The sequence below is a fragment of the Rothia sp. HMSC069D01 genome (genome assembly GCF_001810135.1).
Taxonomy (GTDB): domain Bacteria; phylum Actinomycetota; class Actinomycetes; order Actinomycetales; family Micrococcaceae; genus Rothia.
Genome location: NZ_KV800108.1, coordinates 365,930 through 407,782 on the forward strand (window position 1 = coordinate 365,930; position 41,853 = coordinate 407,782).

The window sequence follows — 41,853 nt, forward strand, 5'->3', positions numbered from 1 at the left end:
CGGGTGCGGTACTCAACCCGCACCCGCCGCTTTCCTGTCAGCACTGCTGTCAGCACAGCACTGTACGCGCCCGCACTAAGCAGCACACCTATTTCACACGCCACCCGCACACTACCCACGCTTTCAAACCGCACCCTCAAGGAGAACCATGAGCGCCCCCATCTTCTACATCAGCACGGAAGAATACGACGCACTCACCCCCGGCGCCACCTGCGCACTCGGAGGCTCCGAAGGCAAGCACGCCCTCGTCAAGCGCCTTGAGCTTGGCGAACGCATTGACCTGGGTGACGGCACCGGCCGCCGCGCACTCGGTACGGTCGCCTCCATCAATGCGGACGGTGTGAGCGTGCAGGTGCAGGAGCTGCGCGAGGAACGCAGCGTGCCCTCCATCTACCTGGTGCAGGCGCTCGCGAAGGACGGCCGCGACCTGCTCGCCATCGAAACCGCCACCGAGCTGGGCGTGTACGGTGTGCTTCCGTGGAGCGCGGACCGCTCCATCGTGCGCTGGAAGGGGGAGCGCGCTTCCAAGGCACACACCAAGTGGCAGAACACCGTCACCGCCGCGGCGAAGCAGTCGCGCCGCGCACTCATTCCCGAAGTGTACGACCTGTACAACACCGCCGACCTGGTCGAACTCATTGAAGAAGTTGCCGGCTCTGAGCAGTCCGCCGCCGTGTTCATCCTGCATGAGCAGGCGACCGAACGCCTCAGCGCCCTGGCACGCAAGCTTGTAGAGGCGGAGAACCTGCCCGACGAAATCTACCTGCTCGTTGGCCCCGAAGGCGGCATCAGCGACCGCGAAGTGCAGCTTTTCACCGACGCCGGCGCGCAGCTGGCACTGCTCGGTGATGAGGTGCTGCGTTCCTCCACCGCCGGTTCTGCCGCCATGTGCACCCTGAACGTGGTGCTGGGCCGCTGGTAGAGCGCCGCTGACAGGAATCCACCAGGGCGTGGCGCATCACACCCATCTATACTTGTAAATACATCACTAGCCAAGGAGCCCATATGACTACCTCCCGACCTCTCTCGACCGCACGCACCGTATCCTTCAAGAGCGCCGCAGAAATGATTGCCGTGCTCGGCCCGCAGGACGCGCACCTGGCAATTATCGAGGACTACTTCGAGCAGATTAGCCTGCGTCCCAAGGACCTGGACGTGCTCATCACCGGCCCCTCCGAGGCCGTCAACACCGCCGCTAAGCTGCTGAACGAGCTGCGCGTGCTCTCCAGCCACGACACGCAGATTACCGTGCAGGTCATTCACCGCCTCATGGGCATGCTCGGTGACGAACTGAGCAACCCGGCGCACTCGCTGTCCACCAGCATCCTCTCCACCCGCGGCACCACGATCCGCCCCAAGACCATTAACCAGAAGAAGTACGTGGACGCTATCGACGCGAACACCGTCATCTTCGGCATCGGCCCGGCGGGTACCGGTAAGACCTACCTCGCCATGGCGAAGGCAGTGCAGGCGCTGCAGACCCACGAAGTGAACCGCATTATCCTCACCCGCCCCGCCGTGGAGGCTGGCGAGCGTCTGGGCTTCCTGCCCGGCACCCTCAACGAGAAGATCGACCCGTACCTGCGCCCGCTCTACGACGCACTGCACGACATGCTCGAACCCGAAACCATCCCCAAGCTCATGGAGGCGGGCACCATTGAGGTCGCACCGCTGGCGTACATGCGCGGCCGCACCCTCAACGACGCATTCATCATCCTTGACGAGGCGCAGAACACCACCGCCGAGCAGATGAAGATGTTCCTGACCCGCCTGGGCTTCGGCTCGAAGATGGTCATTACCGGTGACATCACCCAGATTGACCTGCCCGGTGGCGCCGCCTCCGGTCTGAAGCAGGTGCGCAACATTCTGCAGGGCGTGGAGGATATTCACTTCAGCATCCTGGAATCCTCTGACGTGGTTCGCCACACCCTGGTGTCGAACATTGTGTCCGCCTACGATCAGTGGGGCGAAGACCAGAAGGCGATGGAACGCAAGCGCAACCGCAAGGTCAAGCGCGCTACCATCGAGGCCGCAGCCGAGAAGCTGCTGGACCGCGCCGGCATCAACGGCGGCTCCGAAAAGAACGCCGAGCAGAACCCCGACAACGCACAGACCACCCCGGAAGGACGCTAAACGGTGGCAGAGATCGAATTCGACTGTGAAGAACCCGCAACCGGTGCCGACCCGGCAACCGACGCCTTCATCCGCGAATCTTTCGAAGCGGTAGACACCGAGGTGCTCACCCGCCTCGTCGAGCACGCCTTCAAGCGCATGCACCTTGCCGATGACACCTACCTGTCCATCGCCATCGTGAACGAAGACGAAATGGAACGCGTGCACATCGAGTGGATGGATCTGCCCGGAGCAACCGACGTGATGAGCTTCCCCATGGACGAGCTGGAACCGGGAACCCCCGAAAATCCCTCCAGCGGCATGCTCGGTGACATCATCCTCTGCCCGCCCGTCGCCGCACGTCAGGGCGCAGACGCGGGTCACAGCACCCTGGACGAGCTGTGCCTGCTCACCACCCACGGCATTCTGCACTGCCTGGGCTACGACCACGGCACCGCCGAAGAGGAAGCTGAAATGTTCGGCATTCAGCGCTCCATCCTCGAAGAGTTCCTGGGCCGCCCGGCACCGGTCGAAACCCGACACTAGGGGAGCGGCGTGGACATTCTATTCACAGCCCTCCTCGCCGTTCTCGCGCTCTGCCTGACCGTGGTCGCGGCAATCGCCGAAACCGCGTTCACCTACTTGCCGCACAACGAGGCGGAAGAAGCCGTGGAGGCACACCCGGACACCCTCGGTGCGCGCGTCCTGCAGCGCACCCTCGACGGTGACTCCGAGGCGTACACGCACCCGCTGCGCCTGACCCGCCTCATTGCGGCAGCCACCGCGGTGCTCGCCACCATGACCTGCCTGCTGAACCTGGTTGAGGTGCACGCGCTCGCCGTCGTGTTGACCCTCGTGATCGTTGCGCTGGTGGGCTACCCGGTTCTGCATGTGCTGGCGCGTGCTCTGGGACGTAACCGCCCGGTCGCGTCGATTCGTGTGCTGGCTCGCCCGGTGCACTACCTGTCGGTTCTGCTGAGCCCGGCGACTGGTCTGCTCGATAAGCTCAGCGTGCGCCTGGCGCCGGAACGTTCGGCTGAGGCCCCGGTGGGTGTGTTCGATGAAGAGGAGCTGCGCGAGTTCCTGGACCGCGCCTCCGACGCTGAAACCATTGAAGATGACGAGGCGCAGATGGTGCAGTCCGTCTTTGAGATGGACGATACCCGCATCCGTTCGCTCATGGTTCCGCGTACCGACATGCTCACCGCTAGCCGCGACACTCCTCTGCGTGAGGCGCTGAGTCTGTTCCTGCGTTCGGGTTATTCGCGTATGCCGGTGATTGGTGATTCGAGCGATGAGATTCTGGGCGTGCTCTACCTGAAGGACGCGATGCGCGCCTTCATCCTGCATTCGGAGTCTCCGGAGGGTACCGCCCTGCCGACCGTGGTTGAGCTGATGCGCCCGGCTCGTTTTGAGCCCGAGTCGAAGCGCGCCATGGACCTGCTGCGTGAGATGCAGCGTGAGTCCACGCACGTGGCAATCATTGTTGATGAGTACGGCGGCACCGCCGGTCTGATCACGCTTGAGGACCTGATCGAGGAGCTGGTCGGTGACATTTCTGATGAGTACGACCATGAGCGCCCCGATTACACGCTAAACGATGACGGCACGTTCCGTCTCTCTGCCCGTCTGGGTATTGATGAGCTGGGCGAGATTTTCGGTCGTGAACTCGAGGATGAAGATGTTGATACGGTGGGCGGTCTGCTCGCTAAGCATCTGGGCATGGTGCCGATTGTTGGTTCTGAGATTGAGATTGACGGTATTCATATTCGTGCGATTGGTTCGTCGGGCCGCCGCCACCAGGTGGATATGTTGCAGGCATGGTACGAGCCGCCTCGTGATGAGCAGCAGAACGCTGAAGGTTCCGCGGCGTCTTCCTCGGAGCCTAATTCCGCGGAGGTTGCTGACATCCTCACCGTGGATACCGAGCCTCCCGTTGTGGCTGAGCCGCATGCGCATCCTGATCTTCCGGGAGATATTGCAGAGGCTGAACCGGCAACCGATCAGCACGGCAACCGCTAGATATCGAACATAGACGCCGCATTTTCCCTAACACACTTTGAGTCGGCCGCCCCGCCCCGGAAGGCGCAGGCAGATGAGGCTGGCACCCCATACACCCCGCACGGGGTTTGATAAGGAGAAACACAATGGACCAGGAGTACACCCCGCTCGATTTGAGCATGCTGGACTTGAGCACCCCGCTACCGACCTACCCGGAGAATTTCCGTTCGGGCTTCGCGTCGCTGGTGGGCCGCCCGAATGCGGGTAAGTCTACTCTGACGAACGCTATGGTCGGTCAGAAGGTGGCTATCACCTCGAACCGTCCGCAGACGACCCGCCACACGATCCGCGGTATTGTGCACAAGGACGAGTACCAGCTGATTCTGGTGGACACCCCGGGTATTCACCGCCCCCGCACTCTGCTGGGTGAGCGTCTGAACGACCTGGTGGCGAGCACCCTTTCGCAGGTGGATGTGCTGGGCTTCTGCATTCCGGCGAATGAGAAGATTGGTCCGGGTGACCGTTACATTGCGTCGCAGCTGGTGGCGTCGAGCAATAAGCCGGTGGTTGCTATTGTGACGAAGGCTGACACTGTGAGCTCTGAGGAGTTGCGTGAGCAGCTGCTGGCTGTTGAGGCGCTCGGCGAGGAGGTCATGAGCGCTGAGCGTGCGGCTCGTGCTAAGCGTGCCGCGCATCGTGCGAAGCAGAAGGGTAAGGGCCCCAAGGGTAAGGGCGGCAAGAATGATGCTGTGCCTTTCGCGAAGGGTTCGGGCCCTGCGGCTAAGCGCCGTGCCGGTGAGGTCGCTGAGCCGATGCCGGTTGACGGTAAGGGCGGCTGGGCTGCGATTATCCCGGTGTCTGCTGTGAAGCATTTCCAGGTGGATGCGGTTGCTGACCTGCTGGCGCAGTACACTCCGCTGTCGCCGCCGCTGTACCCCGAGGGTGAGCTGACCGATGAGCCGGAGGCAACCCTCATTGCGGAGCTGGTGCGTGAGGCAGCTCTGGAGGGTGCCCGCGAGGAGCTGCCCCACTCGATTGCTGTGACGGTTGAGGAGATGGAGTTCCGTGAGGGCCGCCCGGCGGATAACCCGCTGCTGGATGTGCACGTGAACCTGTTTGTGGAGCGTGAGTCGCAGAAGTACATCATTATCGGTAAGGGCGGCTCGAACCTGCGCAAGATTGGTACGAAGGCTCGTGAGCAGATTGAGGCGCTGCTCGGTACCCGCGTTTATTTGAATATTCATGTGAAGGTTGCGAAGGAATGGCAGTCTGACGCGCGTGCGTTGAACCGTTTGGGATTCTAGTAGCTTTCCTGAGCGCATCGCCCAGAGAATTTGCGCTGAGAGGTCACCCCTGCGAGGTCACCCCGAAAGGTGGCCCTGAGAGGTTGTCTTCGGGGTGGGCGCGCATCCATAGTTTTCACCCGGTGACTTGCAGAAATATGTGCATGCCTCCGGATGAAAACTTTTCATTTTCATTCGGCACTCATAGGGAAGAGTGTTACTCTGAGAAAGCACTTGCTCACCGGCAGAAAGAGAAAAGGTATGCCCCAGGCACCTCGTTTACGAAGCACCGGTCGTCATATGCGCACGACGGTGATGACTTCAAATCGCAATAAGTGGATTGCTCTGCTTACTGCTTGCATGCTCGTCATTGTTGTTGGCTTTGGTGGCGTGTTGGCTCTGCGTATGCGCAATAATCTGCATACTCAGGAGCTGAACATCAGCAATTACAAGGACGGCCTGGAGAACGGCGCCTTGGACATTCTCGTGATTGGCTCCGATACCCGTAAGGGTAATAACGGTGCGTACGGTGATGAGGATGACCGCAATTCTGAGGCTCGCGCGGACGTGATGATGCTGCTGCAGATCAGCAAGGACCGTAAGAACGTGAGCGTGCTGTCGTTCCCGCGTGACTTGATGGTTGATGTGCCGCAGTGTACTGACCCTGAGAGCGGTACCGTGTACCCGGCCGAGGAGAACGTTCAGATTAACGAGTCTCTGTCTCGCGGTGGTGCTGGTTGTACTGTGGCGACCATTAGCAAGCTGACCGGTGTGAATATTGACCACTTCATGTTGGTGGACTTTAACGCTGTGAAGGAGCTGTCGAAGGTTGTTGGCGGCGTTCAGGTGTGTGTGGACGCTCCGATTGATGACGAGTACAGTGGCTTGAAGCTTCCTGCCGGTACTTCTTCGGTTGAGGGTGAGCAGGCTCTTGCGTTCTTGCGTAGCCGCCACGGCTTCTCGGATGGTTCCGATATTGGTCGTATTCAGGCTCAGCAGGGCTTCTTGTCTTCGCTGCTGCGTAAGGTGAAGAGCGAGGGTACTCTGTCGAATCCGGGCCGTCTGATTAACATTGCTGAGGCGATTACTCAGAACGTGACGGTGGATAAGAATCTGGGTAATATCAGCACTCTGGTGGGTGTTGGTGCGGCTCTTGGCGGCGTGGATCTGTCGAATGTTGTGTTTGCGACGGTGCCGACTGAGCCGTGGAGCCAGGATGAGAACCGCCTGCAGGTTTCTGCGGATGCTGCGAACGTGTTCCAGCGTCTGCGTGATGATAAGTCGCTGAAGGAAGAGAAGGCTCCGGAGGCACCGGCTACTTCTGCCGCTCCGGTTCAGCTCGATCGTACGGTTCCGGTGAACGTGTACAACGCGACCGGTCTGGATGGTCGCTCGGCTACAATCGCTTCGGTGATTGAGGGCCTGGGCTACACGAATGTTACTCCCGGTACTTCCGCTAACCCGACGAACTTCACCACGGTGTTCTACTCGACCGGTTACGAGGCGGAAGCGAAGGAAATCGCCGCGAAGCTGAACGTAACCCGCGTGGTGGCTACTGAAGAGGTTCTGGGCGTGGCGGTGACGATCGGTACTGACTTCCCGTCCGGTGAGGCGATGGAGAAGCAGGAGGCTGCGATTGCGGGTAACGCGACCGGTCAGACTGCTGATCAGCACAAGTGCCAGACTGCTTTCGCCTACTAGGCCCGAACTGCTGGGTGGCTGGTAGCGCAGTTGCGTGAATAACGAATAGAAGGGGCGTAGCGCCAGTAATGGTGGCTACGTCCCTTCGTCGTTAATGCTCGCCGTTAATTCTTTCCAGATGATGGACGGCGCCCCGTGCGCTGTGCCACCGCCTCCGGGCGCTGTGATAGCGTGGAGGTATGACTATTCACGGTGAGAGCATGCGCGGGGTTACCCGCCAGGCAGTGAACCTGCTGCTTATTCGCCGGAACGGGGCACGCTAGAATCTGCCGCAACCGTTCCGGCTTTTTGACGCGGCATCTCACCTTCGCATCCTTTCTGATGCACCGCCTTGAACACGGCAGCCGGGGGACCGATATCCCGGCAGGTACGAGCCCCGAAACTGGGGTAGAGCGAGACGGACCAACCCACAGGAATTCATGATGAAAAACCACCAGAAGCCCAGCCCCATGCCGGTACACAAGTACCGCCCTTTCCACGAACAGATTGTTGTTGACCTGCCGGACCGCACCTGGCCGGATAAGGTCATTGAGAAGGCTCCGCGCTGGTGCGCAGTGGATCTGCGTGACGGCAACCAGGCGCTGATTGACCCCATGGACACCGACCGTAAGCTTGCGATGTTCAAGCTGCTGGTGAAGATGGGTTACAAGGAAATTGAGGTTGGTTTCCCCTCGGCGTCGCAGACTGACTTTGATTTTGTGCGCACCCTGATTGAGGACGGCCACATTCCTTCGGATGTGACCATTCAGGTTCTGGTGCAGGCGCGTGAGCACCTGATTGCCCGTACTTTTGAGGCGATTGAGGGCGCACCGCAGGCGATTGTGCACTTCTACAACTCGACCTCCGTGCTGCAGCGCCGTGTGGTGTTCCAGCAGGACCAGGAGGGCGTGCTGGACATCGCCCTGCAGGGTGCGCGCCTGTGCCGCAAGTACGAAGAGCAGATGATCTCTGATACTAAGGTCATCTATGAGTACTCGCCCGAGTCCTTCACCGGCACCGAGCTTGAGTACGCGGCTCGCGTGGTGAACGCTGTGGCTGAGGAGCTGGAGGTTGGCCAGAACGGCCGCGAGTTGATTGTGAACCTGCCCGCTACCGTTGAGATGGCTACCCCGAACGTGTACGCCGATTCGGTCGAGTGGATGGACCGCCATCTGAACCACCGCGAGCACATTGTGCTGTCGCTGCACCCGCACAATGACCGTGGTACCGGCGTGGCTGCTGCTGAGCTGGGTTACCTGGCGGGCGCTGACCGTATTGAGGGCTGCCTCTTCGGTAATGGCGAGCGCACCGGTAACGTTGACCTGGTGACCTTGGGTCTGAACATGTACACCCAGGGTATTGATCCGCAGATTGATTTCTCTGATATTGACGGTATCCGTAAGACTGTTGAGTACTGCAACCAGTTGAAGGTGCACGAGCGTTCGCCGTACGGTGGCGACCTGGTGTTCACCGCGTTCTCTGGTTCTCACCAGGACGCTATTAAGAAGGGCTTTGAGGCTCTGGAGCGTACTGCTGCTGAGGCGGGTAAGACCGTGGATGAGGTCTACTGGGAGGTTCCGTACCTGCCGATTGATCCGCGCGACCTGGGCCGTACCTACGAGGCGATTATTCGTGTGAACTCGCAGTCCGGTAAGGGTGGCATGGCGTACCTGCTGAAGCAGGATCACGGCCTGGATCTGCCGCGTCGTGCGCAGGTGGAGTTCTCGAAGATTGTTCAGGCTCGTACCGACGCTGAGGGCGGCGAGATGACCAGCGAGAAGCTGTGGAACATCTTCGCGGATGAGTACCTGCCTGCTGCTGATCCGCAGAACCGTTGGGGTAAGTACCGTATTGAGTCGATTAACATTGATTCGGCTGATACCGGTGCGACGACTCTGCGTGTTGGCCTGAACATTGATGGTCACACTTACACTCGTACTGCTTCGGGTACCGGCCCGGTGGATGCTCTGCAGAACATCCTCTCGGGCGAGGGCGTGGATATTCGCGTGATGGATTATTCGGAGCACACTATGTCGTCTTCGTCGACTGCTAACGCTGCCTGCTACGTTGAGGCTGCTGTTGGTTCTCGCGTGCTGTGGGGTATTGGTGTGGACAGCTCGACGACTCGTGCGGCTTTGAAGGCGATGATTTCGGCTGTGAACCGTGCGCTGCGTGATGAGCGTCAGGCGTAGGCGATAGCCGTACATGCTTTGTGCAAGGTTTGCGGGTGACCGCTGGCTGATGACCGTTAACCGTGCATGATGTGGGGGCGGGATGCATACTGGGAGTATGTATCCCGCCCTTAGTCGTTTAATGTGCGCAGGTGTTGTGTGCATCGGCGTGCTGTGGGGGGAATAATCTGCAGAGAGGAACTCTCATGAAAAGCTACGCGATGGTGTTTAGCCCCGTTGATGCGGCGGGCACCGATTCTTCTGTCCGTTCCTGGAATTATGAGCTGAGCGGTGGTGATGATACTGCTCTACCTGCAGGTTCCACCGAGGCGTGGGAGGCCGGCTGGGTGGGTTCGACCGGTCCCGGTATTGAGCAGGATCAGTGGCCGCGCAGTACGTTTACTGGTTTGCCGATGCAGCATATTTTTACGGTGAGGTTGCCGGGGGAGTACCTGCCGGATGCGCAGAAGTATCCGGGCGTTGTGGCGTTCTCTTTCTTCGCCGGTGATGGCCAGTTCGCTGAGGATGAGGCGACTGAGGGTGTTGCTAATGCTGCTAGTGATGACCCGTTTGAAGTGCAGTATGCGCAGGCGCGGGTGCATCCGTACCAGTTGTTGTTGCGCGATATTTTGGATGCCGAGTTTGCGGTGCTGTACCTGAGTGAGGAGGAGTTCTCGTCCCGTACGGAGCCGCCGCAGGATGTGCGCCGGCCCGGTGAGCATCGTGGTGAAGAGGAGAGCTTCAGCGCCTGGGCTTTGGCGGATCAGCAGCAGCCGCTGGCTCGTAAGCCTGCTCTGGTGGGGTGGGTTCCGACGGATGACCCGAACGCCGGTAAGGTCCCCAGTGATGTGTTTGAGAATGTTGACCCGCAGACTGGTTATCTGAGTCCTTTCGATTGGGATACTGAGGATTCGGCATGGTTTGAGTGGGCTAAGCCGCTGATTGCGGTGGGTACTCACCTGGGTGGCACTCATTTTTATGCGCAGGCTCTGCCGGATGATTTAACGGCTCGTTATATTGAGTTCGATGAGTTTGATGTGCTGAATTTTGGGTGCGGTAGCGCTGTTTTTGATTTTGAGACTGGTGTTTTCGACTGGTCGTGCGGCTAGTACGCTTGCGCCGGAGAGCGCGCCGTTGACGCACCTTTGATGCGCCGGAGAGCGCGTATTTGAGGTGTTTGCGCGGTCTCTTTGAGCCGTAGATGAACCGTTGATGAGCCGTGGATAAGCCCCGGTTGCACCGCGGTGTACCTCATGAAACGGCACCCTGAGCGTTTCAGAGTGTGGACGGGGCGGTTTGCGGAGGTTCCACATCACCTTCGGCGAACCGCCCCGGGCGGGTGCGCCTCCTGTATCCTTGAATGCGTGGAATGGATTCAAGCAATTATTTTGGGCTTTGTTCAGGGCCTGACCGAATTTCTGCCGATTTCGTCATCGGCGCATCTGAACATTGTTGGCCAGATTCTGCCGGAGAAGGCTGACCCGGGCGCCGCGTTTACCGCAATCACCCAGCTGGGTACTGAGACCGCGGTCTTGATTTTTTTCTGGCGCGATATTGTGCGCATTGTGAAGGCGTGGTTTGGCGCTCTTACCGGTCGTGTACCGCGCAATGACCCGGATGCCCGCATGGGTTGGCTGATTATTATTGGCTCCCTGCCCATCGGCGTTCTGGGCCTGCTGCTGGAAGACTACATTGACACGCAGTTCCGTAGCCTGTGGATTGTGGCGACCATGCTGATTGTGTTTGCTGTGTTCCTGGGCCTTGCGGACCGTTTTGGTCGTGAGCAGCGTGAGCTGAAGGACCTGACTTTCCGTCACGGCCTGCTGTACGGTTGCGCACAGGCGCTGGCACTGATCCCGGGTGTTTCCCGTTCGGGCGGTACGATTACTGCGGGTCTGTTCATGGGGTACACCCGTGAGGCTGCGGCACGTTACTCGTTCCTGCTGGCCATGCCTGCCGTGTTCATGTCTGGCCTGTACAAGACCTTCAAGGTGGTCACCGGCGAGGAGGCGACCGGCTACTACGGTATTCCCTCGACTATCGTGGCTACTCTGGTTGCGTTTGTGGTGGGTTACCTGATGATTGGCTGGTTCTTGAAGTACGTGTCTTCGAAGTCCTACGGCATTTTCATCTGGTACCGCATTGCGCTCGGTATCCTGATTTTCGTTGGTCTGGGCACTGGCGTTCTGAACGCTACTTCTTCGGCGTTCTAAGGCTTTAGCCCTCAGCGTGATATGACATACCCGTCCGTGAGTTTCTCACGGGCGGGTATTCTTATTGGAGTAGATTTTTTGGCACCCGCATGCCTTGAGGTTGGGCGGCGGGTGTGGCGCGTCCACCGGTTGTGGGCGTTTTTACAGAAAGGAAACCCATGCGAGCTTGGGATGCCCCCGCCTCTGTGACTCTGCCCGGTCAGGCTGCGCTGCCGCGCATTTTTGATACTTCTGCCGGTGAGATTGTTCAGGTTCAGGAGGATAAGGCGGCGAGCCTGTACGTTTGCGGTATCACCCCGTACGACGCGACGCATATGGGTCACGCCTCCACCTATGTTGCTTTTGACTTGCTGCACCGCGCCTGGCTGGATGCGGGCGTGCCGGTCACCTACGTGCAGAACGTGACCGATGTGGACGACCCGCTGCTTGAGCGTGCGACCGCGACGAACGTTGATTGGCGTGAACTGGCTGAGGATCAGACGGAGCTGTTCCGCACCGATATGAAGGCGCTGAACGTGATTCCGCCTGCGCACTATGTGGGTGTGGTGGAGTCCATTGAGTGGCTGTTCCCGCTGATTGAGGATTTGCTGCGCCGCGGCCTGGCGTACCGCGTGCCCGGTTTCACTGACGAGCAGGGTGTGGTGCATCCTGACGGTGACGTGTACCTGGACTTGAAGGCTGTGCGTGAGCTGCCCGCGAACGCTGAGGGCTACTCGTGGGCACCGGGCGAGGTCTGCCACTTGACCCGTGATGAGATGCTGGAGATTTTCGCTGAGCGCGGCGGCGACCCGAACCGTGCCGGTAAGCGTGACGCGCTGGATCCGCTGCTGTGGCGTGTTGAGCGTGAAGGCGAGCCGAGCTGGGATGCCGGCGAGCTGGGCGCAGGCCGCCCCGGCTGGCACATCGAGTGCACCATGATTGCCCGCCGTTTTGTGGATGGTTCGCTGACCGTTCAGGCTGGCGGTAACGACCTGACTTTCCCGCACCACGATTTGGGTGCGGGCCATTCGTGGGCTGTGTCTGCACGCCCGCACGCTAAGCATTACGCGCACACCGGCATGGTCGGTTTGGACGGCCACAAGATGAGCAAGTCCCGCGGAAACCTGGTGCTGGTTTCGCGTCTGCGTGCGGCCGGTGAGGACGCGAACACGATTCGCCTGGCGATTATGGGCCAGCACTACCGTTCGGATTGGTTCTGGACCGACGAGCTGCTCGAGCACGCGAAGGCTCGCCTGGATACGTACCGTCATGCGGTGTCGGTGGCTGAGGGCCGTGAGGGTTCCGAAGGTGTCACCGATGAGGCGGCTGTTGAGCTGCTGGCTGCTGTGCGTGAGGCGCTCGGCGAGGACCTGAACGCTCCGGCGGCGTTGGCGGCTGTGGATGCGTGGGCTGTGAAGGCTCTGGCGGACACCACCGTCGGTGGTGGCGCGCTGGTGCGTGACATCCTGGCGGCACGCCTGGGCGTGGTCCTCTAAGGGGCTCAAAAATGTTGAAGCGCAGGAGCGGCGCTACGGTGTGAAAGCCGTGGCTGCCGCCCTGCGCTTTTCTGCGCCTCCAATAGATGCGCCAGCTCTCTACCGCGGTGTAATAAAACCGGGCGGGGGAGCCGCCGCATTATCACGACTGCGGGGTAATGCGCCACAGCCGATTTGCAGACTCCGCTAAAATAGAAAAGGATTTTTTCCGTCCACAGTTCGCCGCGACGGCGAACAGCACAGACTGACCCAAACCCGAGGAGAACCACCCCGTGAGCAGCGGCACCCACACCCCTACCGGCGCAATCAACCGCCGCGGCCCCTTCCGCCCCGGCGAGCGCGTCCAAATCACTGACGAACGCGGCCGCATCACCACCATCACCCTCGCCGAAGGCGGCGAATACCACTCCCACAAGGGCTTCCTCAAGCACGACGACCTCATCGGCGCACCCGAAGGCACCGTCATCGCCAACACTCACGGCATCCTCTACCAGGCGCTGCGCCCCCTCTACAAGGACTTCGTGCTCTCCATGCCGCGCGGCGCAGCCGTCGTCTACCCCAAGGACGCCGCCCAGATCATCGTCAAGGCAGACATCTTCCCCGGCGCACGCGTCGTCGAGGCCGGCGTCGGCTCCGGTGCACTGTCCATCGCGCTGCTGCGTGCAGTCGGCGACTACGGTTGCGTGCACTCCTTCGAACGTCGTGAAGAGTTCGCAGACGTCGCCCGCGGCAACATCGAAACCATGTTCGGTGGACCCCACCCGGCGTGGAAGCTGAGCATCGGCGACCTGCAGGACACCCTTCCGCAGGTTGAAGAGCCCGGCAGCGTCGACCGCGTCGTACTCGACATGCTCGCACCCTGGGAATGCCTGGACGCTGTAGCGGAGGCGCTCGCACCCGGCGGCGTGCTCATCTGCTACGTTGCGACCGTGACCCAGATGTCCCGCCTGGTTGAGGGCATGCGCCTGGACGGCCGCTTCACCGAACCCGAATGCGACGAAACCATTGTGCGCGGCTGGCACGTGGAGGGCCTGGCGGTCCGCCCCGACCACCGCATGGTTGCACACACCGCGTTCCTGGTCGTGGCTCGTCGCCTGGCTGACGGTGCGGTGCGTCTGGCACCGAAGCGTCGCGCGTCCAAGACTGATTTCTCTGAAGAGGATATGAACGCGTGGATTCCCATGAACGTGGGTGAGCGTGAGGTGACCGATAAGAAGATTCGCCGCGCAGCCCGCGATGCGAAGAACCTTGCCGCTCACGCCGCACGCGCGAACGAGATTGCGCTCGAACAGAACGGTACCGCGCAAAACGACAGCGCAGCAGCTGAGGCGACTGAATCCGCCGAATAATTTGAACCACCTTTGACCTGCGGGGGCACGGGCGTTGCCTGGAGCCCCCGCAGTGCACTCACCAGGCTACTCACTGTGCCCAACCACCCGCACCGAGTAGCCGCCGATTAGGACGAACAGCTAAAGGAGCTACCGTGTCCACCCACGAATCTGCAGATCAGGCAGGAACCCCCCAGTACGGCACCGCCCACAGTGCAGCCAGCGCGGCACCGCACTACTCGGCTGCTTTCGGGTCGACCTCCCTGCCCGGCAGTCAGCCCGTCAGCGTGCAGGAGTATGACGCCGTGCTGCGTCGACTCTCCGCGGCGGAGGCAACCCGCGACAATATGAGCCGACAGATTCGTGGTGCGGGGGAGAAGAACCGCAAGCTCGTCGAGGCCATCACCAGCATGCGCTACCAGGTGGAGCGTCTGCGCGCGTCCCTGTCGCAGAACGTTATGCCGCCGCTGAATTCGGCGATTGTGCTGGCGGTGCATGAGGGTCAGACCATGACCTACGAGCAGGTCGCTGACGATAAGACCCCGGCGGAGATTGATACGTACCTGGATGTTCAGGTGAGCGGCCGTATGATGCGTATTCCCGTGTCCCCGCTCATTGACCTGTCCACGCTGACCCCCGGCATGACCGTGCTACTCAACGACAAGACGGAGGCGGTGCTCGCCCTGGACACCGAACCCTTCGGTGACGTGGTGACCGTGCGCGAGGTGCTGGATGAGCAGCGCGTGCTGGTTGATACGTCCTCGGGTGCCCAGCAGGTGGCGCGTGTGGCTGGTTCCCTCGATATTGAGCAGCTGCGCACAGGGGATGCGGTCACCCTTGACACGCGCACCCGTATGCTGACCTCGCAGGTTCCCGCTTCTCGTTCGCAGGAGCTGGTTCTGGAAGAGATTCCGGACGTCACCTACGAGCAGATTGGTGGCCTGGGCGCGCAGATTGAGCAGATCCGCGACGCGGTGGAGCTGCCCTACCTGCACCCCGAGATTTTTGAGCGCTACCACCTGGCACCGCCCAAGGGTATTCTGCTGTACGGTCCTCCCGGTAACGGTAAGACCATGATCGCTAAGGCTGTGGCGAACTCCCTGGCCGCCCGCGCCGCCGCGCTGAACCCGGGTTCGGCTACTCGCGGCTACTTCTTGAACATTAAGGGCCCCGAGCTACTCGATAAGTTCGTCGGTGAGACCGAGCGTCAGATTCGCGATATTTTCGTGGCCGCCCGTGAGAAGGCGGAGGCCGGTCACCCGGTCGTCGTGTTCTTCGACGAGATGGAGTCGCTGTTCCGCATGCGCGGTTCGGGCCGTTCCTCCGATATCGAGACGACCATCGTGCCGCAGCTGCTTGCCGAAATCGACGGCGTGGAGTCACTGCAGAACGTCATCGTGATTGGCGCGACCAACCGTGAGGACCTCATCGACGCCGCCGTGATGCGCCCTGGCCGCCTGGACCTGAAGATTCGCATTAACCGCCCGGACGCTGCCGGTGCCGCCGAAATCTTCGGCCTGTACCTGACCGAGGACCTGCCGCTAGACGCCGCGGAGGTGGCCGCCGCCGGATCCGTCCGCGCCGCCCTGACCTCGATGATTGCCGCCGCAACCGGCCAGCTGTACGCGCGTACCCCCTCCACCGCGTACGCCGTGGCGACCGTGGATTCCTCCATGATTGTGGGCTCTTCGAACGCCGCGACCGGCCACCTCTCCACGCACACGCTCTACCGCGGCGACTTCGCCTCGGGTGCGGTGATTCGCAATATTGTGGACCGCGCGAAGAAGGCCGCGATTAAGGAGCAGCTGCAGGCGCTGACCGCCGCCGGCGCTTCCGGTGCGGCCGAGGTAAATGGCGCGGCGGGTGTGGGTATTGGCACCCGCCACCTGCTGGAGGCTGTGCGCGCCGAGTTTGAGGATCAGGTGGACTTGCCGCCGCTGCCCGATATTGAGGATGCGCTCACCGTTGCCGGTGTGCGTGGCCGCCTGGTGTCGGTGGAGCCGCCGCGCTAAACCGCGCGCCCACTCAACTGTGCGATCAGCCCACACCCCGCGCTTATCCCGCATCAACCCAGCATTACCGCAGGTCCAAGGCCTTTAGATGGTATAGATTTTTTCAGGAGAACCCCATGAACTCCACCCCCAGCTACGGCGTGCACCGCATTATGGGTGCCGAAACCGAGTACGGCGTCATCGCCCCCTCCGCGCCGGGCACCAACCCGACCGTGCTGTCCGCACTGGTAGTCAACACCTACGCCAAGCTCGCCTTCCGCCGCGGCGCCGCCTTCCGCGAGCAGCTGCAGCGCCGCGCCCTGGCGGATGAGCTGACCGCCGAGCAGGCACGCCAGGCAGAGAACTACTCGACCGCAACCCCCGAGGGTCAGTGGCTGGGTGAGTCTGAGTCGCCGCTGCGTGATGCGTTCGGTCAGGTTCAGGACGCATCCACCGCCCACTCAAGCCAGATGACGCACACCCGCACCGAGCTGACCAGTGAAGATATCGCCCTGGAGATTATGCGCGAGGCGGGCGTTCAGGCACCGGGTGAGCCCGCCGAGCCGCGTAGCGCCCTGGATGCGCTCGCTGGTGTGCACGGCCGCGGTGGTTTCCCGGAGCGTCTGGACTGGGACCGCGTGACCATGAACGCGATTCTGCCCAATGGTGCGCGCCTATATGTGGATCACGCGCATCCGGAGTATTCGTCGCCGGAGGTTCTGACCCCTGCCGACGCGGTGCTCTATGACGCTGCCGGTGACGCGCTGGCGTACGAGTCGCTGGTGGAGCTGGGCAACCACGCGCAGGATTTGCCGCAGGTGAAGCTGTACAAGAACAACACCGACTCGAAGGGCCAGTCGTACGGCGCCCACGAAAACTACCTGATTAGCCGTGATGTTCCGTTTGAGCAGGTTGCGGATGCGCTCCTGCCGTTCTTTGCAACCCGCGCAATTTTTACGGGTGCGGGCCGTGTGGGTATTGGTACGCACGGTGAGGTTCCGGGTTTCCAGATTAGTTCGCGTGCTGATTTCTTTGAGCGCACGATTGGCCTGGAGACCACGATTCGCCGTCCGATTGTGAATACGCGCGATGAGCCGCATGCGGATGAGTCGAAGTACCGCCGCCTGCACGTGATTCCGGCGGATGCGAACATGTCGCACTATTCGAACCTGTTGAAGTTTGGTACGGCGGCGCTGGTGATGAACCTGATTGAGTCGCACAGCGAGCAGCACCCCGTGTTGCCGGGTGTGCGTCTGTCTGATCCGGTGGCGGCGATGCACGCGGTCAGCCACGATTTGTCGCTGTCGGTTCAGCTGCCGCTGGCGCCGTCTTCGGCGACCCTGCCGAACCCGGTGTCCACGAGTGGTTCGGCGAGCGCCCTGCAGATTCAGCGCGCCTACTATGAGGCCTCCCGTGCGCACGAGGAGTCGAACCCGGCGGGTGTGGATGCTGCGACCGCGCAGATCCTCAACCTGTGGGGTGAGGTTCTGGATGCCCTGGAAACCAACCCGCTCTCGCTGGCGGATCGTCTGGATTGGGTGGCGAAGTATGCGCTGGTGCGCGGTTATGTCGCTCAGGGCGTAGATTATGCGAATCCGAAGTTGAAGGCTTTGGATTTGCAGTACGCTGATATTGACCCGTCGAAGAGCCTGTATCACCGTCTGGTGGCGCGTGGCCGTATGCGCACGCTGTTCTCTGCGGAGCAGATTGAGCGTGCGACGACCGAGCCGCCGCGTGAGACGCGCGCGTTTTTACGTGGCACGTTGATGGCGCGTTGGCCGGAGGAGATTCTGGGTATTAACTGGGATACGGTCTCGTGCCGCGGCAGGTATTCGAAGGATCTGACTCGTTTTACGATGATGGAGCCGACCCGCTACGGTGCCGCCCAGGTGGAGCCGCTGCTGGATGAGGTAAACCATTCGGATGCGTTGCTGAACCGCCTGCGCTAGCAGCACACCCCCTAAACCCACATAAACTCACATTCTTCCCCGGGGCGAATACCCCCATTCAGAAGAGTAAAAACCACATAACCCACAGGCGGGGTGCAGTAAGGTCCGGGTACCAAAACCCTTATACCCCGCACCCAACCCCACTAAAAACTTATTTGTCCACAACCGAAAACCCCTTGAGGAGAGAACCATGAGCCGCGAACGCATCAGCGCGCAGCAGACCGAAACCACTGCAGCCGAGCAGGAGCAGGAACTGACCCTCGCCGCCTCCCACGTTGTCTCTGACGTGAGCGAGGTCGACGACCTGCTCGACGAAATTGACGGCCTGCTCGCTGAGAACGCCGAGGACTTCGTGACCGGCTTCGTCCAGAAGGGCGGCGAGTAACCGGCACGCTGCGCCGGGTCATCATCATGGAACACCGCATCTTCGGCATTGAGAGCGAATTCGGGCTCAGCTACGTCCCGCACGGCATGGGCCGGCTGAGCATCGAAGAATCCGCCGCCGCCCTCTTCAAGCCCGTACTGGACCAGTGGCGTTCGACGAACGTCTTCCTGCCCAACGGCGGCCGCCTCTACCTGGACGTCGGCTCGCACCCCGAATACGCCTCCGCCGAATGTAGCAGCATCGACGAGCTGCTCGCACAGGAACGCGCCGGTGAGCTGCTCTTCGCCGACCTGGCGCGCACCGCCCGCAAGCGCCTGCTCGCCGGTTCCGAGGGCCGCCCTCTCGACGGCGAACTGTACCTGTTCAAGAACAACGTGGATTCGGCGGGCAACTCCTACGGCAGCCACGAGAACTACCTGATTAGCCGCAAGCTGCAGTTCAACGACCTGATTGCCCAGCTTGTGCCGTTCCTGGTGACCCGCCAGATTCTGGTGGGCGCCGGTAAGACCCACCCGCAGGGTGGCCCGGTGCCCGGTTCGACCGACCCGGCCTCCAGCACGGGCGTGCCCTCGTACTCATTCTCGCAGCGTGCCGACCACATTTGGGAGGCGGCATCGACCTCGACCTCCCGCGCTCGCCCGCTCATTAACACCCGTGACGAACCGCACGCCGACGCCTCGAAGTTCCGTCGCATGCACGTCATTAACGGTGATTCGAACATGGCGGAGCCGACCGTGCTGCTGAAGATTGCCAGCACCGACCTGGTGCTGCGCATGCTCGAGGACCGCTTCCCGGTTACGAGCCTGGATATCGTGTCCGTCCCGGCGGCTCTGCGCGCTATCAGCCACGATCTGACCGGCACCGCGACCTTCGAAACCACGGACGGTAAGCACTACACGGCGTTGAGCGTTCAGCGTCACTACCTGGATGCGGCACGCCAGTACGTACAGCAGTACGGCGCGCACCACCACCACGTGGAATACGCCCTGGACCTGTGGCAGCGCACCCTAGACGCTATCGAATCCGGCGACTACAGCAGCATCGATACTGAGATTGATTGGGCGATTAAGAAGAAGCTTCTGGATGCGTATATTGCCCGCGCCCGCGCGGCTGGTCAGCCTGCCGATTATGCTAGCGCCCGCATCCGTCAGCTGGATTTGGCGTACCACGACATCGACCCGGAGCGTAGTGTCTTCCATGCGCTGGTTCGTCGCGGTGCGGTCAAGCGCATCCTGCCTGAGGGCGCTGCGGAGGCGGCGAAGACTCAGCCGCCGAACACTCGCGCGACCCAGCGTTCGCGTTTCATTAATGCGGCGGTTGCGGCGGGGGAACAGTTCACCGTGGATTGGGTGCATTTGAAGCTCAACGCCTACCCGCAGCACACGCTGGTGTGTAAGGACCCGTTTGCTACCGGTAGCGAGGAGCTGGAGGAGGTGCTGAGCCTGTTGGCGTCTAAGGCGCGTCAGCATCAGGAGGCGGCATTCCCGCCGCCCTGCTAGACAGCACTGCTAAACACCCCTGCTAGACGGCACTGCTAGAAACGCTCTGATGAGGGGAAACCCGCCAGCGGTCGGGGTTCTCGGGCCTTCGGAAACACCCCGCGCCGCGACACAGCCTGAACACAGCTACATGCCGTAGCATAAAACAGCTAAACCTATACCTGTAAACTGTTCTGTGGCACACGGGCACTCACACGCCCCACTCTCACAGAAAACCCCAGAGGATAACACTATGACCAAACGCTCTAAGCTCACTATTTTCGGTGCCAGCGCGGCTGCTCTCGCGCTTGCACTGTCTGCATGTGGCGCGCAGTCCAGCGGCGACCTGTCTAAGGTGAAGTACACCTTGAAGAACGCGACCGCTGAGCCTGAGGCGTCCTTCGCGACCCCCTTTGCTGCTTCTAGCCCCTCCGCGTACGTGATTGAGGAAGGTAACGGCGAGTCCATCAACGATGGTGACTACGTGCTCGTTGAGGCTGCCGTGTTCAACGGCACCGACGGCAAGCTTAACGGTTCCACTTACTCCAGCGAGCCGATTCTGCTGCCGATTAACGATCAGCTGAAGCAGGCTGCACCGCAGGTGTACGAAACCCTGAAGAAGATTAAGGTTGGCGGTTCTTTCTCGTACACTACCAACGTTCTGCAGCAGCGCAGCACCGCGGGTGTGACCACTACGACCGCTTCGCCCGGCGCCGCAACCAACGTTGAGGTGTACACCGTGAAGACGAAGCTGCCCAAGTACGCAACCGGTAAGGCTGTTGAGGCTGACCCGTCGCTGCCGTCCTTCACCCTGGATGAGTCCACCGGCAAGGCTGAAATTAAGCTGCCCGATAACAAGCCGGAGGTCACCGAGCTGACCGCTAAGACCCTCATCGAGGGCGAGGGCGCCGAGGTCAAGGAAACCGACACCGTGTACGTGCGTTACATTGGTGTGCAGTACTCCGACGGTAAGGTCGTCGACGGCAACTATGACGCCGCCACCCCGATGGGCATCTCCCTGCAGGGCGTTATCAAGGGCTGGACTCAGGGCCTGAAGGGCAAGAAGGTCGGCTCCCGCGTTGAGCTGGTCATCCCGGCGGACCTGGCGTACGGTAACGACACCGGCGGTTCCAAGCCTTCGGGCACTCTGGTGTTCGTTGTTGATATTCTGGGTGCGGAGGAGAACCCGCAGACCCTGCAGCGTGCTCAGGCGGCTTCTAGCGCAGCTGCTGCGGAGGCGAGCGCCTCGGCAACCGCAACCCCGGCAGCGTCTGCTTCGGCTACCGCACAGTAGCCTGGGACCTATATTTTCGGGACCCACGTTTTTACGTCACATTTTTATACCGTGCTCGCCGCCTATCGACTTAGGCGGCGAGCGCACCCACTATTTCGATTCATTTCGAACCAATCAAAGGAGACACCCATGTCTTTCGGTCAGCGTAACCTCGACCGCGAAAAGCCCGAAATCGATTTCCCCGAGGGCGACGCCCCCACCGAGCTGGTCATCACCGACCTGATTGAGGGCGCAGGCGCTGAGGTTGTTCCCGGCTCCCGCGTGCTCACCCACTACGTTGGTGTGGCTTTCTCCACCGGTGAAGAGTTCGACGCATCCTGGAACCGCGGCGAGCCGCTGCCCTTCCAGGTGGGCGTTGGCCAGGTTATTCGCGGTTGGGATGAGGGTCTGCTCGGCATGAAGGTCGGCGGCCGTCGTCGCCTGGAGATTCCCGCCGACATGGCGTACGGTGACCGCGGCGCTGGTTCGGTCATTAAGCCCGGTGAGTCCCTGATTTTCGTGGTGGACCTGCTGGACGTCCGCTAAGGACTAGCAAGGTTCTCGCGTTTTTCGCGTGAGAGACGCGTAGCCCGGTGCTTTCTCCCGATTGTGGGAGGGGCGCCGGGCTTTTGCGTACCGGGGATGCGTGTTGATGGCGCGTGCCGGTGGGCTTTCTATGCCGGCGTAATCTTCCCGTATCCCTCCCACAGCCACTCCACACGCAAAGTAAGTGCCGCGGAACACACACGGTATGATGGAATCATGTCCACCGCAGCTCAGCTTTACATGACTCTTCACCGCCTCGCCACCGCCGCCGAGGCGCCCGATACCGCAACCCGAACCCAGGGCATCAGCCGCAACGAGCTACTGACCCTGCTCGGTATTAGCACTCGCGCTAACGGCTCCCTCAGCGAGGCCCAGGAACGCGCCTTTGAACGAGCCAAGCAGACCCTGCGTGATGCCGGCGCGCGCATCACCCACGTGACCACGGACCTGGGAGAGCGCTACCGCCTCGAACCCAGCAACGCCGCTAAGCTGCCCGCCTGGAACCCCACCGCTGAGGAGTTCCGCCTCATCAACACCATCCTGCGCGGCTGGGAAGGCACCGAACTGCAGGATGACGCCTACCGCATTCTGCGTAAGATTGCGCTGACCAGCGAGAACCTCACCGATGAGGCGCTCGCCGCCGCGAAGATTCTGGAGCCGAAGACCGGCAAGCGTCAGCGCGCGAAGAACCTGTACACCTACCGCGAGCCTCTTCAGCGTATTTACTTTAGCGATAACCCGCACCTGAATGAGCTGTTCACCGCCTATGCGGAGCGTAAGACGGTCACGTTCACCTATCAGACGGCTGCCGGTGCGACCCGCGTGCAGGAGAAGGTCAGTGTTGCCGGTATTGGGTACCGTTACGGCACCTGGTATTTTGTCGGCTACTACACTGAGAGCTCGGAGCGTAAGGAGTACACGTTCCGTGCCAGCCGTATTCAGAAGCTCACGATGCTTTCGCGTATTGATTCGACCCCCATCAATGCGACGTTTAACGCCAAGAACTGGCTTGAAGACATTAAGGGCTACGAAGAGTACCTGTCCGTCGTGGAGGTCAGCGCCGATTCTACGCTGTCGGAGCCCTTCACCGTGCCCTCGTACGGCACGATTGATAGCGCCGTGGCGGCGACCAGCTACAGCTGCGTGATCGAGCCGCCCGAGGAATCGGAGGCTGCATCTACCCGCCAGCGTGACAGTTACGCCGCCCAGCAGCAGCTGTTGCGCACCCTCACCGACCTGCACAGCGGCGCAGTTGAAGACCCCGGCACCTGGGCAGATATCAACCAGCGCAACCGCAACAACTCCCTCGACGACCTTGTTGACCTGCTCCTGGGTCTGCACCGTGCTGACCGCTGGGCGAGCGCCCACGATGAGGCGCCCATGCCGTTGAACCAGCTCAACGCCCTCTACAGCGTGGACACCGAGAAGAACCGTGCCCTCGGCAAAACTATTGCCGAGATTTTCGCGCGGGTAGACACCGTACCCTTCGACTCAGACCCCAAGGACCCGGACGCACTCAAGCCCACCTACATTAACCTGCTGCCGGACTTTGACGGCGCCACCCCGAACACGCTACTGAACTACGCCCGTCTCACCGACACTGAGCTCGCCATCCTCGTTTTCACCCTCTCTGCCGCAGATATTCTGCACCCGGCTGATGCGCGCCTAGGCAGTATCCGTGCGGCGCTCGCCGCCGCGTACCCGAACGCGCCTGTCTATGCGCAGCACCTGTGCTTCGCCCCGGAGGAGCCGCTACTGCAGGAGGCAACTGCCGCCTTGAGTAGCGGCAACGCCGTGACCATTGGTTACGGTGAGCGTGCCGCGGACCGCCTGGTGGACCCGTATGCGTTGGTGCTGCACCGCGACCACATGTATCTGCATGCGTGGTGCCGTACCGCTGAGGAACGCTACTATGCCGCGCGCGGTGAAGAGGTGCCCGAGTATGTGCCCGAGGCTTTTGCTCACCCCACCACCGGCGAGGCAGAGAATGGCGAGGTTGCAGAGAGCGAGGCGGGGGAGAAGACCCCCACTTTCTGGCGTAACTTCCGCCTCACCCGCATCAACCACATTCACGAAGCGGGTGCGGGTCGTGCCCACCCGGTCACCGGTGACACCGTCCCCAACTGGCATGCTGAGCAACACAACACTCAGACCAACCCCTTCGCTGAGTTGCGGATCCACCCGACCGAGCATATTCCCAGCGGCGAGCCGCTCGACACTCTCACCGCAACGTACATGCGCCGAAGCACCCACCACGTGAAGAAGGCTTCACGCACCCAGTACGTGCGCATCCACTACTACAACAACGCCCACGGTGCTGGCGATAAGAACATCCTCGACACCGTCATTGCGCACCGAGGTGCCCTCGAGCTCGTCGGTCCTGCGCACCTGCGCGCGGCGCTGCTTGACCAGTTGCAAACCCTCAACGCGAGTAGCCGCAGGGGTGCGCCCGCAGGTGTGCCCGCAGAAAAATAGAACTCCACCCACTAGCAAAAACACCCTAAAAACCCTTCCAAGGCGCCAAAACATTAACCTAAAACTTGTATAATGGTGCTCATGTCTTGGTGGTTCTGGATTTTGCTATGGGGCGCGCTCATCATCTGCTCGCTCCTCTATTTGGCATGGTTCACCTACAAAGCACTCACTCGCGGTTTCACACTCCTTGACGAAACCGTAACCTGGGTCGAGTCAATCGAGGGACAATTCGACGCAGCGCAAGCGAACGCAAGCCGAAAACTCCCGCGAGACACCACCCTCGGGGTATTCACACCCATCACCGAGGCATACAATAACTACGAACAAGGTAAGCAGACACGCAGGTCTGAGCGGATCAAGCGACGGGTCTCCCGACGAGATCGACTCGGCCAACCTCAAAACATCGGAGACCTGCTCTAACTAGAAAGGCACACCACCATGGGCCAGATTTTCAGCCACCCCGCGACCATCATCGTCGTTATCCTCCTCATCGTCCTGCTCTTCGGCGCACCCAAGCTGCCCGGCATGGCACGCAGCCTCGGTCAGTCCATGCGCATCTTCAAGACCGAAGTTGAGGGCCTGAAGAACGACTCCAAGAAGGACCCCCGCGAGAAGGACGGCGAAGAGGTCGTCACCGCTGAGGTCGTAGACAACGGCAAGGACGGCAAGACCGAAACCAAGTAACGGTCCCGCCACCGATGCACCAAACCCGTGCCAGCCCACCGGCCGGCACGGGTTTTGCGGCACCACCCCATAAACACCCCACCAGACCCCCTCAGCCGAATCACACACGGCACCGACACCCAGAGGACACCACGTGGCAACACCCGACCAGGACGTGCGCAACCGCAAAATCAATCCTGAAGCACGCATGGAACTCAAGGAACACCTGCGCGAATTCCGCGACCGCCTCATCAAAGCGGCTATCGCAACCATCATCGCAGCCATCATCGGTACGGTCTTCCTCTACCAGCCTTTCATTGAAATGATTTCTGCGCCCCTGCAGCAGATCAACATAGAAACCGGCCGCAGAGCAAACCTGAACTACGGTAGCGTCGCATCTCCTTTCGACCAGCTGCTTAAGGTCGGTATGTACATCGGCCTGGTCATCGCATCTCCCGTCTGGCTCTACCAGGCACTGCGATTCCTGCTGCCGGCACTGCACACCAAGGAGAAGAAGTATCTCTTCGGCTTCCTCACCGCATCTATTTTCGCGTTTGCCTGCGGTGTCGCCATTTCGTACTTCACCCTCCCCGGCGTGGTCTACGCGCTGCTGAAGTTCACCCCCGTCAACGAAAGTAACTACATTGATGCGGGCGTGTACATCTCCTTCATTCTGAAGTTCGTTGTGACGTTCTCCTGCGCCTTCATCATCCCCGTGATTCTGGTCGGCATTAACATGCTGGGCCTGATTCGCGGTAAGACCATCCTGAAGTCTTGGCGTTGGGTTGTCGTGCTCGTTGCAGTGATTGCAGCGCTGACCGCACCCGGTAGCGACATCATGATGATGTTCGTGCTCATGGCGCCGCTGCTGATTTTCTTCTTCGCAGCAATCCTCATCTGCATGATTAACGACAAGCGCCGCGACCGCAAGCTTGCCAAGCTGGCACAGGGGTCGGATGAAGCAAGCCTGAACACCGCAACCAGCAGTGAAGACCTGGCGAAGATGGGTTACTTCGAGGAAGAGAAGACTTCCTAACTAAATAGTTCGCATTGAGCGACGTAGCCGCAAGGGGCGGGGTACAGAGAACCTGTATCCCGCCCCTTTCGCATGCCCAGACATACCCAGATTAGAGTGCCCAGATTCGCATGCCGGGAAAGCTTCTAACGTCGGCTCGCACGGCACCTCCATAGCGAGATTCACAGGGAGCGTTATACCGCGCCGGATGCGCTCGCTGTTCGCCCATACCGGATTAGTGCCCGTGCAGGATGCTTTCTGGAGGCTCGCGGCGGGCGAACCGTTACACTGGACATACTATGAGCAAGCACCACGCACAGTCCGACGCACACACTTCTAACGCTTCTAACGCACAGACCCCGGCGGAGCGCACCGACTACGCTGCCGCCTACGCCGCATCCCGAGAACGCGCCGCCTACGCGAAGACCGCCCTGGGGGCTTTTGAAGCGTCCCTGGATTTTCCGCTGGATGATTTTCAGCGTCAGGCGTGTGCCGCCGTGGAGGCGGACCGTTCCGTCCTGGTTGCCGCGCCTACGGGTGCGGGTAAGACCATTGTGGGCGAGTTCGGTATTTACCTGGCGCTGCGCCGCGGCATGAAGGCGTTCTACACGACCCCCATTAAGGCGCTGAGCAACCAGAAGTACCACGACTTCGTGCGCGCGTACGGTGAGGATTACGTGGGTCTGCTGACCGGCGATACGAGCATTAACACGGAAGCACCCGTGGTCGTGATGACCACCGAGGTGCTGCGCAACATGCTCTACGCTAACTCGACCACGCTGACCGGCCTGGGCTACGTGGTGATGGATGAGGTGCACTACCTGGCGGACCGTTTCCGTGGCGCAGTGTGGGAAGAGGCGATTATTCACCTTCCCGAGCATGTGAACGTCATTTCCCTGTCGGCTACGGTGTCGAACGTTGAGGAGTTCGGCGCGTGGCTGGATACGGTGCGCGGCGGCACGGACATTATTGTTTCGGAGCACCGCCCGGTGCCGCTGTGGCAGCACATGATGGTCGGTCACCGCGTGGTGGACCTGTTCGTACCCGAAGACAACTCCGCGCAGGGTAAGAACCAGGAGCCGGAGGAGAAGCTCTCCCGCAAGCAGGCGAAGAAGGCACAGAAAGCTAAGCAACGCGGCGCAACCGTAGAGGCGGGCGCCAACCCTCTGCTTGCCGGTCTGCGCCTGAACCCGCAGCTGAAGGCGCTACGCCCCGGCTTCCGTTCGAGCCCGGGCCGCGGACGCTACGGCGGCAAGCGTGAACGTTTCCGTCACCGCCGTGAAGGCTGGCTCAATGAGACGTTCAGCAGCGGCGAGCGCGGCCGCTCGGACCGTCGTGACCGTTTCAGCAACGACCGGGACTTTGATGCGCGCGGTGAGCAGAAGCCCCTGCGTCCGCAGCGCATTACCCGCCCGGAGATGGTGCGCGCCCTCGACAAGCAGGGCCTGCTACCGGCTATTTGCTTTATCTTTTCCCGTGCCGGTTGCGACGGCGCAGTCAGCCACTGCGTATCCGCCGATATTACGCTGACCACCCCCGAACAGCAGCAGACCATCCGCGCCTACATCGCGGAAGCGACAGCCCACCTGGACACCCGCGACCTGAACACCCTCGGCTACTACGAGTGGCGCGACGGCCTGATTCGCGGTATCGCCGCGCACCACGCCGGCCTACTGCCCCTCTTCAAGGAAGTTGTCGAAACCCTCTTCACGCAGGGCCTGATTAAGCTGGTCTTCGCCACCGAAACCCTCGCGCTGGGCATCAACATGCCCGCACGCACCGTCATCCTGGAAAAGCTCACCAAGTACAACGGCGAATCCCACGTGGACATCACCCCCGGCGAATACACCCAGCTGACCGGACGCGCCGGCCGCCGCGGCATCGACATCGAAGGCCACGCCGTAGTCATCTGGCGCCCCGGCATGTCCCCGGAACACGTGGCAACCCTCGCCTCAACCCGCACCTACCCGCTCAACTCCTCATTCCGCCCCACCTACAACATGGCGGCAAACCTCATCGCCTCCTACGGCGCCGAACGCACCCGCAAAATCCTGGAATCCTCCTTCGCACAGTTCCAGGCAGACAAATCGGTCGTGGGCCTCGCCTCCCGCGTACGCAAAAACGAAAACGCCCTAGAAGGCTACCGCGAAGCAATGGCATGCCACCTGGGCGACTTCACCGAATACGTCCAGCTCAGCCGCCAAATCGCCGAACTGGAAAAGAAAGCGTCCAAGAGCAACGAACGCCACGCACGCGCGCAGGCACACCACAGCATCCAGCAGCTACTACCGGGCGACATCATCTACATTCCGCACGGCCGCTCCCGCGGCTACGCAGTGGTCATCACCCGTTCCGATTCGCACGCCGACCCGCGCATCGGCATCGTCACCGAGGACGCACACCAGCGCACCGCCTCAACCCGCGATTTCGAAGGCGCCGTCGAACCGGTCTCACGCATCAAAATCCCCAAGCGCCTAAGCCTCAAAACCGCCAAGGAACGCCGCGACACCGCAAGCCGCATGCGCCAGGCACTCTACGACGGCCGCGCCCCGCGTGCGCTCGCACAGCAGAACATCCCGGCTCGTCAGAACAGCATTGACGCGCAGCTGGAGGCTCTGCAGGCTCAGCTGCGTAATCACCCGTGCCACGGCTGCTCGGACCGTGCGAACCACATGCGTTGGGCTGAGCGCTGGCAGAAGCTCAACTCCGAGACGGAAGGGTTGCGCCGTCAGATTGCCCGCCGCACCAACACGATCGCGCAGGTCTTCAACCGCATTGCGCGTCTGCTGGAAAGCTACGGCTACGTCGAGCGCACCGAAGACGGCGAATTGTCGCTAACCACCGGCGGCCAGGCGCTACGCCGCATCTACGGCGAGCGCGACCTGCTGACCGCCCTGTGCCTGGACGCGCACTTCCTCGACGGACTGGAACCCGCCGCCATCGCGGCAACCGTCGCCGCACTAACCTACCAGGGCAAGCGCGACGCGGTGGAATACCTGGCTCACTACCCGCACCCGTCCCTGCGCGCACCCATCGCGACGATTACGCAGCGCCTCGCCGACCTGAACGCAGCCGAAGAACAGTTCAAGGTCAACCCGACCCCCGCATGCGACTTCGGCCTGGTCGAACCCATGTACGCCTGGGCGAACGGCGCGCACCTCGCAAAGGCAATCGAGGACACCGGCCTTGCCGCCGGCGACTTCGTACGTTGGGCAAAGCAGGTACTGGACGCCCTGGACCAAATCGCGCACATCCGCTCACTGGACCCGGTCATTCGAGCCCGCTGTGAAGAAGCGATTGAGGCGGTACGCCGCGGCGTAGTCGCCCTGGACGTCTAGCCCGCGCCTTAGCTACACCGTACATAGTGCTACACCGCGCCCGACCAGTTCGGGCCACCACCCCCGCTACTGTGCATTGTTCTACATCATCTAAGTTCCGCCTCATCTAAGGACGAACGAACTATCGCAGGCAGCGGGGGTGCTTCTATACTCAAATGAGACGCTCAGCTAAGCTACGCGAGCACAATTGAAGTGCCCGCCCTCGTGTGCGCCTCGGCGCGCCTCAAAGGTGAAAGGAATCTAATGTCTACCCGTATTTTCGTAGATGGTAGCGTGTACAGCCCCGTCGACCCGTACGCAACCGCAATGCTCGTCGAAGACGGCTTCGTCCGCTGGGTTGGTTCCGACTCCGGGGCGCGTTCAATTGCCGACGAATCAGCCACCATCACCGAACTTGACGGCGCCCTACTAACCCCCGCCTTCGCGCGCGCACTGGCACCGGTAGCAGGCAAAGAAGCACCCGAAATCCTCGACTACCTGCAGGCATACCGCGCAGCCGGCTACCACACGCACACCCTACTCGCCGGCATGGAAGACGTCCCCGACCTCGTCTCCACACTCAGCTACTACAGCGCCGAACACGGCACACCCGACATCCGTCTCATCCTCAACGCCACCGGCATTGAGACCGACGAACTGATCAGCGCCATCAAAGCACTACGCCCCCTCACCGAAGGCGAACGCGCCGTCAAGGGCCTGCAACTGGTCGGCATCTCTGTCACACCCGAAGAGGCACCCGCAGCAGCACAGGTAGCCGAAGACGCCGCACTCCTGCTCTCCATCGACGCATCCACCGGCTTCACCACCGCAGCCGATGCCGCACTCGCCGTACGCGAAAACCGCCCCTGGCTGCCCATCCGCCTCGACGCAGCAATCAGCACCCCGCAAGACCCCATCACCGACGAATACCTCACCAAACTGGCAGAAGCACGCATCAACCTCGGCCTCAGCGTCTGCGAACCCGAAGAAGACGAAGCCAACAACGACACCGTCCAGGCACTCCTCGCACACGCCGGGGGAGAAGCACGTGAATCTGTGGCATCCGTCGCACGCCGCGCAAACGCAGCCGGCACCTCCATCGCCCTCGGCTCCGACGCCAAACTCTACGCACCCGGCGCCTGGTCCCTCATCCGCGAACTCGTCAACGACGAACACGGCATCTCCGCACGCAGCGCCTTCGCCGCCCTCACCCGCGGCGTCTACCGCCTAGCACACGAAGAAAACCCCTTCACCGGCCAGCTAACCCCCGACACCCCCGCATACGTAGCACAGTGGCGCGTCGAAGCCCTCATGGTCCAGGCACCCGACTCCCGCGTAGCATCGTGGAGCACCGACCCCCGCGCTCGCATTCCGTTGCTTCCGGCGCTGGAGGAGGATTCGACTCTGCCCGTCCTGGAATCTATTTACACTGAAAGTAACTAATTTTTTAGCTTGTCAACACCTTTTTAGGCGGTTTAGGAGCAGTGGAGGCCGCCAATGGTTCAGTTGCTCAAATATTTACCCGGTATACTGGATACCTACACTGCCTGTTTTATATGCACCTGTGAGGGAGTAATATGCGCGTTCTAACTGTCATCCCGACGTATAACGAGAAGGAGAACCTGCCCATCGTGGTAGAGCGTCTTCGCAAGGCAGCTCCCGAGGTGGATATTCTCGTGGTGGATGATAACAGCCCCGACGGTACCGGTCAGATTGCTGATGAGCTGTCGGCTAAGGATTCCCAGATTCACGTTCTGCACCGCACCGTTAAGGACGGTCTGGGTGGCGCATACCTCGCTGGCTTCGATTGGGGCCTTGAGGCAGGCTACGACGTTCTGATTGAAATGGACGCTGACTGCTCGCACCAGCCTGAGCAGCTTCCTTCCCTGGTTCGTGCTGTGGAGGCGGGCGCTGACCTGGCTATTGGTTCGCGTTACGTTCCCGGCGGCAAGACCAAGAACTGGCCGGCTCACCGCCAGATTCTCTCTCGCGGTGCTAACCTGTACACCCGCCTGATTCTGGGCACCTCCATTAAGGACATTACCGCTGGTTTCCGTGCGTACCGTCGTGACGCTCTGCAGCGCCTGAACCTTGAGGGTATCGACTCGAAGGGCTACGTGTTCCAGGTTGATCTGGCGTGGCGTTCTGAGCAGGCTGGCCTGAAGATTGTTGAGGTTCCGATTACCTTCGTTGAGCGTGAGATTGGCGCTTCGAAGATGGACGGCAACATTATCTTTGACTCCATGTCTAAGGTGACCCGCTGGGGTATGGCTAACCGCATTCAGAAGCTGAAGAAGGCTCTGGGCAAGTAAGCCCGCAACTTCTTACTCAGACGATTCTCGCACCTGAGATTTATACGAAAGACCGGGGCGGATACGTTAACGTATCTGCCCCGGTCTTTCGTGCTTTCTGTAGCGCTCTTTCTTAGCTCACGCCTGACTCACGTACTGATCCCGGCTCACGTACCGACGGAAGCCAGCACCACAACAAAGAAAAAGCCCGCTAAGAGCACGAGTGGTGCTTAGCGGACCTTCTTACAGCGCGGGCTTCTACAGCGTTTCTACGGCGTGTCTACAGCGCTTTTAGAGCGCGTAGTGCTTGCGGTAGTATTCCAGGCGGTCTTCCAGAGTCTTTTCCAGCTCTTCGATGCTGCGGCGTTCCATGAGCATATCCCAGTGGGTACGTGCGGGCTTCTCTTCTTCGGCGTCTGCAGTGGAGTCGCCGTTGACGAGGTATGCTTCCTTACCGGACTTTGCGGTCCATACCGAGGGGATTTCTGCTTCTGCCGCGAAGGTCACGAAAACGCGGTCACCGTCTGCGGTACGGTATTCGACGCGCTGGCGGGGCGCGGGCTGTACGTTCGATTCGGTTTCCATCGACTGGGAACCCAGGCGCATACCGCGCAGGCTACGATCGCTCATTTTTCCTCCAGTGTCGTCGGGTGCGCTCTTTGGCGCTTTAGGCATAACGTTGGGCGGGGGAGAGCTATTCCCTCGAACGTTTACAAAACATCCATTATATCGGTAATAGTCTCCACCCGCCCAGCGTGGTGGTGTTTATTCGGCGTGATTTTTGGTGATTCGCGCCTTTTTATGCGTTAGATTTCGCGTTTAGCTGTTGATGCCGTAGCTTCCGGGTGCCTGCGGTGCACTCTTGGGTGCCTGCGCTGCGGGCTTCTTCGGTGCGTCTGCCAGGTCGGATGCGGGCAGGGTGCCGAATGCGTTGCCCAGGCCGCGCAGTGCATCGCCGAGTTCGGTCGGGATGAACCAGAGTTTGTTGGCGTCGCCTTCGGCGAGCTTGGGCAGGGTCTGCAGGTACTGGTAGGTGAGCAGCTGCTGGCTGGGGTTGGATTCGTGGATTGCTGTGAAGACCTTCTGCACGGCTTCTGCTTCACCGTTTGCGCGCAGGATTGCGGACTGTGCGTCACCTTCTGCACGAAGGATCTGTGCCTGCTTTTCACCCTCTGCACGCAGGATGGCTGCGCGGGATTCACCTTCTGCGGTCAGAATGTCGGACTGCTTCTGGCCTTCTGCGGTGAGGATTGCGGCGCGGCGGTCACGCTCTGCACGCATCTGCTTCTCCATGGAGTCCTGGATGGATGCCGGGGGCTGGATTTCCTTGATGTCCACGCGGGAGACGCGCAGACCCCAGCGACCGGTGGTGGAGTCGAGTACGCCTCGCAGCTCCGCGTTAATCTGGTCGCGGGAGGTGAGGGTCTGCTCCAGGTTCAGGCCACCGACGACGTTACGCAGGGTTGCGCTGGTCAGCTCGTCCACGGCACGGATGTAGTTGGTGATTTCGTAGGTTGCAGCCTTAGGGTCGGTGACCTGGAAGTACACGACGGTGTCGATGCCGACCACGAGGTTATCTTCGGTGATCACGGACTGCGAGGGGAAGGAAACGACCTGTTCACGCAGGTCAATCAGGGGCAGCACGCGGTCAACTACGGGGATGACGATGTGCAGGCCGGGGTTGAGAACGGCGTGGAACTTACCCAGTCGTTCAACGATGCCGGCTCGTCCCTGCGGGATGACGCGCACGGTCTTTGCGAGCATCGTCAGTACGAAGAGGATGAGTAGGACCGTCAAAATAAGGCTGATAGGCATTGTTTCTCCTTATCGGTGAGTTATATGGTGTGTTTTTGGTATCTGAACCTGCTTCTAGAGCCGGTATTCAGATGGGTCTTAGGCGTGGGGGAGAGGCTCTACGATTGCGGTAGCGCCCTCAATGGCTCGTACCCTCGCGTGTGATCCTGCAACGAGCTTTCCGGAGGTGGTGCGCGCCGTCCAGGTGTCGCCAGCTAGTACCACCAAACCGGTTTCACTAGTCACATCTTGAGTGACGCGCACCTCAGCACCAACGAGTGCTTCAGCATTAGTGACAGCTCCGGTGGCTGATTTATTGAGCTTTTTCAGCAGCGGCGGGCGCAGACCAAGAACCAGAATCAGGCAGATCACCACGAAAATAACGGTTCGAATCAGCATGTTATCCACAAAGGGCGATATTGCTGCGGTGATGCCTGCGCTAATCGCCAGCATGAGAAAGAACAGATCGAGGCTGAGCATTTCTATGACGGCGAAAACGAGGGCGAGTGCAACCCAGAGTGTCCAGGGTGTCTCAAAGAGCCAATCCACGAGTTTTCTCCTTTGGTGTACATCAACCGGCGTGGTTGACGTTGGATCTGCACACGAGGCGACAGCACCTTCGTGATGCGGGGTATATCCATTATTTCAGGTGGATTGAGTGCTGGCGACAGTTCTGGTGACCGAGTGAGGTTAATACATGAACTGTTAAGACTTTATTTAGATACGGGGAATCTTGAGTTCATTCTAGACCTCCCTAAAAAGCCGATAATATACATTATGTAAAGTAGACCTATTTTTCACTACCCCACCGGACACTCACCGGTGCTTTCTACGCTCTGGCTGGCGCTCCGACCAATGCGGGTCGAACCTGTACTCCTCGTGATGCGACCATGCTGTTCTCGTCCGCCACTCTGAACTCCGCGCGCCTCAGCTTCCTCGACCCGCACCTGCGCGCTCAATTGCTCCGAACCTTTGGGCTCCTCAGCATGTCCCTCAGCGGCTCACGTTAAACGACAAACACCCGAGACGAGCTCACACCATTCGGTGCGCCCCATCTCGGGTGCCTATCATCAGCTACTGAGCTTCTTTATTCTGAGCTTCTTTATTCTGCGTGCTTGGAGCTGAACTCTACCCAGGCGTTGAGCACACGCTCTGCTGCACCGGATGCAATAGATTCGCGGGCATCAGCCAAAGCCTGCGTGAAGCGAGCCTCAAAGCTTTCGCCGTTGACCGGGCGGTACGCGACCAGGCCAGCCGCAGCGTTCATCACCACAGCGTCGTGAATGGCGCGCAGCGGGCTCTTCGGGGCCTCGCCCTCCCCCGCCAAAATTGCACGGAAAACGCCCGCATTGTACTCGGCGTCGCCGCCACGCAACTGCTCCAGCGGTGCGTTCTGCAGACCGTACTCGGTCGGGTCAAAACGATACTCGGTCAGTTCGCCGTCTACAGCCTCCCACAGGCGGCTCGTGGTGGCGATGGTCAGCTCATCCAGGCCGTCATCACCGCGGAAAATCAGGGCGTGGTCGCCGCGCTCCGCGAAGACGTGAGCCATCTTCTCAGCCATGACCGGGTTAGCAACACCGATAGCCGAGGACTTCACGCGCGCCGGGTTGGTCATGGGGCCCAGGTAGTTGAACGCGGTCGGAATGCCCAGCAGGCGGCGGGTCGGGCCCACGTGACGCATTGCCGGGTGGAAAGTCATCGCAAACAGGAAGGTGATGCCAGTCTCGCGAGCGCATTCGGCGACTGCGGAAATGGGCATGTCGAGGCGGATTCCGAGGGCTTCGAGGACGTCTGCGGAGCCGGATTTGGAGGTGGAGGCGCGGTTGCCGTGTTTGACGACGGTGGCGCCGGTTCCTGCGATGACGAGGGCTGCCATGGTGGAGATGTTGACGGTGTTTTGCTGGTCGCCGCCGGTGCCGACGATGTCTACGGCGTTGGGGTCGATGTCGACGGTTTCGGCTTTGGCAATCATTCCGGCTGCGAGTGCGCCGAGTTCTTCGGGAGTTTCGCCTTTGGAGTGGAGGGCGGTGAGGAAGGACGCGAGGATCGGCTGTTCGGTTTGGCCGGTCATGATTTGGTCCATTGCCCAGGCGACTTCGGTGTCGGTGAGGTTTTGGTGTTTGACGAGCTGGTTGAGGATGTATTTCCAGGTGATTTCGTGCGTAGTCATGTGTTAAGTGTAAAACCCCCGCCGCGTATCTGCATGGTTGGGTGCAGTATGCGAGACGGGGGTTTATTAGGCGCGTTGCGCTTTAGTGGCGCGTGGTGGCGGTTTAGTGGAAGGAGTCACCGCATGCGCAGGAGCCTGCTGCGTTGGGGTTGTCGATGGAGAAGCCCTGCTTTTCGATGGTGTCTTCGAAGTCGATGGTGGAGCCGTCGAGGTAGGGTGCGCTCATCTTATCGACGATGACCTCTACGCCGTCGAAGTCGCGGACTGCGTCGCCGTCGAGGACGCGCTCGTCGAAGTAGAGCTGGTAAATGAGGCCGGAGCAGCCGCCGGGCTGGACGGCGATGCGCAGGCGCAGGTCGGTGCGGCCTTCCTGTTCGAGGAGGGTGCGGACCTTGGTCTGTGCTACTTCGGTGAGGTTGACGCCGTGGGTCGGCAGTTCGGTGGTGGTTTCACTCATTGGTGTTGTCCTTTTGTTTTGTTGGTTGCCCGTGTGCGCCGCGTGTGGGTGCGTGTGGGCGTTTTAGCCTTCACGATACGCGCCGGGGAGAGTTGAGCACAACCTAGGGTGTGCATAGTTCGCCGGGGGCGTGAGTGTTTGCGTGTTGGCTTTATAAGTAATTCTGCTTCTAGGATACCGAAAAAGTGGGGGTTGGGGTTTGGTGACCCTTCTCCCCCACTTTTTACTTTTTGCGGGTTGATTTAGCGAGCGCCGAGTGCGCTGAGCAGTAACGCCTCCGCGAGGATTGCGTTCTTGAAGTCCGGGATGTAGAGGGACTCGTTGGCGCTGTGTGCGCGGGTGTCGGGGTCTTCTACGCCGGTGACGAGGATCTGTGCCTGCGGGAAGACGTCCTTCAGGTCGGAGATGAACGGGATGGAGCCGCCCATGCCGGTCTGTACGGGTTCGAGGCCCCATGCGGCGCGCATTGCGTCGAGGGCGGTTTGTGCGCCGTCTGCGTCGACTTCGGTGGCGAAGGGCATGCCGGAGTCGACGGCGGTGTAGTTTGCCTGTGCGCCGTGGGGTGCGTGTTCCTTGATGTGTTCGGCGAGTGCGCGGTGTGCGTTTACGGGGTTGTCGCCGGGTGCTAGGCGGGTGCTGATGCGTGCGCGGGATACGACGGCGAGGGTGTTGGAGGAGGTTGCGATGGAGGGGATGTCCATGCCGATGACGGAGATTGCCGGTTGGGTCCACAGGCGGGAGGCAACGCTACCGGTGCCTGCCAGGGGTACGGTGTCGAGGATGCCGGAGTCGTTGCGGAAGTCTGCTTCGGCGTATTCGAGTTCGGGTTCGGGGGCGCGGTGCAGGCCTTCGACGGCTACGGCGCCGGTGGCGTCGTGCAGGGTTGCGAGGAGCTGCGCCATGAGGGTGTGTGCGTCGAGCATGGGGCCACCGAACATGCCGGAGTGGATGGCGTGGCTGCCGACGCGTACTTCGATGTCGCCGGATGCGACGCCGCGCAGGCTGGTGGTCAGTGCGGGTACACCGGCACGCCAGTTGGCGGAGTCTGCGACCACGATGTAGTCGGCGGACAGTTCCTCACGGTAGGTGTTGAGGAAGGAGACGAAGGAGGGTGAGCCTGCCTCTTCTTCGCCCTCAATGAAGAGCTTCACGCCGAGCTTGAAGTCCTCGCCGAGAGTTTCGTTGAGGGCTGCGAGCGCGGCGAGGTGCACGAGGATGCCTGCCTTGTCGTCTGCTGCGCCGCGGCCGTAGAGGCGGTCGCCCTTGCGGGTTGCGACGAAGGGGTCGGTGTCCCACAGGTCGAGGTTGCCGGCGGGCTGTACGTCGTGGTGGGCGTAGAGCAGGATGGTCGGGTAGCCTTCTGCGGCGGGGCGGGAGGCGATGACGGCGGGCATGCCCTGCTTTTCGGTGCCGTCGGCAGTGGTGTAGGTAGCGCGTTCGATGCGTACGTTATTGAAGCCTGCCTTGGTTGCGAGCGCGGCGACTGCCTCGGCGCTGCGGTCTACCTGGGTGAGGTCGTGCGATTCCCAGGCGATGGAGGGGATGGCGACGAGCTCGGTGAGGGTCTGCAGGGTTGCTTCGAAGTTTTTGGTGACGGCGTCGCGTAGGGCGCTGTGGTGGGTGAATTCAGTAGTCATGTTTCTACCTTACCCCCACCTTACCCACCGCCGCCGGGCGGTTGGGGTTGTTTCAGTTGCTGGTGTGCGCTTGTGGGGGCGGGTTTGGTGTGTGCCGTTCGGGTATGATGGGAGGGTGTTTGGTCGTAAGAAAGAGAAGGCTGAAGCGGAAGCTGTTCAGCCGCAGGTTGTAGAGGAGCCTCAGGCTCCGGTTAATCCGAAGTTCACCCCGAAGAAGGGCCGTCCTACTCCTTCGCGTAAGGAGCAGCAGGCGGCTCGTCGTCAGCCTCTGGTTGTTAATGACCGTAAGGAGGCGAAGGCTCGTGAACGTGAGGCGATGGCGAAGGCTCGTGAGCGTCAGAATGATGCGTTGATGGGTGGCGATCAGCGTTACCTGCCCGCCGTGGACCGTGGTGCGCAGCGCCGTTATATCCGTGATTATGTGGATGCGCGCCGTAACCTTGGCGATTTTATGTTGGCTGTGCTGCTGGTTCTGCTTATTGGTGGCTGGATTGCTCAGGGTGTGTCGGGTACGTCTACTGCGGCGGCACCGATTTATTACGGTTCCGTGTACGCAATGTATGCGCTGATGATTCTGTGGGTTGTTGACTACTTTATTTTGTGGCGTGGCCTGAAGAAGAAGCTGATTGCGAAGTTCGGCGAGGTTCAGCGTGGTTCTGGCATGTATGCGTTTAACCGTGTGATGATGATTCGTCGTATGCGCCGCCCGGTTCCGATGGTGAAGTACGGCGAGTACCCGCGCTAAGTCGTTGGTGCCTTATAGGTGCTTGGGGAGAGGTCCTGAAGGTTCAGGCCTCTCCCCTATTTTTGTGTTCTGATTTTTACGTTCTTACGCGAGAAGCCACATGTGTTTCGAAAAGCTACTTCTTTGGTGGCTTTTCGAAACACATGTGGCTTCTGGGCTAATGTATTGCGGCTAGACGCCGGTACGGTTAGGCGTCAATTTGGGAGTAGAGGATCTGCCATCTGCCGTCGCGGTGTTCGAGGGCGAACTTGTAGATTTCTTCTTCCTTATCGCTGCTCCAGGTTTCTTGGCGGCCGTCGGGCTCTACCTCGGTGTGATTGTCCCATTCGTGGTTGGTTTTCAGATAGTAGGTTCGACCGTCGTCGCTCCAGGGTATGCCTTCGGGTTCGAAGTGTTCGATGCCGTCGATGACCCATCCGCCGCGCTGGTAGAGCGCTTCTATTTCGCGATAGATTTTGAGTTCTCCGTCGTTTGAGGTGGAGAGGAATTCGCGTGCTTTGCTGTAGTCGCCGGTTTGGACGCCGTAGTTGACCCACTGGTTCCAGGCGTCCATGGTTTTGAGGATGCCGTCGGGGGTCTTTGCGCGGTATCCGTTTTCGGGGGCGTTAGGTTTGGGAACGTTCTGGGCGGGGCCTTTGGCGTCTGCTTTGCGGTATTCGCCGTTACCGGCATTGTTGCCGGCGCTGCTGCTTGAGCTGCTGTTGGTGGCAGGCGTGCCGGAGGCGGTGGATCCGTCTCCTGCAGTTGTGATGTCGTGCGGCGCGCAGGCGGCGAGCAGGGTGCTGAGGCTGATGAGGGTGCCTCCGGTCAGCATTGAGCGGCGGTTCAGCGTGTTGGGGTTCATGGTTGCTCCTCCACGTGTTCGTAGTTCATGATCTCCCACTTATTACCATTATGCGCGAGCACGTACGGGGAACCTGTCATTGCTCCTACCATTGTCCACAGCTACACGAATTATCATCAGATTCATCAAACCTCTTAGTGCCATTGAAAATAAGCATGAAACCGTGCACATGATTAATTACATTAAAATTTACCATCAATAGCATCAGGGTCTCAATGTTTATATAGCTCATTGAGACCCTGAATTCACAAATTAATTATTTATCTTTAGGTGATTTTCTTTTATCATCAATATTGGACTTGGTGATATAATTTATCAAACTTCTATACTTGCTAATCTCAGTGGGATCAATATCGCCATGGTCTTCCATAAAACTCTCCAATGCAGATTCTAGCCTACCGTATGCCTTGGTATACAAATCCTTAAAGTTAGATTTATTATACATTTCAAGATGCCTGGATAACTTCTCTTCATCTTCTGCCAATTTCTTAGCTTCATACTCTATTTTTACACTACAGCCCTTTACATCCAATTTAGGCATTCCTTCTTGTAGCTCAATTAGCATTGCATACAATATATGCCACTTGTATCGCAAGTTCTTATTGTACAAAGCTCGATCTCCGTCAAAATTTGATATCTTAATATAATCCATCAAATCAACGCACATTTTTGCTGCAAAATAATATGCCTCACGTGAATGAGATTCATCAGAAAATATTACTTTATTTGAATTTTTACCATCAGTTTCACTAATATATTTTTTTATTGAACCCGGACTGCGTGCCGCAAGATTTGCATCCCAATAATAGAGAGTAGCAAAAGACCTCATGAGAAAATCTGTTTTTATGCGTTTTTGTTTTTTACCTACAGAACCTTCAAGTCGCTCATACAATATCTGTCCATTATCTTTCCCCTTAAAATATACCTCGAGGTGCTTATGGAAAGGCTTCCTTGCTTCAAGATTAAGGTCAAAAATATTGTTTTGGGTATTTGTTGACTGAATAATACTCGATACTAAATCATCGTCCAAGCTCTCAATAATTCTTACCGGGATACATATAGATGACTTAATATTTTCAAGCGCATCTTTTTCCTGTTCTAATTTCTTCAGCAGTTCTTCTTCATTTAGTAGTTCGCCCATGAAATCTATATAATCTTCTGGGGTTATTTCTTCCTTCTTTACAAGATCATGTAATTCTTTAGCAGATTTTTTAGCAGAATAATCACCCTGCGAAGGAGTGAGATTTTTTAATTTATCCGCCTTTTGTTTATAATATTCGCTTAGAATATAACTTGTCTGGCATCCATTTACAACATTGTAGTCCTTAATTTGAAGAGTATCTCCAGCTTGAACAGCCTTTCTTGCAGTGATTGTCACACCATTATTCCTCGCAAAGAAAAGAGAATGATTAGAAGGATTCTGCAATGATTCCTTAATCGATTTATTAACACGAGTATCCCCCTTAAAGCTTCGAACATTCTCATAAAATACATTTTCTTTTATCATTCCATCTGGACCATTAATTATCTCCAAATATTCGCCTAAGGGAAGATATCCAAAGTATATTTTGGCATTTTTATTATCATCATCTTCTTGTGGCGTGATTCCATTACCCTTATAAAGCTGCAAAGTGGATGCATTAAATTTAGCTTGCGATCTATTTTGTATTTTAATAATTAAGTCTAGGAGATTGTGTGCATCAAAGAGCTCAAAATGAAATTCATATCCTTTATATTCTTCTTTCAATGATTCAATAGACTTAGTTACACGCGCTTCATCCCGTACGGTTTTTATGCTTCCATCCGTTGATCCATTGACAAAATAAGCGTAAATCTCGGGGGTTGACTCGAGCGCATCACATGCTTCTATTTCATTCTTAAGATCAACAAATTTTATATAAGGATCAGAGTATTTAGTTCTTTCACCCTCGGGAACACCCTTAGGAAACGTAAAAGTTGTTTTAATGCCACTTATAAAATTAGCTATATGTGAAACAGAATTCTTCGAGCTTGAAACATTCTTAGCCTGCACAAAAATATATTTTACATCTAATGTCGAACTGGCTTCATATATTTCCATAAATTTATCGTGGGAAGCAACGAGTTTCCCATTGATTATAATCGCCAACGCATCTATACCCTGATCTGTTCCACCTCCAGAATTTAATTCGGTTGGTTTTGAAATATCATCTCGACAGTACCCCTGTGCAAGAATATACCCTGAGAAATATTCAAATAATTTATCATCTTCATCTTGAAGCTTGAATTTCTCTTTAAATTCTTTCAAACTAGAATTTAAAATTGAATTCTCTTCCAGCATCAAAATCTCCTTTGAATGCGTAGTGCATGGTGGTGCAATCGTCGGTGCTGCACCACTCTGATAGTACTATCGCTCCAGGTCAGTGTGCAATCCACAACACACTAAACGCCACTAGAATCTCAAGTAAAGCTCAAGACTTTCCCATCAATCTGTCTAGCTCCTGAATGCTCAGAAGCCATATGTGTTTCGAAAAGCTACTTCTTTAGTGGCTTTTCGAAACACATGTGGCTTTTCGGC

Annotated in this window: 32 protein-coding genes; 24 read left to right on the forward strand and 8 right to left on the reverse strand. The window is 59.3% G+C overall.

Features of this window, described 5'->3' with window-relative positions:
- Positions 1-148: 148 nt before the first annotated feature.
- The 23 genes from HMPREF2710_RS05990 (at position 149) to HMPREF2710_RS06105 (ending at position 31,667) form a co-directional block, all read left to right on the forward strand.
- On the forward strand, positions 149-922 hold the full coding sequence (locus tag HMPREF2710_RS05990) for a 16S rRNA (uracil(1498)-N(3))-methyltransferase (protein ID WP_049349591.1): 774 nt from the start codon (positions 149-151) through the stop codon (positions 920-922).
- Between the two features lie 83 nt (positions 923-1,005).
- Positions 1,006-2,133 carry a PhoH family protein gene (locus tag HMPREF2710_RS05995; RefSeq protein ID WP_070600110.1) on the forward strand — a complete coding sequence of 376 codons (1,128 nt, stop codon included), beginning with the start codon at positions 1,006-1,008 and terminating at the stop codon, positions 2,131-2,133.
- 3 nt (positions 2,134-2,136) lie between these two features.
- On the forward strand, positions 2,137-2,658 hold the full coding sequence (gene ybeY, locus HMPREF2710_RS06000) for an rRNA maturation RNase YbeY (RefSeq protein WP_005505992.1): 522 nt from the start codon (positions 2,137-2,139) through the stop codon (positions 2,656-2,658).
- Between the two features lie 9 nt (positions 2,659-2,667).
- Positions 2,668-4,134: a hemolysin family protein gene (locus HMPREF2710_RS06005; protein WP_070600113.1), complete on the forward strand. Its 1,467-nt coding sequence runs from the start codon at positions 2,668-2,670 to the stop codon at positions 4,132-4,134.
- A gap of 125 nt (positions 4,135-4,259) precedes the next feature.
- The gene (locus HMPREF2710_RS06010; protein WP_246824537.1) at positions 4,260-5,417 is read left to right on the forward strand and encodes a GTPase Era; all 1,158 of its coding nucleotides are present in this window, start codon (positions 4,260-4,262) and stop codon (positions 5,415-5,417) included.
- 240 nt (positions 5,418-5,657) lie between these two features.
- Positions 5,658-7,097: an LCP family protein gene (locus HMPREF2710_RS06015; protein ID WP_070600114.1), complete on the forward strand. Its 1,440-nt coding sequence runs from the start codon at positions 5,658-5,660 to the stop codon at positions 7,095-7,097.
- 422 nt (positions 7,098-7,519) lie between these two features.
- A complete protein-coding gene (leuA, locus tag HMPREF2710_RS06020; RefSeq protein WP_070600116.1) occupies positions 7,520-9,268 on the forward strand; it encodes a 2-isopropylmalate synthase in 1,749 nt (582 codons plus the stop codon).
- 185 nt (positions 9,269-9,453) lie between these two features.
- Complete coding sequence (locus tag HMPREF2710_RS06025; protein WP_070600118.1) at positions 9,454-10,356, forward strand: hypothetical protein; 903 nt, start codon at positions 9,454-9,456, stop codon at positions 10,354-10,356.
- Positions 10,357-10,611: 255 nt separating this feature from the next.
- Entirely contained in the window at positions 10,612-11,460 is an 849-nt protein-coding gene (locus HMPREF2710_RS06030) for an undecaprenyl-diphosphate phosphatase (RefSeq protein WP_044145830.1), read from the forward strand.
- Positions 11,461-11,618: 158 nt separating this feature from the next.
- Entirely contained in the window at positions 11,619-12,935 is a 1,317-nt protein-coding gene (gene mshC / locus HMPREF2710_RS06035) for a cysteine--1-D-myo-inosityl 2-amino-2-deoxy-alpha-D-glucopyranoside ligase (RefSeq protein ID WP_070600121.1), read from the forward strand.
- 272 nt (positions 12,936-13,207) lie between these two features.
- A complete protein-coding gene (locus tag HMPREF2710_RS06040) occupies positions 13,208-14,284 on the forward strand; it encodes a tRNA (adenine-N1)-methyltransferase (protein ID WP_070543518.1) in 1,077 nt (358 codons plus the stop codon).
- A gap of 134 nt (positions 14,285-14,418) precedes the next feature.
- Positions 14,419-16,275, forward strand: a complete 1,857-nt coding sequence (gene arc / locus HMPREF2710_RS06045) for a proteasome ATPase (RefSeq protein ID WP_070600127.1) — start codon at positions 14,419-14,421, stop codon at positions 16,273-16,275.
- A gap of 116 nt (positions 16,276-16,391) precedes the next feature.
- On the forward strand, positions 16,392-18,203 hold the full coding sequence (gene dop, locus HMPREF2710_RS06050) for a depupylase/deamidase Dop (protein ID WP_070600129.1): 1,812 nt from the start codon (positions 16,392-16,394) through the stop codon (positions 18,201-18,203).
- A 190-nt stretch (positions 18,204-18,393) separates the two neighbouring features.
- Positions 18,394-18,588 carry a ubiquitin-like protein Pup gene (locus tag HMPREF2710_RS06055; RefSeq protein ID WP_005506016.1) on the forward strand — a complete coding sequence of 65 codons (195 nt, stop codon included), beginning with the start codon at positions 18,394-18,396 and terminating at the stop codon, positions 18,586-18,588.
- A 26-nt stretch (positions 18,589-18,614) separates the two neighbouring features.
- Complete coding sequence (gene pafA, locus HMPREF2710_RS06060) at positions 18,615-20,087, forward strand: Pup--protein ligase (RefSeq protein WP_070600131.1); 1,473 nt, start codon at positions 18,615-18,617, stop codon at positions 20,085-20,087.
- Positions 20,088-20,319: 232 nt separating this feature from the next.
- Positions 20,320-21,360, forward strand: coding sequence for an FKBP-type peptidyl-prolyl cis-trans isomerase (locus tag HMPREF2710_RS06065; protein ID WP_070600133.1), 1,041 nt, complete (start codon positions 20,320-20,322; stop codon positions 21,358-21,360).
- 129 nt (positions 21,361-21,489) lie between these two features.
- Positions 21,490-21,885: an FKBP-type peptidyl-prolyl cis-trans isomerase gene (locus HMPREF2710_RS06070; RefSeq protein WP_005508667.1), complete on the forward strand. Its 396-nt coding sequence runs from the start codon at positions 21,490-21,492 to the stop codon at positions 21,883-21,885.
- 216 nt (positions 21,886-22,101) lie between these two features.
- The gene (locus HMPREF2710_RS06075; protein WP_070600135.1) at positions 22,102-24,360 is read left to right on the forward strand and encodes a WYL domain-containing transcriptional regulator; all 2,259 of its coding nucleotides are present in this window, start codon (positions 22,102-22,104) and stop codon (positions 24,358-24,360) included.
- 438 nt (positions 24,361-24,798) lie between these two features.
- Positions 24,799-25,044: a Sec-independent protein translocase subunit TatA gene (gene tatA / locus HMPREF2710_RS06085; RefSeq protein WP_005506024.1), complete on the forward strand. Its 246-nt coding sequence runs from the start codon at positions 24,799-24,801 to the stop codon at positions 25,042-25,044.
- A 133-nt stretch (positions 25,045-25,177) separates the two neighbouring features.
- A complete protein-coding gene (gene tatC / locus HMPREF2710_RS06090) occupies positions 25,178-26,059 on the forward strand; it encodes a twin-arginine translocase subunit TatC (protein WP_049349611.1) in 882 nt (293 codons plus the stop codon).
- A gap of 278 nt (positions 26,060-26,337) precedes the next feature.
- Positions 26,338-29,376, forward strand: a complete 3,039-nt coding sequence (locus HMPREF2710_RS06095) for a DEAD/DEAH box helicase (protein WP_070600137.1) — start codon at positions 26,338-26,340, stop codon at positions 29,374-29,376.
- Between the two features lie 243 nt (positions 29,377-29,619).
- Complete coding sequence (locus HMPREF2710_RS06100) at positions 29,620-30,798, forward strand: amidohydrolase (protein WP_070600140.1); 1,179 nt, start codon at positions 29,620-29,622, stop codon at positions 30,796-30,798.
- Positions 30,799-30,932: 134 nt separating this feature from the next.
- The gene (locus HMPREF2710_RS06105; RefSeq protein ID WP_049341224.1) at positions 30,933-31,667 is read left to right on the forward strand and encodes a polyprenol monophosphomannose synthase; all 735 of its coding nucleotides are present in this window, start codon (positions 30,933-30,935) and stop codon (positions 31,665-31,667) included.
- A gap of 270 nt (positions 31,668-31,937) precedes the next feature.
- Here HMPREF2710_RS06105 and HMPREF2710_RS06110 read toward each other — a convergent pair whose 3' ends face one another.
- From HMPREF2710_RS06110 to HMPREF2710_RS06135, 6 genes are all read right to left on the reverse strand, one after another.
- Complete coding sequence (locus HMPREF2710_RS06110) at positions 31,938-32,276, reverse strand: RNA polymerase-binding protein RbpA (protein ID WP_005506034.1); 339 nt, start codon at positions 32,274-32,276, stop codon at positions 31,938-31,940.
- A gap of 189 nt (positions 32,277-32,465) precedes the next feature.
- Positions 32,466-33,461 carry an SPFH domain-containing protein gene (locus tag HMPREF2710_RS06115; protein ID WP_070600141.1) on the reverse strand — a complete coding sequence of 332 codons (996 nt, stop codon included), beginning with the start codon at positions 33,459-33,461 and terminating at the stop codon, positions 32,466-32,468.
- Positions 33,462-33,539: 78 nt separating this feature from the next.
- Positions 33,540-33,989, reverse strand: coding sequence for an NfeD family protein (locus tag HMPREF2710_RS06120; protein ID WP_070600144.1), 450 nt, complete (start codon positions 33,987-33,989; stop codon positions 33,540-33,542).
- 553 nt (positions 33,990-34,542) lie between these two features.
- Positions 34,543-35,613 carry an anthranilate phosphoribosyltransferase gene (gene trpD, locus HMPREF2710_RS06125; protein WP_070600146.1) on the reverse strand — a complete coding sequence of 357 codons (1,071 nt, stop codon included), beginning with the start codon at positions 35,611-35,613 and terminating at the stop codon, positions 34,543-34,545.
- A 103-nt stretch (positions 35,614-35,716) separates the two neighbouring features.
- On the reverse strand, positions 35,717-36,070 hold the full coding sequence (locus tag HMPREF2710_RS06130; protein WP_049347628.1) for a HesB/IscA family protein: 354 nt from the start codon (positions 36,068-36,070) through the stop codon (positions 35,717-35,719).
- Positions 36,071-36,312: 242 nt separating this feature from the next.
- Complete coding sequence (locus HMPREF2710_RS06135) at positions 36,313-37,707, reverse strand: M20/M25/M40 family metallo-hydrolase (protein ID WP_070600148.1); 1,395 nt, start codon at positions 37,705-37,707, stop codon at positions 36,313-36,315.
- A 115-nt stretch (positions 37,708-37,822) separates the two neighbouring features.
- Between HMPREF2710_RS06135 and HMPREF2710_RS06140 the strand changes: the two genes are divergently transcribed.
- On the forward strand, positions 37,823-38,452 hold the full coding sequence (locus HMPREF2710_RS06140) for a DUF3043 domain-containing protein (RefSeq protein ID WP_070600149.1): 630 nt from the start codon (positions 37,823-37,825) through the stop codon (positions 38,450-38,452).
- Positions 38,453-38,639: 187 nt separating this feature from the next.
- Here the strand turns inward: HMPREF2710_RS06140 and HMPREF2710_RS06145 are convergent, their stop codons facing one another.
- The gene (locus HMPREF2710_RS06145; protein WP_070600151.1) at positions 38,640-39,296 is read right to left on the reverse strand and encodes a DUF6318 family protein; all 657 of its coding nucleotides are present in this window, start codon (positions 39,294-39,296) and stop codon (positions 38,640-38,642) included.
- Between the two features lie 256 nt (positions 39,297-39,552).
- On the reverse strand, positions 39,553-41,616 hold the full coding sequence (locus HMPREF2710_RS06150; protein ID WP_070600154.1) for an AIPR family protein: 2,064 nt from the start codon (positions 41,614-41,616) through the stop codon (positions 39,553-39,555).
- Between the last annotated feature and the right edge of the window lie 237 nt (positions 41,617-41,853).

Excerpts from the sequence above, each read along its gene's own strand:
- HMPREF2710_RS06025 (WP_070600118.1), top strand. The coding sequence starts at position 9,454 with ATGAAAAGCTACGCGATGGTGTTTAGCCCCGTTGATGCGGCGGGCACC.
- HMPREF2710_RS06115 (WP_070600141.1), bottom strand. The coding sequence starts at position 33,461 with ATGCCTATCAGCCTTATTTTGACGGTCCTACTCATCCTCTTCGTACTG.
- HMPREF2710_RS05995 (WP_070600110.1), top strand. The coding sequence starts at position 1,006 with ATGACTACCTCCCGACCTCTCTCGACCGCACGCACCGTATCCTTCAAG.
- HMPREF2710_RS06075 (WP_070600135.1), top strand. The coding sequence starts at position 22,102 with ATGTCCACCGCAGCTCAGCTTTACATGACTCTTCACCGCCTCGCCACC.
- HMPREF2710_RS06065 (WP_070600133.1), top strand. The coding sequence starts at position 20,320 with ATGACCAAACGCTCTAAGCTCACTATTTTCGGTGCCAGCGCGGCTGCT.
- leuA (WP_070600116.1), top strand. The coding sequence starts at position 7,520 with ATGAAAAACCACCAGAAGCCCAGCCCCATGCCGGTACACAAGTACCGC.
- HMPREF2710_RS06095 (WP_070600137.1), top strand. The coding sequence starts at position 26,338 with ATGAGCAAGCACCACGCACAGTCCGACGCACACACTTCTAACGCTTCT.
- HMPREF2710_RS06010 (WP_246824537.1), top strand. The coding sequence starts at position 4,260 with ATGGACCAGGAGTACACCCCGCTCGATTTGAGCATGCTGGACTTGAGC.
- HMPREF2710_RS06110 (WP_005506034.1), bottom strand. The coding sequence starts at position 32,276 with ATGAGCGATCGTAGCCTGCGCGGTATGCGCCTGGGTTCCCAGTCGATG.
- HMPREF2710_RS06105 (WP_049341224.1), top strand. The coding sequence starts at position 30,933 with ATGCGCGTTCTAACTGTCATCCCGACGTATAACGAGAAGGAGAACCTG.
- mshC (WP_070600121.1), top strand. The coding sequence starts at position 11,619 with ATGCGAGCTTGGGATGCCCCCGCCTCTGTGACTCTGCCCGGTCAGGCT.
- HMPREF2710_RS06135 (WP_070600148.1), bottom strand. The coding sequence starts at position 37,707 with ATGACTACTGAATTCACCCACCACAGCGCCCTACGCGACGCCGTCACC.
- HMPREF2710_RS06145 (WP_070600151.1), bottom strand. The coding sequence starts at position 39,296 with ATGAACCCCAACACGCTGAACCGCCGCTCAATGCTGACCGGAGGCACC.
- HMPREF2710_RS06130 (WP_049347628.1), bottom strand. The coding sequence starts at position 36,070 with ATGAGTGAAACCACCACCGAACTGCCGACCCACGGCGTCAACCTCACC.
- HMPREF2710_RS06070 (WP_005508667.1), top strand. The coding sequence starts at position 21,490 with ATGTCTTTCGGTCAGCGTAACCTCGACCGCGAAAAGCCCGAAATCGAT.
- HMPREF2710_RS05990 (WP_049349591.1), top strand. The coding sequence starts at position 149 with ATGAGCGCCCCCATCTTCTACATCAGCACGGAAGAATACGACGCACTC.
- HMPREF2710_RS06150 (WP_070600154.1), bottom strand. The coding sequence starts at position 41,616 with ATGCTGGAAGAGAATTCAATTTTAAATTCTAGTTTGAAAGAATTTAAA.
- trpD (WP_070600146.1), bottom strand. The coding sequence starts at position 35,613 with ATGACTACGCACGAAATCACCTGGAAATACATCCTCAACCAGCTCGTC.
- tatA (WP_005506024.1), top strand. The coding sequence starts at position 24,799 with ATGGGCCAGATTTTCAGCCACCCCGCGACCATCATCGTCGTTATCCTC.
- HMPREF2710_RS06015 (WP_070600114.1), top strand. The coding sequence starts at position 5,658 with ATGCCCCAGGCACCTCGTTTACGAAGCACCGGTCGTCATATGCGCACG.
- dop (WP_070600129.1), top strand. The coding sequence starts at position 16,392 with ATGAACTCCACCCCCAGCTACGGCGTGCACCGCATTATGGGTGCCGAA.
- HMPREF2710_RS06055 (WP_005506016.1), top strand. The coding sequence starts at position 18,394 with ATGAGCCGCGAACGCATCAGCGCGCAGCAGACCGAAACCACTGCAGCC.
- pafA (WP_070600131.1), top strand. The coding sequence starts at position 18,615 with ATGGAACACCGCATCTTCGGCATTGAGAGCGAATTCGGGCTCAGCTAC.
- HMPREF2710_RS06100 (WP_070600140.1), top strand. The coding sequence starts at position 29,620 with ATGTCTACCCGTATTTTCGTAGATGGTAGCGTGTACAGCCCCGTCGAC.